Consider the following 46401-nt stretch of genomic DNA (forward strand, 5'->3'; position numbering starts at 1 on the left):
TCGATCAGGACGCGAACGAGCGGGTAGCGGTGGTCGGAGTGCATGTGGCGACGGGGCGACAGGGTGGGAAAGTCGTCGCGAGTATGACACAGCCGTGTTGCGGCCAAGCGGCGGCAGCACGCGTTTGGCTGCGGTTTGTTTTTTGGCGGCGCTTTCCCCTATAATCGCAGGCTTGTCTGCAGGCTGCCTCGCTTCGATGCGCGGTTCAGTCGCCGGCGTTGCGAGCGTGGCGGAATTGGTAGACGCACTGGATTTAGGTTCCAGCGTCGCAAGACGTGAGAGTTCGAGTCTCTCCGCTCGCACCACCCGAACATCCGAATGGCATACGCCGGTTGCGGCCACTGCCAGGGTGTTCTGCCGGAACGGCCAGCCCCGAACCCTGATCGCGGCCCCTGTCGCCGCCGCGAGCGACACTCAAATTCCAAGGAAGGTTACGATGCAAGCACAACTGGAAACCCTGAACGGGCTTGAGCGCCGTCTCAGCTTCTCCGTTCCGCGTGAAGAAATCGGCAAGCAGGTCGATGCCCGCCTGAAGCGCGTGGCCAAGACCGCCAAGATTGCCGGCTTCCGTCCGGGCAAGGCGCCGATCAAGATCGTTGCACAGCAATACGGTTTCCGCGTTCAGGAAGAAGTGCTTGGCGAAACCGTCGAGCGCTCGTTCGGCGAAGCCGTGCAGGAACAGAAGCTGCAGGTTGCCGGCTACCCGCGTTTCGAGCCGAAGGCCGATGCGGCCGAAGACGGTGATTTCCAGTTCATCGCGACCTTCGAAGTCTATCCGGAAGTCGCCATCGGCGATCTCGCCGGCAAGGAAATCGAAAAGCCGACGCTGACCCTCGGCGATGCCGAAATCGACAAGACCGTCGACATCCTGCGCAAGCAGCGCACCCGTTACGAGCGCGTCGAGCGCGCTGCCGCCGATGAAGACCGCGTCATCATCGACTTCAAGGGCACCATCGACGGCGAAGCCTTCGAAGGCGGCTCGGCAGACAACTACGCCTTCCTGCTGGGCAAGGGCCAGATGCTGCCCGAGTTCGAAGCCGGCATCCGCGGCATGAAGGAAGACGAAACCAAGAACGTCGAAGTCAACTTCCCGGCCGACTACCACGGCAAGGACGTGGCCGGCAAAACCGCCGTGTTCGCGATCACCGTCAAGAACGTCGCTGCTGCACAGCTGCCGGAAGTTAACGAAGACTTCGCCAAGGCCATGGGCATTGCCGACGGCGACGTGGCCAAGATGCGCGACGAAGTGAAGAAGAACCTCGAGCGCGAAGTGCGTTTCCGCCTCAAGGCCCGCGCCAAGGAAAACGTCATGACCGCGCTGATCGAAGCGGCGCCGGTCGACCTGCCGAAGTCGCTGGTCGGTCTGGAAATCGGTCGTCTGGCCGAACAGGCCCAGGCGGACTTGAAACAGCGCGGCATCGACCCCAAGTTGGTACCGTTCTCGCCGGCCATGTTCGAAGCGCAAGCGCAGCGTCGCGTGCACCTCGGTCTAGTGCTGGCCGAACTGGTGAAGGCCAACGGTCTGGAAGCCAAACCGGAACAGACCAAGGCAATCATCGCGGATCTGGCCGAGAATTACGAAGATCCGGCCGACGTGATCGCCTGGTACTACGAAGACCGCCAGCGTCTGGCCGGTCCGGAATCGATGGCGCTCGAAGACAATGTCGTGGACTTCGTTCTGTCCAAGGCCAAGGCTGTTGAAAAGCCGGTCAGCTTTGAAGAGCTGATGGGCCAGCAGGGCTAAGTTTCCTCCCTTGCTGAGCGGCCGGTCCGGGCTGCGGCAGACGTGACCTTCGGGTGCGCTGCTGCAACCGGCCGGCCGTTGTCGTCTGGTAGCGAAGAAAACAACCCACTCATTTGAGGTGATCATGCAACGATCGGAATTTGACCCGCAAGGCCTCGGCTATGTGCCGATGGTGATCGAACAGAGTGGTCGTGGTGAGCGCGCGTACGACATCTACTCGCGGCTGTTGCGCGAGCGGGTGATCTTTCTGGTCGGCCCGGTGAACGATGCCACGGCCAACGTGATCGTCGCGCAGCTGCTGTTTCTGGAAAGCGAAAATCCGGACAAGGACATCCACCTTTACATCAACTCGCCCGGCGGTTCGGTCACGGCCGGTCTGGCGATTTACGACACGATGCAGTTCATCAAGCCGAAGGTGTCGACCTTGTGCAACGGCCTTGCCGCATCGATGGGTGCCTTCCTGCTGGCCGCAGGTGCCGAAGGCAAGCGGTTTGCGCTGCCGAACTCGCGCATCATGATCCACCAGCCGCTGATCGGCGGTCTGGCCGGTCAGGCGTCGGACATCGAGATCCACGCACGCGAGCTGCTGAAGACCAAGCGTTCGCTCAATGAAATGCTTGCCAAGCATACCGGTCAGCCGATCGAAACGATCGAGCGCGATACCGACCGCGACAACTTCATGAGCGCTGCCGAAGCCAAGACCTACGGCCTGATCGACGACGTGCTGGTCTCCCGCCAGGCACTTGCCTGAGTATTCGACTGAACGATGTTTGTTCGCCCGGCGCGCGGCGCCGGGTGATTTGCTGATACGCTGTGCGCATCCACCCCGAAGCGTAACCTCAAGGAGGGGGGACCATGACCGACAAGACCAACGAAAAACTGCTGTACTGCTCGTTCTGCGGCAAAAGCCAGCACGAGGTGAAGAAACTCATCGCCGGCCCGCAGGTGTTCATCTGCAACGAGTGCATCGAGCTGTGCACCGACATCCTCAAGGATGAGGCCACGCAACTGCCCGGAGTCGAAACGGCGGCCGACGGCAGCAAGAAGCTGCCGGTGCCGACCGAGATTCGCGGCACGCTCGACCAGTACGTGATCGGCCAGGAACGTGCCAAGAAAATTCTGGCCGTGGCGGTCTACAACCATTTCAAGCGACTCTCGACCAAGGGCAGCAAGTCCGTGTCGGGCGTCGAACTCGCCAAGTCGAACATCCTGTTGATCGGGCCGACCGGCTCGGGCAAGACGCTGCTGGCGCAGACGCTGGCCAAGCTCCTCGACGTGCCGTTCGTGATCGCGGATGCGACAACGCTGACCGAAGCCGGCTACGTCGGTGAAGACGTCGAGCACATCATTGCCAAGCTCCTGGCGCAATGCGACTACGACATCGAGAAGGCGCAGCGCGGCATCGTCTATATCGATGAGATCGACAAGATTGCCCGCAAGTCGGAAAACCCGTCGATTACCCGTGACGTGTCGGGCGAGGGCGTGCAGCAGGCGCTGCTCAAACTGGTCGAAGGTACCGTGGCGTCGGTGCCGCCGCATGGCGGCCGCAAGCATCCGAATCACGAGATGCCGCAGGTCGATACCACGAACATCCTGTTCATCTGCGGTGGCGCATTTGAAGGTCTGGCGAAGATCATCCGCAACCGCTCGGTCAAGGGCGGGATCGGTTTTGGCGCCGAGGTCGTCAGCAAGGACGACAAGGCCGGTCTCGGCACCGTGCTGCACGACGTCGAACCCGACGATCTGGTGCGCTTCGGTCTGATTCCGGAGTTCGTCGGTCGTCTGCCGGTGATCGCGACGCTCGACGAGCTCGACGAAGCCGCGCTGGTCAACATTCTCACCGAACCGAAGAACGCGCTGCTCAAGCAGTACCAGGCACTGTTCGACATGGAGGGTGTCGAGCTCGACATCGAAGCCGACGCGCTGGCTGCGATCGCCAAGAAAGCGATGGAGCGCCGGACCGGTGCCCGTGGCCTGCGTTCGATCCTCGAAGGGACGCTGCTGGATACGATGTACGAGCTGCCGGCACTCGAGGGTGTGGCCAAGGTCGTTGTCGACAAGGCCGTGATTGACAGCGGGACGCCACCGCAGCTGGTTTACGGCGCGGTGGACGAGCCGGACCAGCCCGAAGCTGCCTGATCCAGTATCCGCCCGCCCTGTGCGGGCGGTTATCTTTGGGCAACGTGGACGCCCGGGCGTTGAAGTTCCGCCGGGCCGCCCACATTATTCGAACAACGCATAGCAACCTCATTCAAGGCAAACAACATGTCCGAGCCGCACGTGCCGCAGACCGAATCCGCCGCGTACCCGATGCTGCCGCTGAGGGACGTCGTCGTCTTCCCGCACATGGTGATTCCGCTTTTCGTCGGTCGGCCCAAGTCGATCAAGGCGCTGGAAGCGGCCATGGAAGCCGGGCGCCATATCCTGCTTGTCGCGCAGAAGAATGCGCAGAAAGATGAACCGGTGCTGGCCGACATTTACCCGGTCGGCACCATCGCCACGGTGTTGCAACTGCTGAAACTGCCCGACGGTACCGTCAAGGTGCTGGTCGAAGGCGTGCAGCGTGCCACCGTGACTTCGCTGGTCGACGAAGACGGCTACTTCCATGCCGACGCGACACCGTTCGACGGTGACGAGCACGAAGGCCACGAAGTCGAGGCCATGCGTCGCGCACTGCTGGCGCAGTTCGACCAGTACGTCAAACTCAACAAGAAGATCCCGCCGGAAATCCTCACCTCGCTGTCGGGGATCGAATCGGCCGGCCGTCTTGCCGATACCGTGGCCGCGCACCTGCCGCTCAAGCTCGAGCAGAAGCAGGCCATTCTGGAAATGCCCGACGTCGGCCGGCGCATGGATCACCTGCTCAAGCAGCTCGAGAACGAACTCGACATCCTGCAGGTCGAGAAGCGCATCCGTGGCCGCGTGAAGCGGCAGATGGAGAAGAGCCAGCGCGAGTACTACCTGAACGAACAGGTCAAGGCGATCCAGAAGGAGCTCGGGGAGCTCGACGAGAACGCCGATCTGGAAGAACTGGAAAAGAAGATCAAGCTCGCCGGCATGAGCAAGGAAGGCCGGGAAAAGGCCGATGCCGAGCTCAAGAAGCTGAAGATGATGTCGCCGATGAGCGCCGAGGCAGCGGTCGTGCGCAACTACATCGACACCCTGCTGGGCGTGCCCTGGAAGAAGAAGACCAAGATCAGCAAGGATCTGGTTGGTGCCGAGGAAGTGCTCGACATCGACCACTACGGACTCGAGAAGGTCAAGGAACGCATTGTCGAGTATCTCGCGGTGCAGACCCGCGTCGACAAGCTCAAGGCCCCGATCCTCTGCCTCGTCGGCCCGCCCGGCGTCGGCAAGACCTCGCTCGGTGAAAGCATTGCCCGCGCAACCGGCCGCAAGTTCGTCCGGATGGCGCTGGGCGGCGTGCGCGACGAAGCCGAAATCCGCGGCCATCGTCGCACCTATATCGGTTCGATGCCGGGCAAGATCGTCCAGAGCATGACCAAGGTCGGCGTCAAGAACCCGCTGTTCCTGCTCGACGAAGTCGACAAGCTCGGTCAGGATTTCCGTGGCGATCCGTCGTCGGCGCTGCTCGAAGTACTCGACCCGGAACAGAACCACGCGTTCAGCGATCATTACCTGGAAGTCGACTACGACCTTTCCGACGTGATGTTCGTGGCGACGGCCAATACGCTGAACATTCCGCCGGCGCTGCTCGACCGGATGGAGGTCATCCGCCTGTCCGGCTACACCGAGGACGAGAAGGTCAATATCGCGCTGAAGTATCTGGTGCCGAAACAGACCAAGAACAACGGCGTGGCCGACGGCGAACTCGACATTTCCGAAGCCGCAGTGCGCGACATCGTGCGTTACTACACGCGCGAAGCCGGCGTCCGTTCGCTCGACCGCGAGATCGCCAAGATCTGCCGCAAGGTCGTCAAGAACCTGATGCTCAAGCCGCAGGCCAAGAAGGTGCTGGTCACGCCGAAGACGCTGGAGAAGTACCTCGGCGTGAAGCGTTACGAATATGGCGTTGCCGAACAACAGAACCAGGTCGGCCAGGTCACCGGTCTGGCATGGACCGAAGTCGGCGGCGAGCTGCTGACGATCGAAGCGGTCACGATGCCGGGCAAGGGCAACATCCTGCGCACCGGTACGCTTGGCGACGTGATGAAGGAGTCGATCGAAGCCGCGCGTTCGGTCGTTCGCAGTCGTGCCGAACGCCTCGGTATCGGCACCGATGCCTTTGAAAAGAAGGACATCCACGTCCACCTGCCCGAAGGGGCGACGCCGAAGGACGGCCCGAGCGCCGGTATTGCCCTGGCGACGGCGCTGGTGTCGGTGCTGACCGATATTCCGGTTCGCTGCGACGTGGCGATGACCGGTGAAATCACCCTGCGTGGCGAAGTGTTGCCGATTGGTGGATTGAAGGAAAAACTGCTGGCAGCGCATCGCGGCGGAATCAAGCAGGTATTGATTCCGGAAGGCAACGTGAAGGACTTGTCTGAAATTCCTGACAATGTAAAACGTGGCCTTGTCATTCATCCCGTGAAATGGTTTGATCAAGTGTTGGGCTTTGCGCTGGAAAGGCAGCCCGTCGCGCTTGAACAAATCGCAGAAAGCACGACCGAAATTGTCAGCAAGAATGCAGCTTCCGAGGACGAGCAATCCCGCTCGCATCAGACGAAACACTAGTTGACACGTATTTTTGCCGCTTGCTATAAACTCTCTAGCAATCGGCCCGCCGGACCTAACCAACCAGAATGAAAGGGGACGTAAGTGAATAAATCTGAACTGATCGACGCTATCGCTGAATCTGCAGGCCTGTCCAAGGCTGCCGCTGGCAAGTCGCTCGATGCTGCAATCGAAGCCATTTCCAAGGCGCTGCAAGGCGGCGACGAAGTGACGCTGGTCGGTTTCGGCACCTTCTACGTTGCCGAGCGCGAAGCCCGCAGCGGCCGCAATCCGCGTACCGGCGAAACCATTGAAATCGCCGCAGCGAAACAGCCGAAATTTAGGGCTGGCAAATCGCTGAAAGATGCAGTACAATGATGTTCTTTCGTTGCTGCTGATGCAGTGACGAAACGGTTGGGTGGTTAGCTCAGTTGGTTAGAGCACCTGCTTCACACGCAGGGGGTCGGTGGTTCGAATCCACTACTACCCACCAATAAAGCGAAATTTGTTGGTCAGTAAATTGAAGCAAAAATAAGTTTGCAAAATTTCTGAAGCACGATATAATCGCTTTCTCTTCTGGAGCGGTAGTTCAGTTGGTTAGAATACCGGCCTGTCACGCCGGGGGTCGCGGGTTCGAGTCCCGTCCGCTCCGCCAGATTTGAGCAAAAAGCCAAGCGAAAGCTTGGCTTTTTGCTTTTCTGTCGTTTCATTTCTACGAAACGACGATGCCCCTGCCATTCGAGACAGCATGGTGCGGTTCTGGCATCATACTCCGCGAATTCTCGCGGAGTTGCGTATCCATGTTTGATCTTGTCCAGAAAAACAAAACGGCCGTTCAGGTCGTGCTTGGCCTGGTGGCGTTGGGGCTGGTGGTTGGCTTCGGTGTGTCCGGCTATAGCGCGATGCAAGGCGGGGACGACTTCTATGCCAAGGTCGACGGCAGCCGCATCACCGAGCGTGAAGTGGCGCAGGCGACCAGCGGCCGTCCGGTCTCGAACGAAGAAAAACCCAAGGTCGTCGAGCAGCTGGTTCAGCAGAGACTGCTGCTGCAAGCCGCTGCAAAGCAGAACTTTGCCGCGACCGACGCCGAGTTGCAGAAAGCCATCATGGCGATTCCTGCCTTTCAGGAAAACGGCCAGTTCAGCCCGAAGCGTTATGAGGAACTGTTGGCGGCCCAGCAGATGACGGTCGCACAGTTCGAAGAACGTCTGCGCGACGACATTGCCCTTCGCCAGCTGCTGTCGGCCTTCGTTTCCGGCAACTTCCAGTCGCAACGGACGATGGACCGGATGGCCAAGCTGCTGGGTGAAAAGCGCACGGTCTCGGTGGCCTTGCTCAAGCCGGAAAACTACCTTGCCCAGGTCAACGTCAGCGATGCCGAGATCAAGCAGTACTACGACAAGCACCAGCAGGAACTGAAAACGCCGGAGATGGTGAAACTGGCCTATGTCGTGCTGTCGCAGGCCGATTTGGCTCAGGCGCAAACCGTCAGCGATGCCGAGGTGCAACAGTATTTCGACGCGCACAAGGCCGATCTGGGCAAGGAAGAGCGCCGCGCGGCGCACATCCTGATTGCCGTTCCCAAGGGGGCCGGCGCCGAACAGGTGGCGGCAGCCAAGGCCAAAGCCGAGACGGTGCTGAAGGACGTCCGTGCCAACCCGGCTCGTTTCGCCGAGCTGGCCAAGCAGTATTCGCAGGATCCGGGTTCGGCGGAACAGGGTGGCGATCTGGGCTGGTTCGGTCCCGGTGCCATGGTCAAGCCGTTCGACGATGCGGTGTTCAAGCTTGAAAAGGGCCAGCTCAGCGGCGTTGTGCAGAGCGATTTCGGTTTCCACATCATCAAGCTTGAAGACGTGCGTGGCCGTACGCTGGCCGACCTGAAGCCGGAGATCGAGCAGAAGCTCAAGCTGCAGAAGGCGCAGACCACGTTCCAGAGCCAGTTGGAGAAATTCAACGAAGTCGTCTACCAGCAGGGCAGCAGCCTGCAGCCGGCCGCGGACCAGTTCAAGTTGCAGGTGCAACAGAGCGGCTGGGTGACCCGCCAGGGCGCGCAGGATCCGCAACTGAACAATCCGAAGCTGTTTGACGCGGTGTTCAGCGACGACGTCCTGAAGGGCAAACACAATACCGAAGCGATCGAAGTGGCGCCGGGTACAGTGGTGTCGGCGCGCATCGTCGAGCACAAACCGGCAGCGGTACCGCCGCTGGCGACCGTATCGGCGGAGCTGTCGGCCAAGCTCAAGCAGGAAAAGACACTGAAGCTGGCCCAGGACGACGGCGCGCGCAAGCTGGCCGCGCTGCAGAAGGGCGAGACCGTTGCCGCCGACTGGCAACCGGGTGGCGAGCTCAATCGTGGCGAGCAGCGCGGCATCGATCCGCAAACACTGAATGCGGTGTTCCGTGCGCCGGCGGACAAGCTGCCGGCTTATGTCGGCAATGTCGTGCCGCAACAGGGTTATGTCCTGTTCCGCGTCGAGAAGTCGACCCCGGCACCGCAGCTGGACCCGCAACTGCTGCAACGCATGCGCGAGGGACTTGGTCAGATGTATGGGCAGGTCGAGATTGCGAACTACATCGACAGCCTGCGGAAGTCGGCAAAGATCGAGTACGGTCGGGCACTGCAGGCCAAGCCTGCGCAGTAAGCGCTTCGGCAAACAAAACGGCGGGGAAACCCGCCGTTCTTATTTTTACGTCGAACGCCAGCGCGGCAGCCGCGATTCGAGCTGCGCGCGTATGCCTTCCTCGGCTTCGGGATGACGGTGCAGGTGGGCCAGACGGTGCGCCAGATCCGAGTTCATGGCGTCGTCGATCGGCCGGTGCGCGACCGATGCAATCAGCCGTTTGGCCGTCAACAAGGCATGCGGGCCGTTCTGCAGAACGGCGGCGAGCCAGATGTCGCACCATTGCTCGATCTCGGCCGCGTCGTTGCCGAGCTCATGGACCAGACCGATCTGTTGCGCGGTTTGGGCACTGAAATGCTCGCCGGTCAGCAGATAGCGCCGCGCGGCGCTCACGCCGATCTGGGTAACCAGGTAGGGGGCAATCATCGCCGGCACCAGACCGGCGCGGACGTCGGGCACGGCGAAACGGCTGTCGCGGTGGGCAACGATCAGGTCGCAACAGGCAATCAGTCCGACGCCGACGCCGACGGTCTGACCGTGGACACGGGCAATCGTCGGCACCGGCATCCGGTCGACCAGCTGCAGCAGCCGCGCCAGTTCGAGCGCTTCGTCGAAATGGTGGTCCTGGTCATGTTCGAGCATCCTGGCCTGCCAGCGTTCGTCCTGGCCGGTACAGAAGTCGCTGCCTTGTGCCTTGAGCACTACAGCGCGGAGGCGTGCATTCTGGGACAATGCCGTCAGGCAGGCCGTGAGCTCGGCAATGAGGATTTCGTTGACGGTCTGGGTGCCGTCCGCGTGCAACGTCACCGTTGCCACACCGTTGTCCGAGAATTCGTAGCTCAGTGTGTCACTCATGATCGGCTCAGGGTTGACTGTTGCTGGCATGCTACCAGCATCCTTGCTGCTTGGGTCTACGTCTGTCAGGAATGCGGTCGCGGTTGGGCCTGCGGCCGGCGCTGTGCTACATTGCGACGTTTTTCGGGGCCATTTCCGGCGCCGATGCGGTATTGGCTGTGAAGGCAGATTCGGGATTGTCCATTCAAGTGCGTGACGTCATCAAATCCCTGTTGTGGGGCCTGCTGCTGCTCGCCCCGATCCCGGCGTTCGCGGTTCCGGTCGCGTTCGGTGGCTCGAACGGTACCACTCTCACGGGCGAGTATTTCCCGCCACCGAACGGCGCCCAGCGCGCACCGGCCATGCTGCTGCTGCACGGCTGTGGCGGCCTGTGGAGCAGGCCCGGCGTGCTGACCGTACGCCATGCGCGCATGGCGAGTCTGCTGCAGGAACTCGGCTATGGCGTACTGCTGCTCGACAGTTTCAGCAACCGCGGTCTGCGGGAACAGTGCACGGTACCGGCCAGCGAACGCAGGGTGAATGTGCAGCAGCGCGTCGACGATGCGCAACGTGCGGTCAACTGGCTCAAGCTGCGCCGGGAGATCGACGCCAATCGTGTCGGAGCCCTCGGCTGGTCCAACGGTGCGACGACGCTGCTGAACCTGGTCGGCAAGGAAAAGCCCGGCATCAAGACGGCGGTGGCGTTCTATCCGGGGTGCGCGCAGCTGGCGCGCCGCGCCCGCTACGTGCCGGCGGTACCGACGCTGATCCTGATCGGCGAAGCCGACGACTGGACACCGGCGGAAGCCTGTCAGCGTCTCGCCGAGAAGGTGGCCGACGATACCTTCCACCTCGTCACCTATCCGGACACCTATCACGATTTCGACGTGCCGGGTAACGGCACGCGTGTCCGCAAGGATGTACCGGCAGCGGTCGACCCCAGCTACGGGGTGACGATTGCGCCGAACCAGACCGCGACCGACGATGCTTACCGGCGGACTTTCAAATGGATCGGCCGCTGGCTCGATCCGGATCGGCTCAAGCCGTCGCGCAACGACTACAACCCGGTGCTGCGCCTGCAATAGGCGTCGAGTGCGCCGCACAACGCCGGCACGGCCTCGAACAGGTCTGCCTCCCAGGCGATGTCGGCCAGCCGCATCATCGGTGCATCCGGGTCGGTGTTGATCGCGACGATCAGCTTGCTGTCGCGCATGCCGGCAAGATGTTGCGCTGCGCCGGAGATGCCCGCAGCGACATAGAGTTCGGGGGACACGATCTGCCCGGTCTGGCCCACCTGCAAGCTGTTCGGTGCGTAACCTGCGTCGACTGCCGCACGCGATGCCGCCAGTGCGCCCCCTAGGCGTTCTGCCAGTGGTTGCAGCACCAGTCGGAAGCGGTCCGCCGAGGCCAGTGCGCGACCGCCGGCAACCAGTGCACGGGCATCCTTGAGCGCCAGGCCGCCCTGCGCCTGGCGTCCGAGCACACGCAGCAGCGGTGTCGCTACCGAAGCCGGTGGCGACACCGCCCGCCGGACCGGCAGGTCACCAGCCACAGGCGGGAAGGCCGCTGCGCGTACCGTCATCCACTGCCGCGGTTGTCCGCTCTGTACCGTTTCGATCAGGTCGCCGGCATGGATCGCCCGTCGTACGGTGTCGCCGGAGACGAGCTCGATGACGTCGCTGAAGGGCTGTGCGCCGTCGAGTGCGGCGGCGCGCGGCAGCCAGTCCTTGCCCGTACTGTCGGCGGCGCCGATCACGTAGCGATAGTCCCGGGCCAGTGCCGCAATCCAGCTCGCCAGGGCAACGACGTCGGTCGGGACGGCCTCGCAGTGCAGGCGCTGCGTCGCGCCCTGCAGCACGGCATCGTCGGTCGCCGGATCGGCGAGCACGTCGATGTCGGCCGCCAGCCGTACCGCCGCGCTGATCAGGCCGGGGATTTCCGCCACCGGCACACCATGGGTGACCACCAGCGCGCGCGACGATGAATCGAACGGCGCCGGTCTGGTACCAAGGGCTGTATTGGCCCGACCGAGGCCGCCGCGCGCGACGAGCGCGGCGACGCATTCGTCGGCCGACGTCACGCGAATGCCTGCGGGACGTGCGGGGGGATGCGCCACCGCCAGACGCCGGCATTGGGGGATGATGCTGATGCCCAGTGTCGCCGGCGCCAGCTGTTCGATGGTCTTGCGCTTGGCGGCCATCAGCGCCGGCAGTTTCACGTAGCGCGGTGTATTGAGGCGCAGATCGGCGCTGATCACTGCCGGCAGGGCAAACTCGACCGTCTCGATCCCGCCGTCGATCTCGCGTTCCACCTGCCAGTCCGGATGACCGGCGCGGATGGCCGATGCGAAGCACGCCTGCGGCCAGCCAAGCAGGCCGGCGCACATTTGCGCGACCTGATTCGCGTCGTCATCGATCGCCTGTTTGCCGAGCAGCAGCAGATCGACCTGCTCGCTGCGTGCCAGCGTTGCCAGCAGCCGGGCCACCTGCAGCGGTTCCGGGGCGAGCGGCACGTCGATGTGCAGGGCGCGATCCGCGCCCAGTGCCAGCGCCTGCCGCAAGGTCTCTTCGACCTCGGCCGGGCCGATGCTGACCGCAACGATTTCGCCGGCGTGCCCGGCCTCGCGGAGCCGGACGGCCTCCTCCAGCGCGATGGCATCGAACGGATTCATCGCCATGCGCACGTTGGCGAGGTCGACATCGAGCCCGTCGCTGCGCGGAGAAACGCGGATCGCATGATCGGCGACCCGCTTGACCGGAACCAGTACCTTGAACATCGTCTTGTCACAGCATATGCATACGTTGTCCCAATTCTAACGGCTGCGCCGAGGTACACATGCAATACGGCTTTGAAGACCTGTCGATCGGCCTGTCGGCCGAATACCGAAAAACGGTCACCGAGACCGATGTCGTCCTGTTTGCCGGCCTGTCCGGTGACAACAACCCGATGCACATCGACGAGGAGTTCGCGCGCGAGACGCGTTTCGGCGGCCGCATCATTCACGGCATGCTGACCGCGTCGCTGCTGTCGACGGTGATCGGCACCCGCATGCCCGGTCCGGGCGTGATCTACATGGCGCAGAACCTGCGATTCCTCAAGCCGGTGAAGATCGGCGACACGGTGACCGCCAGTGCAACGGTGAGCGAGCTGATGCCGGAAAAACAGCGTGCGCGGCTGGTGACACGCTGCACGGTCCGCGGCGAAGCGGTGATCGACGGCGATGCACTGGTCTGGGTGCCGCTGCGCAAGGCTTAGGCGCTGCGTAAGCGGATTTGGCCGGTTTTGCGTTTCGCGCCACCGCCGGTCCGGCCGGCATCGCTTTGGTCTAGAATCGGCGTTTTACCCGGGATGACACCATGACTTCGCTTTCCGCTTTCGATTCGCGCCTGACCGATGTAGACGGCGTCTCCATCATTTCGTCGTCGACCGTTTTTGGTGGCGAGGGCGGACTGCCGCTGCTGGCGGTCGAAAACGCACAGGGCAAAGCACTGATCGCGCTGCAGGGGGCGCATCTGGTGTCGTTCGTGCCGGCGGGCGGCGAGGACGTATTCTGGCTGTCGCCGAAAGTCGCGTTTACCGAAGGCAAGGCGATCCGCGGCGGTATTCCGCTGTGCCTGCCGTGGTTCGGCGGTCATCCCGACGGCAAGCCGGCACACGGTTTTGCGCGCATCAGCCAGTGGCAGCTTGCGGCCGCCGAGACCGTGGCGGACGGTGCCACCCGTGTGACGCTGGTACTGGAGCCAAGCGACCTGTCGCAGAAGTTGTGGGGCGAGGACTTCCGTGCCGAACTGGTGGTGACCGTCGGCAGTGCGCTGACGCTCGACCTCCGCTTCGAACACCGGGGCCGCACCCCGGTCGCGTTCAGCCAGGCCTTCCACACCTATTTCGCGGTTGACGATGTTCGGCAGTCAACCATCGGCGGCCTCGACGGTACGACGTTCATCAACACCGTTGGTGGCGCGAACACCCGCCATGCCCAGAGCGGGGCGCTGCAGCTCGCCGGCCCGACCGATCGCGTCTACGTCAATGTCCCGGCGGTGCAGACGATCACCACACCGAGCCGGACGATCCGCATCGACAGCACCACGCAAAGCGCCGTGGTCTGGAACCCGTGGGCCGAGTCTGCAGCGAACATGGCCGACATCGGCGACGCGTGGTCGCAGTACCTGTGCGTCGAGCGCGGCGACGTGTTCGACAACGCGGCCGAACTGGCGCCGGGCGCCAGCTACCGCGCGACAATGACGCTGTCGGTCGACTGATCGGCCAAGAACCCGCGCAGCGCCCGGCCGAGCCGGGCGTTGTCGTTTTGGGGCCCGGTTTTGTGGTCAAATACGGCTTTGATTTCAGGCCGATTCTGCCGCGATGAAATACCAGGATTTGCGCGATTTTTTTGCCCAGCTCGAGACGCTGGGCGAAGCCCGCCGTGTCCGGATACCGGTGTCGCCGGTACTGGAAATGACCGAGATCTGTGACCGGACCCTGCGCGCGCAGGGGCCGGCCATCCTGTTCGAGAACGTGCCCGGTTACAGGATGCCGGTACTCGGCAACCTGTTCGGCACGCCCGGACGCGTTGCGCTCGGCATGGGGGCACAGGAGGTCAGCGCACTGCGCGAGATCGGCAAGACGCTGGCCTACCTGAAAGAGCCCGAGCCGCCCAAGGGATTCAAGGATGCGTGGGACAAGCTGCCGCTCCTGAAGCAGGTGCTGTCGATGGCGCCGAAGGAAGTCCGCAAGGGCGCCGTGCAGCAGAACGTGGTCGAAGGCCCCGACGTCGATCTGGCGACGATTCCGGTCCAGCATTGCTGGCCCGGCGACGTGGCGCCGCTGATCACCTGGGGGCTGGTGGTCACGCGCGGGCCGAACAAGAAGCGCCAGAATCTCGGCATCTATCGCCAGCAGGTCATCGGCAAGAATCAGGTCATCATGCGCTGGCTGGCGCATCGCGGCGGCGCGCTGGATTTTCGCGAGCATGCCAAGCAGCATCCCGGCACAGATTTCCCGATCGCCGTGGTGCTCGGGTGCGACCCGGCGACCATCCTCGGTGCCGTGACGCCGGTGCCCGATACGCTGTCCGAGTACCAGTTCGCCGGACTGCTGCGCGGCAGCAAGACCGAGCTGACGCAATGCGTCGGCAGTGATCTGCAAGTGCCCGCGACGGCCGAGATCGTGCTTGAGGGCGCGATCAAGCCGTGCGCACCGGGGTTCGAGGGCGTGTCCGGGCATGGCGTACCGGTCAAGGAAATCGGCGGCTACCTGCACGCGCTCGAAGGACCGTACGGCGACCATACCGGTTACTACAACGAGCAGGACTGGTTCCCGGTGTTCGAGATCGACCGGATCACCCACCGCGACAACCCGATCTATCACAGCACCTACACCGGCAAGCCGCCGGACGAGCCGGCGATGCTCGGCGTGGCACTGAACGAAGTGTTCGTGCCGATCCTGCAAAAGCAGTTTCCCGAGATCGTTGACTTCTACCTGCCGGCCGAAGGCTGCAGCTACCGGATGGCGATCGTCTCGATCAAAAAGCAGTATCCGGGCCACGCCAAGCGCGTGCTGTTCGGCGTGTGGTCCTTCCTGCGCCAGTTTATGTACACCAAGTACATCGTCGTCGTTGACGATGACGTCGATACGCGTGACTGGAAGGAAGTGATCTGGGCGATCACCACGCGGATGGACCCGGTGCGCGACACCGTGCTGGTCGAGAACACGCCCATCGACTACCTCGATTTCGCCAGCCCGGTTTCGGGCCTCGGCGGCAAGATGGGGCTCGACGCGACCAACAAGTGGCCCGGCGAGACGAACCGCGAATGGGGCAGGGTGATCGAGCGCCAGCCCGATGTCGTCGCCCGTATCGATGCGATCTGGGCCGAGCTGGGGTTGTAGGAGGGACAGGGCATGTGGTTTCTGACCGAACTGGCTGAACGGCGGATCGCACAGGCGCGCGATGCCGGTGAACTCGACAACCTGCCCGGTGCCGGCCAGCCCTTGCCCGACGACATCGACCCGCTCGTCCCCGAGCACCAGCGGATTGCATATCGCGTGCTGAAGAACGCCGGCTACCTGCCGCCCGAACTGGAGATGCACAAGGAAGCGGTCGAGTTGGCGTTGCAACTGGCCGACATCAGCGACGATGCGCAAAAGGCCGTATTGGCCGACCGGCTGGGCCGGCTTAACCTGTTGCTGGCCGAGACCGGGCAGCGCCAGCTGGTTGTGCCGCTCGACTATGCATCACGGCTGGCCACGCATCTGGCCCGTCACTGAACACCGGATTCAAGGATTCCCATGTTTACTTCTCCGTCCCGCGAATTTCCGTTTTCCACGCAGGATTTCGACAAGATCCGCAAGATGATCTACGACTACGCCGGCATCGCGCTGGCGCCGGGCAAGGAGGACATGGTCTACGGCCGGCTGGCGCGGCGCCTGCGTGCGCTGGGGCTGAACAGTTTTGGTGAGTACCTGCACCGGATCGAGTCGGGAGATACGCGCGAGTTCGAGCTGTTCACCAATTCGCTGACGACCAATCTGACGTCGTTTTTCCGCGAAGCGCACCATTTTCCGGCACTGATCGACCAGCTGCGTGCGCAGCGCGAGCGTGGCGGTACCCTGCAGCTGTGGTGTTCGGCCAGCAGTACCGGTGAAGAGGCATGGAGCATGGCGATCAGCGCCTGTGAGGCCTTCGACACCCTGACGCCGCCGGTGCAGATCATTGCAACCGATCTGGACACCCATGTGCTCGAAACCGGCCGTACCGGCATCTACAGCGGTGACGACGTCGAAAAGCTCGATCCTGCGCGTGTGCGGCGCTTCTTTGTCCGCCAGCCCGATGGCCGCTATCAGGTCCGGCCCGAACTCAAGTCGCTGGTCACGTTCCGCCAGCTGAACCTGATCGCGCCGACCTGGCATGTCCGCGGACCGTTCGATGCGATCTTCTGCCGCAACGTGATGATCTACTTCGACAAGCCGACGCAGGCGCGCATCCTCCAGCGCTTTGCACCGCTGCTGAAGCCCGAAGGGCTGCTGTTCGTCGGGCATTCGGAGAACCTTTACCACTCGGCCGACCTGTTCAAGCTGCGTGGCAAGACCATTTACCAGCTGGCCAGGGCCGGCTGACAAGTTCCGCAGAATCCGACGGAAGGGCACGCGTTCGCTTGGGGCCGCCTTGAAGGGTTGTATAGCTTGGAAAGGCAGGCTGACAACCCCAAAGGGTGGCGATGATGAGCAAATCATGTGTCTTGCGGTCGAACTTCCAATGGCTGGTCCTGTGTTCGCTGTTGGCGTCCTGTGGCGGGGGCGGTGGTGGCGGGGGAGGCTCAAGCGGGACGACCGGCACCAGCAGTACCAATAGTCCGACCAGCACCAGCAACCCGAGCAGTCCAAGCAGCACCGACACCACGAGTTCGACGAACAGCAGCGAGGTCGCGACCGGGAGTCGCAGTCCGGCCGAAGGCATGTGGGTCGGTTCGACGAGCAGCAACCGGACGGTCACCGGTTTCGTGCTCGACGATGGCAGCTACTGGTTCCTGTATTCGCTGCCGAATTCCGGGGCGACGCTGGCCGGTGTGTTGCAGGGCAAGTTCACCGCCGCGAATGGCATCCTGAGCACGGCCAGTACGGTCGACCTGAACGCGCTAGGCAACAGCCGCACCGAGCCATCGGTGGCTGGCACCTATCAGACCAAGAAAACGCTGACGCTGAATGGCGCCGCGGCCGGCACCTTCAACACCGGTTACTCGTCGCAATACGAGGGCACGCCGAGCCTTGCAAAGCTGGCGGGCGTGTTCAAGGGCAGCTACGCGACCAGAACGATGACGGACAGCGTGTCGTTCAGCATCAACGCCAACGGTACCGTGGTCGGCACCAGCACCAGCTGTACGTTCTCGGGCAAATTCAGCCCCCGTTCAACCGCAAACCTGTACGACATGGGTCTGACGCTGACCGGCACCGGATGCATCGGTGGTGGCGGCAGTGTCGAACTGAACGGGATCGCCTATCTGGATGCGGCGGGGACGACGCTGTATACCGTGGGTCTGGAAGGCAACCGCGACCGCGGCATGATCTTCAACGGCTTGCGGGTCCAGCAGTAAGGCTCAGAGGTAGAGCATCGCCCGGCCGACCTCGAGCGCCTTGGCGTCGCCGGCCAGCAGCCGCAACACCTCGAGGGCAAACTGCCCGCTGGTGCCGGCGGCGCGCGATGTGGTGATCAGTCCGTCGGTAACGACCTGATAGGTGCTGACCGTGGCACCATGCCCGGCCAGCACCGGCTCGCAGCCGGGAAAGCACGTTGCCGACTTGCCCTCGAGCAGCCCGGCCTTGGCAAGCACCGTCGGCGCGGCACAGACCGCAGCGACGCGTTTGCCGGCATCGCGGTACGCACGGAGCCGGTCGGCGAGGTCCGCGCTGGCAGCCAGTGCCTGCGTGCCGGGGCCGCCGCCGGGCAGCACGATGGCATCGGCGATCTCGCCATCCACCGCCGCGAACGGCAGGTCGGCCTGGATCACGATGCCGTGCGCGCCTTCGACCGACAGCGTGTCGTCCAGCGCAATGGTCGAGACGAAGACGCCGCCGCGGCGCAGCACGTCGACGATGCTGACGAACTCGACTTCCTCAAACCCGGGGGCCAGGTAGACGTGAGCGGTGGCCATGATCATTTCCTCGAGGTGACGATGCGTCACCCTAGCCGTAAATGGGCAGGAACAGGAACAGTTTAATCACGATCGCATTGGCAATGTCGATGAAGAACGCCCCGACCATCGGTACGACGAGGAAGGCGACGTGTGACGGGCCGAAACGGTCGGTGATGGCCTGCATGTTGGCGATCGCCGTCGGCGTCGCGCCGAGGCCGAAGCCGCAATGGCCGGCGGCCAGCACCGCAGCATCGTAGTTGCGGCCCATCACGCGGAAGGTGACGAACATCGCGTACAGCGCCATGGCGACGGTCTGGACGGTCAGGATGGTCAGCATCGGCAGTGCCAGCGAGGTCAGCTCCCACAGCTTGAGGCTCATCAGGGCCATCGCCAGGAACAGCGACAGGCTGACGTTGCCGAGTACCGAGACCGCACGGTCGAACACGTGATACCAGCCGAGCTTGCCGAGGCCGTTGCGCAGCACCACGCCGACGAAGAGCACGCAGACGAAGGTCGGCAGTTCCAGCCAGGTGCCGTTGAGCCAGCCGGCGATCATCTGGCCACCGGCCAGCGACACGACGATCAGCGCCAGAGTTTCGATGAAGGCCTGAGCGGTGATCAGCCGGACCGCCTTCGGCTGCTCGAACGCCATCGGGTGCGAGGTGTCGGCGGCTTCGCCGGTGGGCAACGCGACTTTCTTGACCAGATGCCGCGCGACCGGTCCGCCGATCAGCCCGCCGAGCACGAGGCCGAAAGTGGCGCAGGCAATGGCGACTTCCGTCGCCGATTCGAGCCCGTAGGTCTGCGTGAACACGCTGCTCCAGGCCGCTCCGGTGCCGTGGCCGCCCGAGAGCGTGATCGAGCCGGCCAGCAGGCCCATCAGCGGATTCAGGCCGAGTGCGGTCGCGATCGCGACGCCGAGCGTGTTCTGCACCAGCAGCAGGCCGAGCACGACGAACAGGAAGATCGCGACGGTCCTGCCGCCTTTTTTCAGGCTGGCCAGATCGGCGCCGAGGCCGAGGCTGGCGAAAAAGGCCAGCATCAGCGGAGTCTGGATGCTGGTATCGAACTGCACCTGGACGTCGGCGGTGATGCGCGCCAGCAGCAGGACGATGGCAACCAGCAGGCCGCCCGCAACGGGTTCGGGAATGCTGTAGGCACGCAGCGGCGGGGTGACGGCGACGATCTTGCGCCCGAACAGCAGCACGAGCGAGGCGGCAACGAGCGTGCCGTAAGTATCGAGTGCGAGCATCGCCTCTCCTGTTGTCTTGTATGAAAACGGCCCCTGAAACAGGGGCCGTCGGCATTCTAGCAGCAGGGGGAAGTGTACTCTTTGTTACAAAATTCCCTTTTCATCATACCGATTCGAGTGCCAGCAGTTCGGCCACGGTCTGGCGGCGGCGGATCAGCCGGGTGTCGCTGCCGTCGATCAGGACTTCGGGAATCAGCGGCCGGGTGTTGTAGTTGCTCGACATGCTCGCGCCGTAGGCACCGCCGTCGTGGAAGACGATCCAGTCGCCGACTTCGGCTGCCGGCAGATCGCGCGGCGTTACCGTACCGCCTTCGCCCTGCGTGAACACATCGCCCGACTCGCACAGCGGCCCGGCGATGACGCTGGCGCGCTCGCCACCCTGCTTGGGCTGGCCATCGGCGTCGAGCAGCGAGACTTCGTGGTAGCTGCCGTACATGGCCGGGCGCATCAGGTCGTTGAAGCCGGCGTCGCAGAACACGAAATGGTTGCTGCCGACGTCCTTCATCGCCCGTACTTCGGCGACCAGCTTGCCCGATTCGGCAACGAGGAAGCGGCCCGGTTCGATTTCCAGCGTGACCGGGTGGCCGAGATGCGCCTCGATTTCCTTGCGTGCCGCGTCCCACAGGCTGAAGTAGTGGGCGGTGTCGATGCGTTCGCCGCCGACCCTGTACGGAATCGACAGGCCGCCGCCGGCCGAGATCGCCTTCAGGTCGCGGCCCGACGCCTTCACTTCCTTGATCATTGCGCCGCAGACGTTGCCGAGGTGTTCGTAATCGACGCCCGAACCGATGTGCATGTGCAGGCCGACCAGATCGAGGCCGTACTGGTCGATCAGTGCATACGCCTCGGCCAGATGCTCGAACCAGATGCCATGCTTGCTGGTTTCGCCGCCGGTGTTGGTCTTCTGGCTGTGGCCGTGGCCGAAACCCGGGTTGATGCGCAGCCAGACGCGATGGCCCGGGCTGACGCGGCCGAGCTGTTCCAGCATCTGCGGGCTGCCGGCGTTGACCGGAATGCCGTGCTCGACGACCTTGGCCAGCGTCGCCTCGTCGAGCAGGTCGGCGGTGAAGACGATGCCCGGATGGTCGCCCCTGGCGTCGTAGCCGGCGGCCAGTGCGCGCTCGATCTCGCCGAGCGACACCGAGTCGACCTTCACGCCCTGCGCCCGCATCAGCCTGAGGATGTGCGTGTTCGAGCAGGCTTTCTGCGCGAAACGGATCACGTCGAACTGCTGCAGCTGGGCGATGCGTTCGCGGATCACCGCCGCGTCGTAGGTCCAGAGCGGGGTGCCGTACTGGCGGGCGAGGGAAGCAAGCTGCGGGCCGTTGACCGGTTTCATCGGGGTATCTCTTCGGGAATCGGGATGGATTGCGGGATTGATTGTCGCCGCGTATTCAACCAGCCCGGCGCGGCGTGGTAAAACATTCTTTTCTAATTGCCGATCAGCGCCGCTAATGCTCGACTACAAGCTCCTCGAAGCGCTCGATATGGTTGCCCGCGCCGGCAGCTTCGACGGTGCCGCGCGCCGGCTGCACCTGACCCAGTCGGCGGTGTCGCAGCGGATTCGCCAGCTCGAGGAAAAACACGGCTGCGTGCTGCTGTCGCGCGATCCGGTCGCACCGACGCCCGAAGGCGAACGGCTGCTTGCGCACGTGCGGCGGGTGCAGCAGCTCGAGGCCGAACTGGCGCGCGACGCCGGCGCGGCCGACGCCTGGCGCAGCGTGGCGATCGGCGTCAACGCCGACAGCCTTGCCGTCGGCCTGATCGCCGCGCTGGCGCCGGCGCTGGCGGCGCAGCACATCCTGCTCGACTGCGTGATCGACGACGAGGCGTACACGCTCGAATCGCTGCGGCGCGGCGCCGTCGTCGGCTGCATCGCCAGCGAGGCGGCGCCGGTGCCCGGTTGCGCTGTACGGCCGCTCGGCGGTTTGGACTACCTTCCGGTCGCAACCCCTGATTTTGCCGAACGCTACTTCAAGGCCGGCCTGAACGCCGCGACACTGGCCGCCGCACCGGCTGCGGTGTTCGCCCATCGCGACAGCCTGCACCGGCGCTGGTTGCGTGAAGCGCATGGTCTGGCCGAAGGCAGCTATCCGGCACACGTGATCCCCGAGTCGAACGCGCTCTACGCCGCCGCGCTCGCCGGCATCGCCTATGCGGTGGTGCCGAAGGCACAGGCGGCCGCGGCCCTGCGTGCCGGCCGTCTGGTCGGACTGGGCGCAACCACGCTGACGGTGCCGCTTTTCTGGCACCACTGGACAAAACAATCACCGGTTGCGGAGCAAATCGGCGCGGCGCTGGTCGAATTCGCAGCAGGCCATTTCAACCCCTTGCCCGGAGAGCCGTCATGAGCCCCGAAATCGTCTTCCTCGATCGCGAAACCCTGCCCGCAACGGTGCGCCGGCCCGAGGCGCCGCACCGCTGGGTCGAATATGCACAAACCGGCATCGACGAGGCGAGGGAGCGCTTGAGGACGGCGACGGTGGCGATCAGCAACAAGGTGCCGCTGACTGCCGAGCTGATCTACGGCGCGCCAGAGCTCAAGTGCATTGCTGTCGCGGCGACCGGTTACAACATCGTCGATCTGGCCGCCTGCCGGGACCGCGGCATCGTCGTGTCGAACATCCGCGATTACGCAACGGCCGGCGTGCCCGAACACGCACTGATGCTGATGCTGGCACTGAAACGCCAGCTACTGTCGTACAGGCGCGATCTGGCCGGTGGCGCATGGCAGCGCGCACCGGGTTTCTGCCATTTCGGTGCGCCGCTGCACGATCTGGCCGGTGGCACGCTGACCATCGTCGGCAGTGGCGCGCTCGGTCAGGCGCTCGGCAAGCTGGCGCGCGCGCTCGGCATGCATGTGATCTTTGCCGAGAAGAAGGAAGCAACCAGTCTGCGCCCCGGTTACGTGCCGTTCGATCAGGCGATCGCGCAGGCCGACGTCATCAGCCTGCACTGCCCGCTGAACGAGCGGACCCGCAACATGATCGCAGAGCGCGAACTGGGCCTGATGAAATCCGACGCCGTACTGATCAACACCGCCCGGGGCGGACTGATCGACGAAACGGCGCTGCTTGAAGCTCTGCAGACCGGCCGCATCGGCGGTGCCGGGCTCGATGTGCTGATCGAGGAGCCGCCGCGCAACGGCAACCTGCTGCTCGATGTCGACCTGCCCAACCTGATCATCACGCCGCATATTGCCTGGGCGGGCGCCGAGACGATGCAGCGGCTGGCCGACCAGTTGATCGACAACGTCGATGCCTTCCTGCGCGGTGAGCCGCGCAACGTGGTGTCGTGATCACGCCTGCCGCAGACGACAACGCCGCCCGAGGGCGGCGTTTTTCATGGCGTCATGCCGCCAGCGTTGACCTCACTCAAGCTCGACATGTCCCGCTTCGCTGCATTCGCGGTCGTTCGGGTCGAGCTGCCAGAAGATCCATGCGCTGATCGCGGTGATGACGCCGACGCAGGCGAACGTGACCTGGAATGCGCTCAGCGCCGTGCCGGCCTCGGCATGGCCGAAGTAGTCGCTGAAAGCGCCGAGCATTGCACCGGCGGCGGCGACGCCGAGGCTCATCGACAGCGTCATGATCATCGACAGCAGGCCGTTGCCTTCCGAAGCCTGCGAGGTTTCCAGATCCTTCAGCGCCAGGGTGTTCATCGCGGTGAACTGGATCGAGTTGACGCCACCGAACAGCGCCAGCTGGACGATGCGCAGCCACAGCGGTTCGTTGGCCGAGAACAGCGCGAAGCTCATGATCATCAGCCCGGTCAGGAAGGTGTTCGAGACCAGCACGCGCCGGTAGCCGAAGCGCTGGATCAGCGGCGTGACCCAGCGCTTGGCGGCGAGGCCGGCGACGGCGGTCGGCAGCATCATCAGCCCGGCCTGTAGCGGCGAGAAGCCGAGGCTGACCTGCAGCATCAGCGGGATCAGGAAGGGCACGGCACCGGCGCCGATCCGCGCGAACAGGTTGCCCCAGACGCCGATCGTGTAGGTGCGGACGTGGAACAGCGTCAGGCTGAACAGCGGTTTCTCGTGCCGGCCGGCATGCAGCACGTAGACGCAGATTGCGGCCAGCCCGGCGATCAGCAGCAGCGTCACCATCACCGTTTTCAGCCCGAGTTCGGCCAGGCCGTCGAGCGAGACCGAAATCGTCACCATCGCGAATGCCAGCAGCAGGTAGCCTGCGGTGTCGAAACGCTGCTGGTCGGTGCCGAAGAAGGCCGGCATGAAGCGTGCCGTGGCGATGGCGCCGAGGATGCCGATCGGTATGTTGATCAGGAAGATCCAGTGCCACGAAGCATAGACGACCAGCCAGCCACCCAGCGTCGGGCCGATCAGCGGGCCGATCAGTCCCGGGATGGTGACGAAGCTCATCGCCGCGAGGAACTGCGTGCGCGGAAACGCGCGCAGCACCGCCAGCCGGCCGATCGGCAGCAGCATGGCGCCGCCGATGCCCTGGATGACGCGGGCGATGACCAGCTGCCACAGCGCGTGCGCCTGCGCGCAGGCGAGCGAACCGATCGTGAACAGGATGATCGCCGCCAGATAGACGCGCTTGGTGCCGAAGCGGTCGGCCAGCCAGCCCGACGCCGGCATCAGCAGCGCAACGGTGAGCATGTAGCTGATCACCACCGACTGCATGCGCAAGGGGCTTTCGCCGAGGTTGGCCGCCATCGACGGCAGCGCGGTGTTGACGATGGTCGCGTCGAGCGTCTGCATGAAGAAGCCGATGGCGACCAGCCACAGCAACCAGCGGTTTTCCCTTTCGTCGTTCACGCGTTGTCCTCCTTGTCCACGGCACTGCTGTCGGATTCGAACAGGCTTTCGAGTTCGCGCATCGCGTCCTTCGTCGCCTGGATCATCTGCTGTTCGTCGTGCGACACCGCATGCTGGCGCTGCAGCAGCGACTCGTCGTTCGCGCGGAACAGCGCCAGCGTACGGTCGCGGCGCGCATCGCTCAGTCCCAGCCCGGTCAGCACCTGACCGGCAAGTTCGAGGCTGTCGAGAAAGGTTTCGCGCTGCAGCGCGGTCACGCCGAGATCCATCAGCCGGTAGGCGTGGAAACGGTTGCGCGCACGGGCGTAGATCTTCAGGTCGGGAAAGTGCTCGCGCACCATCTGCGCGGTCTTGAGCGAAGCCTCGATGTTGTCGATTGCCAGCACGAAGACCTTGGCTTCGTCGGCACGGGCGGCACGGAGCAGGTCGAGCCGCGAGGCATCGCCATAGAACACCTTGTTGCCGAAACGGCGGACGAAGTCGACCTGGTCGGCGCTGACTTCGAGCGCGGTGAAGCCGATCTTCTTAAGCCGCAGCACCCGGCCGACGATCTGGCCGAAGCGGCCGAAGCCGGCAATGATGACCGGTGTCGCGTGTTCGGGGGCGATCACGTCGAATTCGCGCTTGGGCTTGCGGTCGAGCCGCGGCGCGAGCCAGTGCTCGTGCGCATACACGATGAACGGTGTGGCGACCATCGACAGCGTGACGACGATGACCAGGAGGTCGGCCAGAGGCTGATCCATCACTTTCTGTTGCACGGCGAGGTTGAACAGCACGAAGGCGAACTCGCCGCCCTGCGCCAGTGCGACGCCGAGCCGGCGGGCATGAAAGTCGCCGGCCTTGCTGATCCGGCCGATCAGGTAGAGCACGGCGAACTTGACCGCGACCAGCCCGGCGATCAGGCCGGCGATCAGCAGCCCCTTGGTCGACAGCAGCCCCAGATTGGTCGACATGCCGACGGCGATGAAGAACAGCCCGAGCAGCAGGCCCTTGAACGGTTCGATGTTGGCTTCGAGTTCGTGGCGGTATTCCGAATCGGCGAGCAGCACGCCGGCGAGAAAGGCGCCGAGCGACATCGACAGCCCGGCGTTTTCCATCAGGATGGCCGTGCCGAGCGCCACCAGCAGTGTCGCCGCGGTGAACACTTCCGGATTGCCCGAACGGGCGATCAGCCGCAGCGCCGGCCGCAGCAGCAGCCGGCCTGCAAGGATGACGCCGACGACGATGCCGGTCACGCGCAGGGCGCCGAGCCAGCCGGGTTCGGCGCTCTTGATCGCGGCGACGCCGAGCAGCGGCAGCACCGCGAGGAAGGGGATGACCGCCAGATCCTGAAACAGCAGGATGGCGAAGCTGTCGCGACCATAGCGGGCGGTCAGCTCCTTTTTCTCGGCGAGCATCTGAAGCACGAAGGCGGTGGACGACAGCGCCAGCCCGAAACCGGCGACGACGGCAGCCTCGACGGTCAGGCCGAACAGCAAGGCCGCGCCGGCGAGTACGCTGCCGGTCAGCAGCACCTGGGCGCCGCCAAGACCGAAGACCGAACGGCGCAGCACCCACAGCCGGCTGGGCTGCAGTTCGAGGCCGATGATGAACAGCAGCAGCACGACGCCGAGTTCGGCAAAGTGCAGGATGCTGTCGACCTGGCTGACGAGGCCGAGCCCCCACGGCCCGATCAGCACGCCGGCGGTCATGTAGCCGAGCACGGCGCCGAGTCCGCTGAGCCGGAACAACGGCACCAGCGCGACGGCTGCGGCGAGGAAGAGTGCGATCTGGGCGGTCAGCGTCATGCGGTCATCCGGAAAGGGGGTGGGGCGGTATACATCACTGTAGCGGGGTCAGCCCTGATGGCCGGCCGGGACCGCACACAGCGAGAGCACGAAATCGTTGCTGCGCGCGAGCTGCAAGGTGTACTCGGCACCTTGCGGGCAGGCGTCGGACAGCGTTGTCGTCAGCCGCAGCGTCGCCGTACCGGTGCCGGCGGCAACGACCTCGGCATCGTGAAAGCCGAAGTAGCGGCGGACTTGCGGGTACAGCGCCTTGAACAGGCTTTCCTTCATCGAAAACACCGACGTGAACCATTCGGCTTCGCTTGTGCCGGCCGGTAAGTGCTGCCATTCGGCGGTCGTGCCGACCTGATCACGCAGGCGCTCGGCACGGGCGGCGTCGACCCAGGGCTCGACGTCGATGCCGAGCCCTGCTTGCAACGCGGCCGGGGCGACGGCGGCAAGGGCAGTGCCGTGGCTGTGCGTGATTGCGCCGACCCAGCCGGCCGGCCATTGCGGTGCGCGGTCGTCGCCGACGGCCAGCGCGGCCTCGCCGTCATGACCGGCCTGCCGCAACGCATCCCGGGCGCAGTAGCGGCCGGCCAGGAACTCGACCTTGCGCTTGAGCGCCGCGCCGGCCAAGGCCGCGGGCAGCAAGGCCGGATCGTAGCGTTGCAGCGCGGCTTCGTCGAAACCGAAGCGTTGCGCGCTCATGCACACGCCGGACGGCAGGACGGCCAGAGCGGGAAAGTCGTTGTCAGAAACCATGGTTGCAATCTTAACCCCGACTGGCGTCGCTCGCATGACGATGCGGTCGTCCTCGGGGGCAAAGCCTGCGGCGGCGGACGCATAAAATTTCTCGGATTCAAAGGAAATCGGCGCTGGCCAAAATGGCGTCGAGCCGCGTTGATGCTAGCTTCGGGGCTCACGAAATCCGGAGCGGAACATGGCAGCAACAAGCGGAATCGCCGTCGTCAGCGGTGCGGCACAGGGCATCGGCGCCGCCGTGGTCGACGCGCTGGTGGCGCAGGGGACGCAGGTGGTCGCGCTCGACAGCAATGCCGACGTGCTCGCGCGACGTTATGCCGGCGTCGCCGGCGTGACGCCGCTGGTGCTCGACGTGTGCGATGCCGCGGCGGTCGACCGGGCCGTGGCGCAGATCGAGGCCGAGATCGGTGCGATCGGCGCGCTGGCCAATGTGGCCGGCATCCTGCGCATGGGCGCACTGACCGCGCTGCCGGTCGACGACTGGATGGCAACCTTCGCCGTCAACACCCACGGGGTGTTCCACCTGAGCCGCGCCGTCGCCACACGGATGCAGGCGCGCCGCAAGGGTGCGATCGTCACCGTCGGCTCGAACGCGGCGTCGACACCGCGCACGCTGATGGGGGCGTACTGCGCGTCGAAGGCCGCGTCGGCGCAATTCACCCGCTGTCTCGGGCTCGAACTCGCCGAGTACGGCATCCGCTGCAACATCGTCTCGCCCGGCTCGACCGACACCGAAATGCAGCGGCAGTTGTGGACCGACGACAGCGGCCCCGCGCGGGTGATTGCCGGCTCGCTCGACGGCTACCGGCTCGGCATTCCGCTGAAAAAGATCGCCACGCCGGAGGACATTGCCGGTGTGGTGCTGTTCCTGTTGTCCGATGCCGCCAATCATGTGACGCTGCAGGACATCGTCGTCGACGGCGGGGCGACGCTGGGCCGCTGATCCGGACGGTCAGCGGCTCAGGCAGTGCTTGCCGCCGGCATTGACCTTTTCCTGCAGCGCCCGCATCGCATGGTAGTCGGTGTGCTTGAGGTCCTTGCCGAGCTGCTGGATCGCCGCGCCGTTCCAGACTTCGAAGTCCGACAGCCGCAGGACCAGATCGGCGATGCTGGTGCGTGACGACGGGCTGTCTTCGGCCGGGTGGATGGCCAGATGACTGATGCCGGCCGGCAGGGTGGTGATCCAGCTGTCGTAGCCGGCGTAGCGCTGGCCGGGTTTGCGCTGGTCCGGGTTGTAGTGCATGAAATAGGCATCGGGTGTGACGATGCCCTCGGCCTGCATCTGGCGCGTGGCTTCCAGCTGTTTGGCCACCGGCATGAAGAAGCCCTGCATCACGATCGGGATGCCGGTTTCGCGGGGCAGCTCGGTGTAGATTTTCAGCAGCGCCGGACTGGCGGCCCAGAACACCATGTGCGCGTCGAGATGGGTGATCGTCAGCCCGGCTGCGCGTACCTTGGCAATCTGCGCCAGCAGCTCCTTCTTCACCTCGACCGGATCGGCATGCTTGGCGACCTCCTGTGTCGTGGCCCATAGCCGGCCTTGCGGGTTGTACAGCGACGGTACCTCGGCTTTCGGCAGCACGCTGCCCCAGGGCTGCTTGTCCTGCCACTCGTTGGTCAGCGTCAGGTGTACGCCGATTGCGAGTTTGCGGTCCCTTGCCATTTTCGCTGCGGCGGCAAAATTCGGCGTCGGCGGCATGATCGACAGGTCCTGGATTTTCTGCCGGTCCAGCAGCGCGAACGCGGCCCTGTCGAGGTCCGGATGCATGCCGATGTCGTCGGCGTTGACAATCAGGACCTTGTCTTTGGGCGCAAAACCGAGGCACTCGCTCAATGCGGTGGCCGATGCGGACTGGGCGAAGCCGGCGGCCAGAAGGGCGGCCAGCATATGGCGCAGCGGGAAGGGCATGAAGGCGTTCCTGAATCCGGACAAGCCGTCATGATAGCAACGCAACGACGAGAGACAGCTTGATGCAAGTGCGTGGACCGGCCGATCGGGCCGGCCCACGTCAACCTGCGTTTAGGCCGGCTGCGTCAGCGGCGCCGGCAACAACCCGCTGGCGACCGCCTGACCGAAGTAGGCGAACAGCGTGCCCCGGTCGATCGGTGCGGCGTCGGCGTCGGGCAATAGTGCAAGGATGCGGTCGTGGCGGATCGGCCCCATGCGCAGTACGTCACTGCTGCTGCGCGTTTCGAAGAACGACAGTGTCGCGCGATCGTTTTCGTCGGCGTGCAGCGCCACCCGGGTCAGCCATTCGGGCATGCTGCAGCGTTCGAGCGCATAGCCGAACACGGTCAGCGCCGCGAACACGTCGGCCAGACCGACCCTGCCGTTGCACGCCAGCTGGTAGACGCCGCCCGCTGTCGTCGAGCTGGTTGCCGAGCCGGCCGTGGCCAGCCGCACCACGGTATCGGCAACGACGTCGACCGGTGTCCAGACTTCTTCGACATCGAAAGCCGGGGCGCAACGGGCGCGCACCGAGGCCCGGACGATGCGCCAGACCAGATCCTGCGGGTTGACCCAAGGCCGGCTACGCGGACCGACGACACGCCCCAGCCGGTACACGGCAACCGGCAGGCCACGGGCCTGCGCGTTCTCCAGCACGTGTTCCGACAGCCATTTGCTCTGTTGGTAGCCGTCGGCCAGACCACGGTGTGCCGGCACGAAACGCTCGGCCGCTTCGGGCGCCAGCGCCACCGCCAATGTCGAGATGTAGTGCAGCGGCACGCGCTGCGGTGCTGCCATGCGGACCAGCTCGCGCGTCGCCAGCACGTTGGCGGCGCGCAGGCTCCGGTAGTCGCGGACGACGCTGACCTGCGCGGCGTTGTGCCAGATCGTGTCGATCGAGCCGGCGAGTTCGGCGAACCGGGCATCGCTCAGGCCCAGTTGCGGCTCGGCCAGATCGGCGGCGATCGCCTCGATCCGCCCGACCGGCAACGGGCGCGACAGACCATGGCGGGCCAGTGCGACATGCACGCGTTCGAGCGCTTCGCCGTCACTGCCGGCGCGGACCAGGCAGACGATGGTCGCCGCGTTTTCGCGCAGTAGGCGGTCGAGCAGGTGGGCGCCGACAAAACCGGTGCAGCCGGTCAGCAGGATGCGCTGCGGCGGAACGGCCGATGCCGCGTGGCTACCGGAGGGCGTTGCGACAAGCCGCGCCGCCGCCGAGGCAGGGGTGAACCAGTTTTCCGGAACGTCGGCATCGGCGAGCATCGCCGCACTGATGCCGGTGTGCGCGGTCGTTTCGCCGGCAGCCAGCGCCTGCGCCAGTCCCGCCGGGGTCGGATGGCGGAACAGCGTGGCGACCTGCACCGGGCGCTTGAGTTCGCCGCTGAGCCGGTTGGCCATCTGGATCATCTGCAGGCTCTGGCCACCAAGCGCGAAGAAATCGGCATCGGGCGCAATCGGCGTGATGCCGAGAATTTGCGACCACACGGCCAGTACGGTGGCGAGCAGCGGATCGTCGACGGTGACGGCCGCGGTGTCCTCCAGTGCAAGGGTCGCCAGTGCCTTGCGGTCGATCTTGCCGCTGGCATTGGTCGGCAGCAATGCGGCGAAGTGGAACACTGTCGGGATCATCGCCGCCGGCAGCGTTTCGGCAAGGAATGCACGCAGGCTGGCGGTGTCGACGCTGCGATCGCTAGTGGCGTCTGCGACAAGGTGGGCAACCAGCTGCTTGTTGCCGTCGGCGCGCGTCTGGCCGAGCACTGCCGCCGATTTCAGCTGCGGGTGGCGCAGCAGCGCGGTTTCGACTTCGAGCGGCGAGACGCGATAGCCGCTGATCTTGAACTCGTCGTCGACGCGGCCGGCGAAGTAGAGCACGCCGTTCAGACAGCGGACACGATCGCCGGTGCGGTAGGCGCGGGGCGCGCCGGGCAGGGTGTCCAGCGTGACGAAGCGTTCGTCGGTCAGGTCGGCGCGGCCGTGATAACCGGCGGCCAGCGTCGGGCCGATCAGGTACAGCTCGCCTTCGACGTCATGGCCGCGTAGCGGCGTGCCGTCGGCGTCGAGCAGCACGGCGGCGAGGCCGGGCAAGGGGATGCCGATTGGCAGGGCACTGTCGCCACCGGCGGGATGCCAGTCCGAGACGTCGGCGCTGGTGGCCACGACGGTCGATTCGCTCGGGCCATAGGTATTGAACAGCCGGACGTGTTCGCCGGCGACGGCTTGCCATTGCGCCAGCCGCTCGGCTTGCGCCGCTTCGCCGCCGATGATCACTGCGCGCAGATCGGCAGGCAGCACGAGCGATTGCGTTGACAGGCTGTAGGCGAGTTCGTGCCAGAACGCCGTGGGCAGGTCGAGCACGGTGATGCGTTCACGCGCGCAGGCAGCGAGGAAATCGCCCATCGATTCGAGCATCGCATCGTCGCGGATCACCAGCGTGGCGCCGACCGACAGCGTGACGAAAATTTCCTCGACGCTGGCGTCGAAGGTCAGCGGCGCGAACTGCAACACGCGATCGGCGCCGCTGATGTCATAGCGCTGCGCCGCGGCGGCAACAAAGTGCGCCAATGCGCCGTGACGGATTTCGACGCCCTTGGGTGCGCCGGTCGAACCCGAGGTGAACACGAGGTAGGCCGGATCGTCGTCGCCCGTCACGACCGGGGACGCGAGGGGGGTGCCATGTGCGCCGCCCGCCGGCGACAGCAGTGTCGTGCTGCTCGGCAGGTTCAGTCCGCTGTCGCTGTCGGCAAGCAGCACGCGCGGCTGCACCTGATCGAGCACGGCCTGATGCCGTGCCATCGGGTGGCTCGGGTCGAGCGCGACATAGCCGGCACCGGCGTAGTGGATCGCCAGCAGGGCGATCACGGCCTGACTGCCGCGCGGCAAACGGATGGTGACCAGGTCGCCGCGGGTGACGCCGGCGGTGGCGAGCCGTCCGGCCAGTTGCAGCGCGGCCAGATGCAGCGCCGCGTAGCTGTAGGTCAGCGGGCCGTCGACGAGCGCGACCGCGCCGGGTTGCCGGGCGGCCTGGCGGGCGATTCGGGCCGGCACGTTGCTGGCGTCCGATGCCGGCGGCTCGCCATGCAGGACCTGCGGCACCGTCGGCCAATCCGCCAGCGCCGTCTGCGGCAGCGCCAGCCAGTTCTCCAGCAGCGACAGCAGCGTATTGCGATGGCGGGCCAGCGCATTGCGGTCGTAGCGTTCCGGGTGGCCGTCGAGATCGAGGTAAAGGGCGTCACCGCGCACATAGACCGCCAGCGACAGATCGTCGACCGGTCCGGCCGAGACGTTGTGCACGCTGGCGGTGCAATTGCCGAAGGCCAGCGGGTAATCGAACGGCATGATGTTGACGACGGTGCCGAACGGCCTGACAGGATGGTCCGCCGACGCGGCGAGGTCGTGGCGCAGCCGCTCGTAACGGTAGCGCTGGTGGCGGCGTGCGCCGGTCATGACCGCGCGGGTTGTCTGCGCCAGCATGCGCAGATCGGCCGTGTCGGGTGTGGTGGTGCGCAGCGGAATGATGTTCATCGCCATGCAAGGTACGCGCAGTGCCGCGCTGCCCAGCCGCAGCATCACCGGCAGGCCGAGCGTGGTTTCCCCGCCGCCGCGTTCGCGTTGCAGCCAGCCGGCGATGACGGCAAGCAGCAGTTCCGGCCAGTCGACGGCGAACTCGCGCGCGCGCTGTTTCAGGCTGGCGGCAAGTGTGTCCGGTAGCCGTCCGCCGGCGCGCAAGCCGCGCGCGAGGGCGTCGGGCGTGCGGCTCGACAGCGAGGGTGGTTCGGCGCCACCGGCCAGCGTCGCCAGCCAGTAGTCGCGGTCGGTGACGGCCTTGTCCGCCAGATAGGCCGATTCTTCGGCGAGCACCGGTGCCATCGCGGCAAAGGCGTTTGCGGATGGGGGCTGGCCGCCGGTCAGCGCGCGGTACTGCTCGGCGACGCGCCGGGCGATCAGGTTGAAGCCGAAGCCGTCGAGCGCGATGTGGTGCGCGCGCTGCAGCCAGGCATGCCGTTGGGGACCAAGCCTGAACAGCACATGGTCGTACACATGGCCGTCCGGCAGCGAGAACGGTTTGACGAGTTCGGCGTCGAAGGCGGCCGCCAGTGCGCCATGGTCGGCACTGGCGTCGCCGCCGAAGTCTCGAACCTGCAGTGCGCGGGGGGGAACACCGGCGATCTGCACCGGCTGGCCGTCGGTCTCGACGAAACGCACGTGCAGTGCCTCGGCTTCGGCCAGCGTCAGCGTCAGTGCGCGGGTAAAGGCCGCAACGTCGAGCGGACCGTCGAGGATCAGTGCTTCGGCCGCGTGGTAGACGGTGCTGTCGAAGCCGGCGCGCTGCTGGCCGAGCCAGATGCCGAGCTGTGCCTCGCTGAGCGGCAGGGCCGCTTCTGATTCAGATATCGGCAGCCCCGCGGTGGATGTCCCGTTGTGATCAGGCATGGGCGGCCTCGCCGCACAGCCTTGCGGTCCAAGCGTCCAGCGTCGGCGTCTCGGCCAGGTCGACGAAGCCGACGTCGGCGCCGAGCGCGCGCCAGCGTTCGACCAGCGCCATCAGGCGGATCGAATCGAGGCCGAGCAGCAGCAGGTTGTCGTCGTCCTGCAGCTCGGCCGGGGTCAGCTGCATCTGCGCCGCCACGTCGCTGCGCACCAGACCGGCGGTCAGGGCCGGCAGCGGCAGCGCGGCCAGCGTATCGGCCAGTGCCGTCACCTTCGCGCAGCGACCAGCGGCGTAGTTCAGCGCCATCAGGTGCTCGTCGCGCGAAAAATCGGCGACGGCATCGGCGACGAGAAAGGGCTGGATGTCGAGCATGAAGGCTTCGAGCGCCGTCGACAGGCAGCCGATGTGGGCGTAGACGCCGCAGATGATCAGCTGGTCGCGGCCGGCGTCCTTGATCCACTGCTCGAAATTACTGCGCTTGAACGCGCTGTAGCGCCATTTGGTGAAGACGGTGTCGATCGGCGTCGGCGCCAGCTCGGCGACGATGTCGGTGAGCGCCGGGTCGGCGGCGAGACCGGTCCCCCAGAAGTCGGTCAGCAGGGCACGGTCTTCGGGTTTCTGGTTGCCGGGCTGCGCGGTATAGGCCACCGGAATGCCGAGCGCGCGGCAGCGGGTGACCAGCGCGCGGATGCGGGCGATCAGCTCGGGCACCGGCGCTTGCGTGCGGTCGTAGAAGTCGACGAAGTACCGCTGCATGTCGTGCACCAGCAGTACGGCACGACGGGCGTCGGGGGTCCAGTCGACCTTGCCGGCCGGAAGGTCGGCAGCGGTCGGCAGCGGATAGGAAGCAATGCGGGGAATGGCCATGGGAATGCTCTTCGTAGGTCGGGTCGTGTCGATAGTCGGGTGCGGGAGGGCTCAGGCGGACCGGGCGAGCCGGTGGCGCAGCGCTTCCTTGCTGACCTTGCCGAGCGCGGTCAGCGGCAGGGCATCGACGAACTCGATGTGGTCGGGAATCTTGTAGGCGGCAAGGCCGCGGCCCTGCAGATGGGTCTTGAGCTGCAGCGCCAGCCGCAAGGCCGGTGTCTCGCTCGGACCGGTCAGTTCGATGAAGGCGCAGCTCTTTTCACCGAGCCAGTTGTCGGGCATCGCCACCAGCGCGGCGTTGCGCACTTGCGGATGCGACAGCAGGTGGTTTTCCACTTCCTCGGCGGCGATCTTCTCGCCGCCACGGTTGATCTGGTCCTTGCTGCGGCCTTCGACGACGAGATAGCCCTCGGGCGTCAGCCGGACGCGGTCGCCGGTCCGGTAGAAACCGTCGGCGGTAAAGGCACGGGCATTGTGCTCGGCGGCCTTGTAGTAGCCGCGGATCGTGTACGGCCCGCGGGTGAGCAGGTGGCCCGTCTCGCCGTGGGGCACGTCGATGTCGTCGTCGTCGACGACGCGGATTTCGTCATGCGGCGAGATCGGGCAGCCCTGGGTCTGGATCACCAGGTCTTCCGGATCGCCGGCGCGGGTGTAGTTGACGAGGCCTTCGGCCATGCCGAATACCTGCTGCAGCTGGCAGCCGAGCAGCGGTCTGACCTTGCGTGCCGCCTCGACCGACAGCCGGGCACCGCCGACCTGCAGCATCCGCAGCGAGGCGAGCGGCGCGTGCTGCGGTGCGGCCTGCAGCCACAGCAGCGCCAGCGCCGGTACCAGCGCGGTGACGCTGACCTGATGCGTCGCGATCAGCGGAAAGGCGGTTTCCGGTGAAGGATCACGCGCCAGCACCACGGTGCCGCCAACGCACAGCGTGCCCAGCGTGCCCGGCGACGACAGCGGAAAATTGTGCGACACCGGCAGTGCGGCCAGATAGACCGTATCGGCATCGAAGCCGCAGATCCGCGCACTCTCGAGCACGCTGTACAGATAGTCGTCGTGGGTGCGCGGAATCAGCTTCGGCGTACCGGTGCTGCCGCCGGACAGCTGCATCAGCGCGACCTGCGACGCGTCGACGTTGGCCTGTGCGGCCGGTTCGGTGTATAGCGCATCGAGGTCGGTGAATTCGGCCGCGTCGCCGACGACGACCACGTGCTGCAGTGCCGGGTTGTGCGCCTGCACGTCGCGCGCCAGCGTCCGGTAGTCGAAGCCGCCGTGGCGGTCGGCGATCACGTAGGCGGTGGCACCGGTGGTTTCGGCGAAGAAACCGATCTCGGCGCTGCGGTGCGCCGGCAGCGCCATGACCGGGATGGCGCCGAGGCGGAACAGCGCGAAGCAGGCGATGAAGAACTCGGCGATGTTCGGCAACTGCACGATGACGCGGTCCTGCGGCGCGATGCCGAGCCGGGCAAAGCCGGCGGCCAACTGGCTGGCGCGCTCGTCGAGATAGCGGTAGGAGATATGGCGCTTGCCGCAGATCAGCGCGGTACGGCCCGGATGTTGCCGGGCGACGCGGGCCAGCATGGCGCCGAGCGGCTCGCCGCGCCAGTAGCCGAGTTCGCGGTAGCGTTCAGCCACGGTGTTCGGCCACGGCGTGAAGCCGTCGAGATGGCGGAGAGGGGGGGCGGCGGTCACAGCAGCTCCTCCAGCGGAACGTCCAGCCCCATCGCATTGAGCATGGTGCGGAATTTGGCGGCGGTTTCGATCAGTTCGCTTTCCGGGGTCGATGCCGGCACGATGCCGGCGCCGGCGAACAGGCGAACCTTGTCCGAGTCGACCTCGGCGCAGCGGATGGTGACTGCCCACTCGCCGTCGCCGGTTTCGTCGATCCAGCCGACCATGCCGGTGAACAGGCCGCGCTCGAACGGTTCGAGCTCGCGGATCGCCGCGTGGGCCAGATCGCGCGGATGGCCGCAGACGGCCGGTGTCGGATGCAGCGCCTGTGCCAGATCGAGCGCGCTGGTGGACGGGTCGGCCACTTCGCCGTGGACAATGGTCGACAGGTGCCACAGCGTCGCGGTTTTGATCAGCGAGGGCTTCGGCGGCACGATCAGCGTGCTGCACAGCGGCGCCAGCGATTTGGCCACGGCATCGACGACCAGCGCGTGCTCGTGCAGGTCCTTGACCGAGGCGAGCAGCGACTGGCCGCGTGCCTCGTCTTCGACCGGATCCTTGCTGCGCGGCAGCGTGCCGGCGATCGGATTCGCGGTCAGCGTGCGGCCATGGCGCGAGACCAGCAGCTCCGGGCTGGCGCCCATCAGCCGCAGCGGCCGGTGAATGCTGTGGCCGCCACGTTCGAACAGATCGAGCGCGAAGGTGAAGCCGTTCGGGTTGTGGGCGGCGAGCTGGGTCAGCAGTGCGCGCGCGTCGATGCCGCCCGGGGCATGGACTTCGAGTGCGCGCGATAGCACGACTTTTTCCAGCGGGGTTGTCGCAAAACGGTGCAGCGCTTCTTCGACCGCGTGGTGGTAGACCGCCGCTTCGGGCACCTGGCGGATCTCGCCCCGCAGCGGCTGTGGCGCGGCGGCGCGAATCTGGCCGTGCGCCAGCCGGCCGGCGCGGATGATCTGTTCGGGCACGAACAGCACGGCGGCATCGTCGGCGTCGAAGGGCAGGGCGCCGGCGACGATCGGCGCGGCGATACCCGCCTGGCGGGCACCGGCGAGCAGTTCACCGACCTGATGGGCCAGCAAGGCCTCGCGGCCCGGCTCGCGCAGCCGGGCATGCAGGCCCTTGCCCAGGAAGGTGAGCCGTGGCGAGGCGTAAAAGAAGGTGGCGTCGTCGCCGTAGTCGTCCAGCAGGGTGTTGGCGGCAACCGGGGTTTCAATCGGGGTGGCGGCGAGCGGATTGGCGTCGAGCAGCTTGGAATTCATGGCGTCCTCGCAAGGCTTCGGGGTGGCCGGGCACGGGCGTGCGGCACGGCCTGGATCGCTTGGATCCGGGGGTTGGGCAGCGGTCTGTGCTTCGCTGCGCTGGGTAAAAGCGGTTCGCAAAACCCGGTTGCATCGGTGCGTCTTGCCGGGACCGTTGTGCAGGTCTCAGTGATTGCACACCGGTCCGGACGTCCGCTGGCTGGGCCGGACCGACCCTCGGGACGGGGCCGGATGGCCCGGACGCCGGCGGTTTTGCACACTGGGCTCCCGGTGTTGCTCAGGGGACTTGCGATCTGCTTTTAAATGATAATGAAAATCATTATTGGTGTGGTATCCGACCGGCATAACGATGCCCGAAAAACTTGCTTGGGACTTTTGTCGTACGGAATTTTTCGTTTGAGAAACGCAATTGATTCGCATTTGCAGCTTTTTATCGGCCCCGGATCACTGCATGCTGATTGGGTCGCCGGTGCATTGGCTGTGCACGTTTCGCCTGCCATCGCTTGATGACCAGATTCACCCACCGGATCACCTGATCCGCTACACCAGGAATACCCGATGTCCTTGCTCGAACCCCGGCAGGAAAAGCAGTTGCTGTGGTTGCTGGCTGCACTGCAGTTCAGCCATATCCTCGATTTCATGATCCTGATGCCGCTGGCGCCCGAGCTGATGCCGGCGTTCGGCATCGATGCCGGCCAGTTCGGCCTGCTGGTGTCCGCCTATACCTTTGCGTCGGCGCTGATGGGCGTCCTCGGCTCGTTCTGGCTCGACCGTTTCGACCGGAAGCCGACCCTGCTGCTGCTGTACGCCGGCTTCATCGGAGCGACGGTGGCCTGCGCGCTGGCGCCCGATTACCGCTGGCTGATGGCGGCGCGCTTCGTTGCCGGTGGCTGCGCCGGGCTGATGGGGGCGGTGGTGATGACCATCGTCGCCGACGTGATTCCGCCGCAACGCCGCGGTCAGGCCATCGGCACGGTGATGTCGGCCTTCGGCATCTGCGCCGTTGCCGGCGTGCCGGTCGGGCTGGCGCTGGCGGCAATGGGCGGCTGGCGCCTGCCGTTCTGGGGCGTGGCAGCGCTGGCCGCTGTGTTCTGGGTGTTGCTGGCGTGGTGCCTGCCGGCGATCAAGGGGCATCTGAACGGCGAAGCGCCGCGCAGCGGCCTTGGCGAAATCTGGCGCATGCCGGGCCTGCCGCTGGGCTGGCTGCTGACGTTCACCGTGGTGTTCGCCAGCTTCCTGCTGATTCCCTATCTCGGTGCGTATCTGGTCGGCAACGTCGGCATCGCCTTCGATACCTTGCCGTGGCTGTACTGCGCGGCCGGCGCGGCGACGCTGTACGCGATGCCGCGCATCGGCAAGCTGGTCGACCGCTTCGGCAAGGCGCAGGTGCTCGTCGGTCTGGTGCTGGCCAGCATGGTGCCGCACCTGATGTTCAGCCATCTGCCGCCGTCGCCGCTGTGGCTGGTCCTGCCGGTCTTCATCGCCTTCATGGTGCTGACCTCAGGGCGGGCGATCCCGGCCATGGCACTGCTGACCGGGATGGTGCCGCCGCATCTGCGCGGCCGCTACCTCGCGGTCAACATCGCCGCCAGTGACGGTGCATCGGGCCTCGGCGCCTGGGTCGCCGGCCACATGATCGTCGTTTCACCCGTCGGTGCGCTGCAAGGCTTCGGCACCGTCGGCTGGCTGGCCGTGGCGAGCAGTCTGGCCGCGCTCTGTCTGCTCTGGCTGCTGGTCCGCGTTCGCCGCCTTGTCGCGGTGGCCGCGTGACTGCAGTGACTTCATCCCCCTGATCAAATAAACCAAGTAAACGCCAAGGAAAACTCATGGAAACCGTTGCCAGCAAGCCCACGACCCTGCCGCGCGCCATTACCGGCCCGCTGAACATCGAGCGTTCGATGCAGATGCTTGAAGCCGCGCGCAAGCTCATCCCGGGCGTGACCCAGTCGATGATGAAGCGCCCGGAAATGTTCGCCCTCGGCGAATTCCCGGTTTACCTCGCCGGTGGTCAGGGCGCGCTGGTCGACGACGTCGACGGCAACCAGTACCTCGACATGATCTGCGGCCTGGCCGCCAACACGCTGGGCCACAACCACCCGGCCGTGGTCGGCGCGATCCAGTCGCATCTGGCCAAGGGCGTGCTGCACTCGCTGCCGACCGAAGTCGAAATCAGCGCGACGCTGGCGCTGGTCGAGATCATTCCGAATGCCGAAATGGCCCGCTTCTTCAAGACCGGTGCCGACGCGACCTCGGCCGCGGTGCGCCTGTCGCGCCACATTACCGGTCGGGAGCACATCATCACCGTCGGCTACAACGGCTGGCATGATCATTTCCAGTTCGACACCCCGGGCGTGCCCAAGGCGGTGGCCGACAACACCACGCGCATGCCGCTGTTCACGCCGCCGGACGAGCCGGCACTGCTGGCGAAGATTGCCGAACTCGGCGACAAGCTCGCGTGCGTGCTGCTGTCGGTGCCGTACAACCGCGTGCTGAGCCGCGAGTTCGTTCAGGCAGTCCGCGCCGCGTGCACGGCCAACGGCACGCTGTTCATCCTCGACGAAGTCGTGACCGGTTTCCGTCTGGCACTGGGCGGCGCGCAGGAATTCTTCGGCGTCGATGCCGACATGGTCTGCCTGTCCAAGGGCATTGCCGCCGGCATGCCGCTGTCGGCGATCGCCGGGCCGGAACGCCACCTGCGCCGCCTGGACGAGCTGCAGGTGTCGACGACCTTCGGCGGCGAAGTGCTGTCGCTGGCGGTCTGCGAAGCCGTGATCGGCGTCTACCGCGAAACCGATTACGTGGCCCGCATCGCCGAACTGGGCCGGCACCTGCGTACCGGCGTCAACGCTGCTGCCGAGGCGGTCGGCGCGCCGCTGCGCATCCATGGTTACGATCCGATCCCGCTGTTCCTGATGTCCAGGGATCCGGCCAAGCACGTCAAGCTGATGCAGCCCTTCCAGGCCGCCATGGCCCGTCGCGGTGTGCTGCTGCGCCGCGACGTCAACTTCATCTGCGGTGCACATACCGAAGAGCAGATCGATTTCGTCATCGCCGCCGCTGCCGATGCGCTGCACGCGTTGCAGCAGCAGGGCGTGTTTGCCGGCTGATCCGGTTCCTTCCGCACGTTTGAGCGGTATTCACGGGCTCCCTTCGGGGAGCCCTTTTTTCGTCGACAGCGGGCAAGAAATGCCCGTTTCAGGCCCGGTCTCTCCACCGGACTTGTCGTCGGTCTCTTGCATGAATTCCATATTTCCATGATTATGGAAATATGGAAAACAAAGACGCCGTCGTCCGCCTCGCCGCACTGGCACAGGAAACCCGCCTGACCGTATACCGGCTGCTCGTGACTGCCGGGCCGGAAGGGCTCGCCGTCGGCCGCATCGGCGACGCGCTCGGCGTGGCCCCGGCCACGCTGTCCTTTCACCTGAAGGAGCTGGCGCATGCCGGGCTGGTCTCCGCACGGCAGGACGGGCGTTTCATCTACTACTCGGCCAACTACACGGCGATGAACACGCTACTGGCCTTCCTGACCGACAACTGCTGCGGCGGCGTGCCTTGTGGTGTCGATACCCGCCACTGCTGCTGATGATTGACCGGAACGACAAACATGTCCGCACGCGATCCTGACCCGCGCGCCATCGGGGCGCCGATCTCCTTTTTCGAACGCTACCTGAGCCTCTGGGTACTGGGCTGCATTGTCGTCGGTATCGGCCTCGGCCAGGGCCTGCCGCAACTGTTCAAGGCGATCGGCGCGATGGAGGTCGCCAGGGTCAATCTGCCGGTCGGCCTGCTGATCTGGGTGATGGTCATCCCGATGCTGCTGAAGATCGATTTCGGCGCACTGCATCAGGTCAAGGGCCACATCAAGGGTATTGGCGTCACACTGTTCATCAACTGGCTGGTCAAGCCGTTCTCGATGGCATTGCTCGGCTGGCTGTTCATCCGTGTGCTGTTTGCGCAATGGCTGCCGGGGGAACAGCTCGACAGTTATGTCGCCGGACTGATCCTGCTCGCCGCCGCACCGTGCACGGCGATGGTCTTTGTCTGGAGTCGGCTCACCAACGGTGACGCCTACTTCACACTGTCGCAGGTCGCGCTGAATGACCTGATCATGGTGTTCGCCTTCGCGCCGCTGGTGGGCCTGCTGCTCGGCGTGTCGAGCATTGCCGTGCCGTGGGCAACGCTGCTGACGTCGGTCGTGCTCTACATCGTGATCCCGGTGCTGATCGCCCAGGTGATCCGCAAGGCGCTGCTCGCCAAGGGGCAGGCCGCGTTCGACGCGGCGCTGCACAAGATCCAGCCGTGGTCGATCGCTGCGCTGCTGACCACGCTGGTGCTGCTGTTCGCGTTTCAGGGCGATGCCATCATCAGGCAGCCGCTGGTGATCGCGCTGCTGGCCGTGCCGATCCTGATCCAGGTGTGCTTCAACGCGGGGCTGGCGTACTGGCTCAATCGCAAGGTCGGCGAGAAGCATTCGGTCGCATGTCCGTCAGCGCTGATCGGTGCGTCGAATTTCTTCGAACTCGCCGTTGCAGCCGCAATCAGCCTGTTCGGCTTCGAATCGGGTGCAGCGCTGGCGACGGTCGTCGGCGTATTGATCGAGGTGCCGGTGATGCTGATGGTGGTGCGCATCGTCAACGCCAGCAAGCCGTGGTACGAGCGCGGCGCGAAGCAAGTCCACTGACCGACCCACAGGGAAACAACATGAGCAGCGTCACGATCTATCACAACCCGGCCTGCGGCACGTCGCGCAACACGCTGGCACTGATCCGCAACAGCGGGGTCGAACCTACCATCGTCCACTATCTGGAAACGCCGCCGAGTCGTGACGAGCTGGTGGCGCTGATCGCTGCGATGGGCATCGGCGTGCGTGCGCTGCTGCGCAAGAGCGGTACGCCGTACGACGAGCTCGGCCTCGACGATCCGAAGTGGACCGACGATCAGCTGATCGGTTTCATGCTCGAGCATCCGGTCCTGATCAACCGGCCGATCGTCGTTACCGAGCTGGGCACCAGGCTGTGCCGGCCCTCCGAGCTGGTGCTGGACATTCTGCCGCAGCCACAGCAAGGCGCATTCAGCAAGGAAGACGGCGAGGTCGTGATCGACGAGCACGGTCAGCGCGTCAACAAGTAGTGCCGGGCGGGAGCGTGTGCCCGGGTTATCAAGGAGAACTCGCATGTTCACCAAGATTCTGGTCGATTTCGATATCGCTCACCTCTCTGACCAAGCCGCTGGACAGGTATTGGAAACGGCAAAGGCAGCAGGGGCGTCGGTAACCCTGCTGGCCATTCGGGCGCAGCTCGATAACGTCATGAGCAAGTCCGACGAAGATTTCATCGGCAAGGTCAAAGTACAGATTGCACCGCAGTTCGAGCAACTGAAGCAGCGTGCTGATGCACTGGGTGTGCCGCTGGCGCTGGAGGTGACATGGGGTGATGAAGTCGAGCAGCTGCTGGCATTCATCCAGCGTGGCGATTACGACCTGCTGGTGATCGGCAAGCAGCACACCGGTGGATTGATCCATGCGATCGAAGGCGTTGTCTGGAAGGCTGCCGCAACCCGTGCACCGATTCCGGTGCTGATTTTTCCGTGATCCAGCAACATCCAACAGAAGGAGGTCTCGTGTCCGAGATGCAGTCCCAGCTTCCCAATATTGATGCAGCGCTGTTTCAGCAGCCGGCAGCAACCAGCTTTGCCGCAATGGGTGCCTCTACACACCCGCCGCGCTTCTTGCTGCTTTACGGCTCGCTGCGCGAGCGCTCGTACAGCCGATTGCTGACCGAAGAGGCAGCACGATTGCTTGAAGCGATGGGCGCGGAAGTCCGCATCTACGATCCACGGGGACTCCCGCTGCCGGACGAAGCACCGGAGTCCGACCCGAAGGTCATGGAACTGCGCGAACTGGTGCAATGGGCGGAGGGCATGGTCTGGTGTTCGCCGGAACGGCATGGCGCGATGACCGGCATCATGAAGTCGCAGATCGACTGGATTCCGTTGTCGATCGGTGCGGTACGGCCGACGCAGGGCAAGACACTTGCGGTGATGGAAGTCTCGGGCGGTTCGCAGTCGTTCAATGCCGTGAACCAGCTGCGGATTCTCGGTCGCTGGATGCGCATGATCACCATCCCGAACCAGTCGTCCGTCCCCAAGGCCTTTCTTGAGTTCGACGATGCCGGCCGGATGAAACCATCCTCGTATTACGACCGGGTTGTGGACGTGATGGAAGAGCTGGTGAAGTTCACCCTGCTGACGCGCGACGTCGCACCTTATCTGGTCGACCGCTACAGCGAACGCAAGGAAAGTGCCGAGGCACTGTCCCAGCGCGTGAACCAGCGCAGTATCTGATCCCGTTTCCAGTGCGGCCAATGCCGCACCTTTCTTCGTTGCCAAATTGCATCCATGACCTCCAGCCCTTTGCTCTCCGCCGCCGAAGCCCTTGCCAATCCGGTGCTCCGATATCTCGATGTCCGGTCGCAGGAGGCGTATGACGCCGGCCACCTTCCCGATGCAATCCATCTGGTGCCAAAGGCGTGGCGTGTGCTGGCCAAGGCGGCAGAAACGGGCTTGGAGGACTCCGCCGGTTGGCTGGCCCGGTTTGCCGGCATGGGCATTGATCGCACGACGCAAGTTGCAATCTACGACGATGGCACCATGACCGAAGCGGCGCGGGCGTGGTTCATCCTGCAGTATTTCGGAATCAACGCCCGGGTCGTCAATGGTGGATGGCCGTTTCTCTTGAACGGGGCGCCACTTGCAAGTCGGACAGCCAGCGAAGCCAAACAGGATCACGACCCATCTTGGGCCGGGCTCATTGATCGCGTCGAAGTTCTTTCGAGGTTGCAACAGTCCGACAGCCAGATCTGGGATGCCCGTACTCAGGATGAATACACCGGCATCAAGGCAGACAGTTACGCGCGGGGCGGGCACATCCCGGGGGCGGTGTCGATCGACCACCGGCTGTTCTTTGCCGAGGATGGCGGGCTACTTCCTGGCGAAATGATCGGCGCGATCCTGGAGCAACATGGCCTCGACCGTACCAAGCGACTGATCACGCATTGCGGTTCAGGTGGCCGTGGGTCGTTTGCCGGTTTGGCTGCTGCCGCCGCCGGTTTCTCACGGGTCGACGTCTACTATCTCGGCTTCAGTGATTGGGCCGCTGATGACGGGGTGCCGGTCGACACCATTGCGGCAACGCCGCGTGCTGAACTGACCTAAGAATTCAGCTGATTGAATCGGCCCGATTTTTTGGGCGGGGCGCCGCCTCCGCAGTAGTCGGAGTTTGCGAGGGCACTGTGCGTGTACTGGCTCAGGCGGCGCCATCCCGAACCTGTGCACACCTACTTAACCCCGGCGCCCAGTCGTGCCAGCGAACTGGCCAGCTCGCTGATGCGTGATTTGGTTTGATCCACCAGGCTGCCGATTTCATGCGCGGATTCGGCAGAGCGGGTTGCCAGGTTCCGTACTTCGTCGGCAACGACTGCAAAGCCCCGGCCGGCTTCACCGGCACGAGCAGCTTCGATCGCGGCATTCAGCGACAGCAGATTGGTTTGCGAGGCAATGCCATCGATGACGGTGACGATGGCACCGATCTGTTCGCTGGAGGCGAGCAGGGCGGCCATGGCGGCGTCGGTCGTGGTGCGGGCCTGGTGGATGCCGTTCACGTCCTTGACGAAGGCTGTATAGGCGATCTTGCCTTCCAGTCGGACCTTGGAAAGCGAAAGTTGTCCCCAGACCTTGCTGCCGTCCTTGCGCTCGATCTCGACCTCGCGACTGGTGCCGATGATTTTGTCTTGTCCCGTCGTGCGGTTTGCATTGACCAGGCTGTCGTGCCGGTCCTGGATGGCCGCCGGGACAAGTTTTTTGACGTTTTGGCCGATGACCTCGGCCCGGCCATAACCCCAGAGTTTTTCGGCTGCGGCGTTGAACGACGTGACGTTGTTGTGTTCGTCGATCGTCACGACGGCATCGAGCGCCTGCTCGAGTGACTGATTCATCATTTCTCGTGCTTCGCGCTCACGGGTGATGTCTTTGACGAAGGCGGTGTAGCTGATCCGGTCACCCAGCTTGATCCGCGACAGCGACAGGCTGCCCCAGACCGTTGAACCATCCCGTCGCTCGATGCAGACCTCCCGGCTGGTGCCGACGATATGGTCGCGTCCGGTCGCGCGGTTCGTGTTCACCAAGCGGTCGTGATCCCCCTGGATGCCCTGCGGCACCAGCATCTTGACGTTCCTGCCGATGACCTCGTCACGGCTCAAGTTCCAGAGCTTTTCGGCAGCGGCGTTGAAGAAGGTCACGTTGTTTTGCGGATCGATCGTCACAACGGCGTCCAGTGCCTGTTCCAGCGTCTGGTTGATGACCTCACGCGCTTCGCGCTCGCGGGTAATGTCTTTCACGAAGGCGGTGTAGATGACCTTGTCACCCAGTACGACCTTCGAGAGCGACAGACTTCCCCAGACCTTGCCGCCATCTTTACGCTCGATCTCCACCTCGCGGCTGGTCCCGACGATCTTGTCCTGGCCGGTTGTTCGATTGGCATTCACCAAACCGTCATGGGCGGGCTGAATGCCGCGTGGCACCAGCATTTTCACGTTCTGGCCAACGACTTCACTTCGCTCGTAGCCCCACAGCTTTTCGGCCGCGCTGTTGAAGAACGTAACCACGTTCTGCGTATCGATGGTGACGACCGCATCGATGGCTTGTTCCAGCGTCTGCGTGATGATTTCGCGGCTCTCATGCTCGGCGGTGATGTCGCGTACGAAAGCGGTATAGCCAGCGCGGTTGCCGGTGCGGACCCGGGATAACGACAGGCTGGCCCAGCAGGCTGTGCCGTCCTTGCGTTCAAGCATGACCTCTCTGCTGGTCCCCACGATCCGGTCCTCCCCGGTGCGACGGTTGCGCTCGACGAACTCGTCATGTTTCGACTCGATTGTTCGAGGTACCAGCATCTTGACGTTCCGGCCCATCACTTCATCCCGACGATAGCCCCAAAGGCGTTCGGCTGCTGCGTTGTAGAAGGTGATGCGATTCTCGCCATCAATGCTCACCACGGCATCGACCGCCTGCTCCAGAATCTGCTGGACCTCGGACTGTCGCGAGCCGAGTGCGAGCCATCCGAGCATGGCGTGAAGTGAACGACGCGGATTGGCAGTGCGATGCATGGC

39 protein-coding genes, 3 tRNA genes and 1 pseudogene (1 of these 43 only partly in view) are annotated in these 46401 nt (G+C 64.8%); 27 read left to right on the forward strand and 16 right to left on the reverse strand.

Annotation, left to right across the window (positions count from 1 at the left end):
• Positions 1-44: the 5' portion of a type II secretion system protein GspL gene (gspL, locus tag IE097_RS02985; protein WP_189458633.1), read on the reverse strand. The gene continues 1009 nt to the left of window position 1, outside the view; the window shows 44 of its 1053 coding nt (coding positions 1-44); it begins with the start codon at positions 42-44; its stop codon lies beyond the left edge, outside the window.
• Between the two features lie 176 nt (positions 45-220).
• Here gspL and IE097_RS02990 point away from each other — a divergent pair.
• The 9 genes from IE097_RS02990 to IE097_RS03030 all read left to right on the forward strand — a co-directional run bounded on the left by IE097_RS02990 (position 221) and on the right by IE097_RS03030 (position 9060).
• Positions 221-305: transfer RNA gene (locus IE097_RS02990), tRNA-Leu, on the forward strand.
• Between the two features lie 131 nt (positions 306-436).
• Positions 437-1744: a trigger factor gene (gene tig, locus IE097_RS02995; RefSeq protein ID WP_189458634.1), complete on the forward strand. Its 1308-nt coding sequence runs from the start codon at positions 437-439 to the stop codon at positions 1742-1744.
• A 124-nt stretch (positions 1745-1868) separates the two neighbouring features.
• A complete protein-coding gene (gene clpP, locus IE097_RS03000) occupies positions 1869-2495 on the forward strand; it encodes an ATP-dependent Clp endopeptidase proteolytic subunit ClpP (protein ID WP_189458635.1) in 627 nt (208 codons plus the stop codon).
• Positions 2496-2599: 104 nt separating this feature from the next.
• Positions 2600-3883 carry an ATP-dependent Clp protease ATP-binding subunit ClpX gene (gene clpX, locus IE097_RS03005; RefSeq protein WP_189458636.1) on the forward strand — a complete coding sequence of 428 codons (1284 nt, stop codon included), beginning with the start codon at positions 2600-2602 and terminating at the stop codon, positions 3881-3883.
• 126 nt (positions 3884-4009) lie between these two features.
• Entirely contained in the window at positions 4010-6439 is a 2430-nt protein-coding gene (gene lon / locus IE097_RS03010) for an endopeptidase La (RefSeq protein ID WP_189458637.1), read from the forward strand.
• An 84-nt stretch (positions 6440-6523) separates the two neighbouring features.
• Complete coding sequence (locus IE097_RS03015; protein ID WP_189458638.1) at positions 6524-6796, forward strand: HU family DNA-binding protein; 273 nt, start codon at positions 6524-6526, stop codon at positions 6794-6796.
• Positions 6797-6834: 38 nt separating this feature from the next.
• Positions 6835-6911, forward strand: a tRNA-Val gene (locus tag IE097_RS03020).
• Positions 6912-6996: 85 nt separating this feature from the next.
• Positions 6997-7073: transfer RNA gene (locus IE097_RS03025), tRNA-Asp, on the forward strand.
• Between the two features lie 145 nt (positions 7074-7218).
• A complete protein-coding gene (locus IE097_RS03030) occupies positions 7219-9060 on the forward strand; it encodes a peptidylprolyl isomerase (RefSeq protein WP_189458639.1) in 1842 nt (613 codons plus the stop codon).
• 45 nt (positions 9061-9105) lie between these two features.
• Here IE097_RS03030 and IE097_RS03035 read toward each other — a convergent pair whose 3' ends face one another.
• On the reverse strand, positions 9106-9894 hold the full coding sequence (locus tag IE097_RS03035; RefSeq protein ID WP_189458640.1) for an enoyl-CoA hydratase-related protein: 789 nt from the start codon (positions 9892-9894) through the stop codon (positions 9106-9108).
• Between the two features lie 176 nt (positions 9895-10070).
• Between IE097_RS03035 and IE097_RS03040 the strand changes: the two genes are divergently transcribed.
• Entirely contained in the window at positions 10071-10958 is an 888-nt protein-coding gene (locus IE097_RS03040; protein WP_229797394.1) for a dienelactone hydrolase family protein, read from the forward strand.
• On the opposite strand, the gene IE097_RS19230 is transcribed toward IE097_RS03040, so the two are convergent.
• Positions 10931-11839, reverse strand: coding sequence for an electron transfer flavoprotein subunit alpha/FixB family protein (locus tag IE097_RS19230; RefSeq protein WP_373295729.1), 909 nt, complete (start codon positions 11837-11839; stop codon positions 10931-10933). The genes IE097_RS03040 and IE097_RS19230 overlap by 28 nt on opposite strands.
• Positions 11840-11920: 81 nt before the next feature.
• Positions 11921-12649: pseudogene (locus tag IE097_RS19235) on the reverse strand (electron transfer flavoprotein subunit beta/FixA family protein); the annotation flags it as partial.
• A 59-nt stretch (positions 12650-12708) separates the two neighbouring features.
• On the opposite strand from IE097_RS19235, the gene IE097_RS03050 reads away from it, so the two are divergent.
• The 6 genes from IE097_RS03050 (at position 12709) to IE097_RS03075 (ending at position 17960) form a co-directional block, all read left to right on the forward strand.
• A complete protein-coding gene (locus IE097_RS03050; protein WP_189458643.1) occupies positions 12709-13128 on the forward strand; it encodes a MaoC family dehydratase in 420 nt (139 codons plus the stop codon).
• A gap of 101 nt (positions 13129-13229) precedes the next feature.
• Positions 13230-14132, forward strand: a complete 903-nt coding sequence (locus IE097_RS03055) for a D-hexose-6-phosphate mutarotase (RefSeq protein WP_189458644.1) — start codon at positions 13230-13232, stop codon at positions 14130-14132.
• A gap of 103 nt (positions 14133-14235) precedes the next feature.
• Entirely contained in the window at positions 14236-15759 is a 1524-nt protein-coding gene (gene ubiD / locus IE097_RS03060; RefSeq protein WP_189458645.1) for a 4-hydroxy-3-polyprenylbenzoate decarboxylase, read from the forward strand.
• Positions 15760-15771: 12 nt separating this feature from the next.
• Positions 15772-16137: a DnaJ family domain-containing protein gene (locus IE097_RS03065; RefSeq protein ID WP_189458646.1), complete on the forward strand. Its 366-nt coding sequence runs from the start codon at positions 15772-15774 to the stop codon at positions 16135-16137.
• 21 nt (positions 16138-16158) lie between these two features.
• Complete coding sequence (locus IE097_RS03070; protein ID WP_189458647.1) at positions 16159-16986, forward strand: CheR family methyltransferase; 828 nt, start codon at positions 16159-16161, stop codon at positions 16984-16986.
• Positions 16987-17108: 122 nt separating this feature from the next.
• Positions 17109-17960, forward strand: a complete 852-nt coding sequence (locus tag IE097_RS03075) for a hypothetical protein (protein WP_189458648.1) — start codon at positions 17109-17111, stop codon at positions 17958-17960.
• A 3-nt stretch (positions 17961-17963) separates the two neighbouring features.
• On the opposite strand, the gene IE097_RS03080 is transcribed toward IE097_RS03075, so the two are convergent.
• The 3 genes from IE097_RS03080 to lysA form a co-directional block, all read right to left on the reverse strand.
• Positions 17964-18518, reverse strand: a complete 555-nt coding sequence (locus IE097_RS03080; RefSeq protein ID WP_189458649.1) for a DJ-1 family glyoxalase III — start codon at positions 18516-18518, stop codon at positions 17964-17966.
• Positions 18519-18549: 31 nt separating this feature from the next.
• Positions 18550-19752 carry a sodium/glutamate symporter gene (gene gltS, locus IE097_RS03085; RefSeq protein WP_189458650.1) on the reverse strand — a complete coding sequence of 401 codons (1203 nt, stop codon included), beginning with the start codon at positions 19750-19752 and terminating at the stop codon, positions 18550-18552.
• A 103-nt stretch (positions 19753-19855) separates the two neighbouring features.
• Positions 19856-21091 carry a diaminopimelate decarboxylase gene (lysA, locus tag IE097_RS03090; RefSeq protein ID WP_189458651.1) on the reverse strand — a complete coding sequence of 412 codons (1236 nt, stop codon included), beginning with the start codon at positions 21089-21091 and terminating at the stop codon, positions 19856-19858.
• A 115-nt stretch (positions 21092-21206) separates the two neighbouring features.
• Between lysA and IE097_RS03095 the strand changes: the two genes are divergently transcribed.
• Positions 21207-22103, forward strand: a complete 897-nt coding sequence (locus IE097_RS03095) for an ArgP/LysG family DNA-binding transcriptional regulator (RefSeq protein ID WP_189458652.1) — start codon at positions 21207-21209, stop codon at positions 22101-22103.
• On the forward strand, positions 22100-23050 hold the full coding sequence (locus IE097_RS03100) for a D-2-hydroxyacid dehydrogenase (RefSeq protein WP_189458653.1): 951 nt from the start codon (positions 22100-22102) through the stop codon (positions 23048-23050). The genes IE097_RS03095 and IE097_RS03100 overlap by 4 nt, the downstream gene beginning before the upstream one ends.
• A 72-nt stretch (positions 23051-23122) precedes the next feature.
• On the opposite strand, the gene mdtD is transcribed toward IE097_RS03100, so the two are convergent.
• The 3 genes from mdtD to IE097_RS03115 are packed head-to-tail and all read right to left on the reverse strand — an operon-like array spanning position 23123 to position 27063.
• A complete protein-coding gene (gene mdtD / locus IE097_RS03105) occupies positions 23123-24532 on the reverse strand; it encodes a multidrug transporter subunit MdtD (RefSeq protein WP_229797395.1) in 1410 nt (469 codons plus the stop codon).
• Positions 24529-26319, reverse strand: coding sequence for a monovalent cation:proton antiporter-2 (CPA2) family protein (locus IE097_RS03110; RefSeq protein WP_189458654.1), 1791 nt, complete (start codon positions 26317-26319; stop codon positions 24529-24531). Before IE097_RS03110 ends, mdtD begins: the two co-directional genes overlap by 4 nt.
• Positions 26320-26367: 48 nt before the next feature.
• The gene (locus IE097_RS03115; RefSeq protein WP_189458655.1) at positions 26368-27063 is read right to left on the reverse strand and encodes a 4'-phosphopantetheinyl transferase family protein; all 696 of its coding nucleotides are present in this window, start codon (positions 27061-27063) and stop codon (positions 26368-26370) included.
• Positions 27064-27241: 178 nt separating this feature from the next.
• On the opposite strand from IE097_RS03115, the gene IE097_RS03120 reads away from it, so the two are divergent.
• Entirely contained in the window at positions 27242-28006 is a 765-nt protein-coding gene (locus IE097_RS03120) for a 2,3-dihydro-2,3-dihydroxybenzoate dehydrogenase (protein ID WP_189458656.1), read from the forward strand.
• A 9-nt stretch (positions 28007-28015) separates the two neighbouring features.
• Here the strand turns inward: IE097_RS03120 and IE097_RS03125 are convergent, their stop codons facing one another.
• The 5 genes from IE097_RS03125 to dhbC form a co-directional block, all read right to left on the reverse strand.
• Positions 28016-28972, reverse strand: a complete 957-nt coding sequence (locus IE097_RS03125) for a polysaccharide deacetylase family protein (RefSeq protein WP_229797396.1) — start codon at positions 28970-28972, stop codon at positions 28016-28018.
• Positions 28973-29083: 111 nt separating this feature from the next.
• Positions 29084-33445: a non-ribosomal peptide synthetase gene (locus tag IE097_RS03130; RefSeq protein ID WP_189458657.1), complete on the reverse strand. Its 4362-nt coding sequence runs from the start codon at positions 33443-33445 to the stop codon at positions 29084-29086.
• On the reverse strand, positions 33438-34310 hold the full coding sequence (locus tag IE097_RS03135; protein ID WP_189458658.1) for an isochorismatase family protein: 873 nt from the start codon (positions 34308-34310) through the stop codon (positions 33438-33440). The genes IE097_RS03130 and IE097_RS03135 overlap by 8 nt, the downstream gene beginning before the upstream one ends.
• A gap of 51 nt (positions 34311-34361) precedes the next feature.
• A complete protein-coding gene (locus IE097_RS03140) occupies positions 34362-35999 on the reverse strand; it encodes a (2,3-dihydroxybenzoyl)adenylate synthase (RefSeq protein ID WP_189458659.1) in 1638 nt (545 codons plus the stop codon).
• Positions 35996-37237 carry an isochorismate synthase DhbC gene (gene dhbC, locus IE097_RS03145; RefSeq protein WP_189458660.1) on the reverse strand — a complete coding sequence of 414 codons (1242 nt, stop codon included), beginning with the start codon at positions 37235-37237 and terminating at the stop codon, positions 35996-35998. Before dhbC ends, IE097_RS03140 begins: the two co-directional genes overlap by 4 nt.
• A 558-nt stretch (positions 37238-37795) precedes the next feature.
• On the opposite strand from dhbC, the gene mxcK reads away from it, so the two are divergent.
• The 8 genes from mxcK (at position 37796) to IE097_RS03185 (ending at position 44452) form a co-directional block, all read left to right on the forward strand.
• Entirely contained in the window at positions 37796-39007 is a 1212-nt protein-coding gene (gene mxcK, locus IE097_RS03150) for a myxochelin export MFS transporter MxcK (RefSeq protein ID WP_189458661.1), read from the forward strand.
• A gap of 56 nt (positions 39008-39063) precedes the next feature.
• Positions 39064-40344: an aminotransferase class III-fold pyridoxal phosphate-dependent enzyme gene (locus tag IE097_RS03155; protein ID WP_189458662.1), complete on the forward strand. Its 1281-nt coding sequence runs from the start codon at positions 39064-39066 to the stop codon at positions 40342-40344.
• 161 nt (positions 40345-40505) lie between these two features.
• Positions 40506-40823 carry an ArsR/SmtB family transcription factor gene (locus IE097_RS03160; protein WP_189458663.1) on the forward strand — a complete coding sequence of 106 codons (318 nt, stop codon included), beginning with the start codon at positions 40506-40508 and terminating at the stop codon, positions 40821-40823.
• Positions 40824-40844: 21 nt separating this feature from the next.
• Entirely contained in the window at positions 40845-41921 is a 1077-nt protein-coding gene (gene arsB / locus IE097_RS03165; RefSeq protein WP_189458664.1) for an ACR3 family arsenite efflux transporter, read from the forward strand.
• 20 nt (positions 41922-41941) lie between these two features.
• Positions 41942-42370, forward strand: coding sequence for a glutaredoxin-dependent arsenate reductase (gene arsC / locus IE097_RS03170; RefSeq protein WP_189458665.1), 429 nt, complete (start codon positions 41942-41944; stop codon positions 42368-42370).
• Positions 42371-42413: 43 nt separating this feature from the next.
• Complete coding sequence (locus IE097_RS03175; protein WP_189458666.1) at positions 42414-42830, forward strand: universal stress protein; 417 nt, start codon at positions 42414-42416, stop codon at positions 42828-42830.
• A 38-nt stretch (positions 42831-42868) separates the two neighbouring features.
• A complete protein-coding gene (gene arsH / locus IE097_RS03180) occupies positions 42869-43582 on the forward strand; it encodes an arsenical resistance protein ArsH (protein ID WP_189458709.1) in 714 nt (237 codons plus the stop codon).
• Positions 43583-43636: 54 nt separating this feature from the next.
• Positions 43637-44452, forward strand: a complete 816-nt coding sequence (locus IE097_RS03185; protein WP_189458667.1) for a sulfurtransferase — start codon at positions 43637-43639, stop codon at positions 44450-44452.
• Positions 44453-44574: 122 nt separating this feature from the next.
• On the opposite strand, the gene IE097_RS03190 is transcribed toward IE097_RS03185, so the two are convergent.
• Positions 44575-46401: PAS domain S-box protein (locus IE097_RS03190; protein WP_373295726.1), on the reverse strand; the 1827-nt coding region annotated here is incomplete at its 5' end.

Origin of the sequence: Jeongeupia chitinilytica (assembly GCF_014652315.1) — a bacterium.
GTDB lineage: Bacteria > Pseudomonadota > Gammaproteobacteria > Burkholderiales > Chitinibacteraceae > Jeongeupia > Jeongeupia chitinilytica.

Coding starts and splice junctions, on each gene's coding strand:
- lysA (WP_189458651.1), bottom strand. CDS start 21,091: ATGAAACCGGTCAACGGCCCGCAGCTTGCTTCCCTCGCCCGCCAGTAC.
- IE097_RS03030 (WP_189458639.1), top strand. CDS start 7,219: ATGTTTGATCTTGTCCAGAAAAACAAAACGGCCGTTCAGGTCGTGCTT.
- ubiD (WP_189458645.1), top strand. CDS start 14,236: ATGAAATACCAGGATTTGCGCGATTTTTTTGCCCAGCTCGAGACGCTG.
- IE097_RS03115 (WP_189458655.1), bottom strand. CDS start 27,063: ATGGTTTCTGACAACGACTTTCCCGCTCTGGCCGTCCTGCCGTCCGGC.
- IE097_RS03175 (WP_189458666.1), top strand. CDS start 42,414: ATGTTCACCAAGATTCTGGTCGATTTCGATATCGCTCACCTCTCTGAC.
- IE097_RS03050 (WP_189458643.1), top strand. CDS start 12,709: ATGCAATACGGCTTTGAAGACCTGTCGATCGGCCTGTCGGCCGAATAC.
- arsH (WP_189458709.1), top strand. CDS start 42,869: ATGCAGTCCCAGCTTCCCAATATTGATGCAGCGCTGTTTCAGCAGCCG.
- IE097_RS03135 (WP_189458658.1), bottom strand. CDS start 34,310: ATGGCCATTCCCCGCATTGCTTCCTATCCGCTGCCGACCGCTGCCGAC.
- IE097_RS03110 (WP_189458654.1), bottom strand. CDS start 26,319: ATGACGCTGACCGCCCAGATCGCACTCTTCCTCGCCGCAGCCGTCGCG.
- IE097_RS03100 (WP_189458653.1), top strand. CDS start 22,100: ATGAGCCCCGAAATCGTCTTCCTCGATCGCGAAACCCTGCCCGCAACG.
- IE097_RS03185 (WP_189458667.1), top strand. CDS start 43,637: ATGACCTCCAGCCCTTTGCTCTCCGCCGCCGAAGCCCTTGCCAATCCG.
- IE097_RS03035 (WP_189458640.1), bottom strand. CDS start 9,894: ATGAGTGACACACTGAGCTACGAATTCTCGGACAACGGTGTGGCAACG.
- arsC (WP_189458665.1), top strand. CDS start 41,942: ATGAGCAGCGTCACGATCTATCACAACCCGGCCTGCGGCACGTCGCGC.
- IE097_RS03120 (WP_189458656.1), top strand. CDS start 27,242: ATGGCAGCAACAAGCGGAATCGCCGTCGTCAGCGGTGCGGCACAGGGC.
- lon (WP_189458637.1), top strand. CDS start 4,010: ATGTCCGAGCCGCACGTGCCGCAGACCGAATCCGCCGCGTACCCGATG.
- IE097_RS03055 (WP_189458644.1), top strand. CDS start 13,230: ATGACTTCGCTTTCCGCTTTCGATTCGCGCCTGACCGATGTAGACGGC.
- clpP (WP_189458635.1), top strand. CDS start 1,869: ATGCAACGATCGGAATTTGACCCGCAAGGCCTCGGCTATGTGCCGATG.
- arsB (WP_189458664.1), top strand. CDS start 40,845: ATGTCCGCACGCGATCCTGACCCGCGCGCCATCGGGGCGCCGATCTCC.
- IE097_RS03065 (WP_189458646.1), top strand. CDS start 15,772: ATGTGGTTTCTGACCGAACTGGCTGAACGGCGGATCGCACAGGCGCGC.
- clpX (WP_189458636.1), top strand. CDS start 2,600: ATGACCGACAAGACCAACGAAAAACTGCTGTACTGCTCGTTCTGCGGC.
- dhbC (WP_189458660.1), bottom strand. CDS start 37,237: ATGAATTCCAAGCTGCTCGACGCCAATCCGCTCGCCGCCACCCCGATT.
- gltS (WP_189458650.1), bottom strand. CDS start 19,752: ATGCTCGCACTCGATACTTACGGCACGCTCGTTGCCGCCTCGCTCGTG.
- tig (WP_189458634.1), top strand. CDS start 437: ATGCAAGCACAACTGGAAACCCTGAACGGGCTTGAGCGCCGTCTCAGC.
- IE097_RS03125 (WP_229797396.1), bottom strand. CDS start 28,972: ATGCCCTTCCCGCTGCGCCATATGCTGGCCGCCCTTCTGGCCGCCGGC.
- IE097_RS03095 (WP_189458652.1), top strand. CDS start 21,207: ATGCTCGACTACAAGCTCCTCGAAGCGCTCGATATGGTTGCCCGCGCC.
- mxcK (WP_189458661.1), top strand. CDS start 37,796: ATGTCCTTGCTCGAACCCCGGCAGGAAAAGCAGTTGCTGTGGTTGCTG.
- IE097_RS03070 (WP_189458647.1), top strand. CDS start 16,159: ATGTTTACTTCTCCGTCCCGCGAATTTCCGTTTTCCACGCAGGATTTC.
- IE097_RS03080 (WP_189458649.1), bottom strand. CDS start 18,518: ATGGCCACCGCTCACGTCTACCTGGCCCCCGGGTTTGAGGAAGTCGAG.
- IE097_RS03155 (WP_189458662.1), top strand. CDS start 39,064: ATGGAAACCGTTGCCAGCAAGCCCACGACCCTGCCGCGCGCCATTACC.
- IE097_RS03160 (WP_189458663.1), top strand. CDS start 40,506: ATGGAAAACAAAGACGCCGTCGTCCGCCTCGCCGCACTGGCACAGGAA.
- IE097_RS03130 (WP_189458657.1), bottom strand. CDS start 33,445: ATGCCTGATCACAACGGGACATCCACCGCGGGGCTGCCGATATCTGAA.